Annotated in this window: 51 protein-coding genes (2 of these 51 running past the window's edge); 7 read left to right on the top strand and 44 right to left on the bottom strand. The window is 39.9% G+C overall.

All coding sequences use genetic code 11. From position 1 onward, the window contains the following. Window positions 1–583 carry the 5' portion of a GMC family oxidoreductase gene (locus BLS33_RS18545; RefSeq protein WP_089893129.1) on the bottom strand. Its footprint begins 1,136 nt before the window's first position, so only the first 583 of its 1,719 coding nucleotides appear in the window; it begins with the start codon at window positions 581–583; the stop codon falls past the left edge of the window. 130 nt (window positions 584–713) lie between these two features. Beyond that, entirely contained in the window at window positions 714–2,795 is a 2,082-nt protein-coding gene (locus BLS33_RS18540) for a thioredoxin domain-containing protein (protein ID WP_089893202.1), read from the bottom strand. A 341-nt stretch (window positions 2,796–3,136) separates the two neighbouring features. Between BLS33_RS18540 and BLS33_RS18535 the strand changes: the two genes are divergently transcribed. Continuing rightward, window positions 3,137–4,504, top strand: a complete 1,368-nt coding sequence (locus tag BLS33_RS18535; protein ID WP_089893126.1) for a Gfo/Idh/MocA family protein — start codon at window positions 3,137–3,139, stop codon at window positions 4,502–4,504. A gap of 36 nt (window positions 4,505–4,540) precedes the next feature. Here the strand turns inward: BLS33_RS18535 and BLS33_RS18530 are convergent, their stop codons facing one another. The 17 genes from BLS33_RS18530 to BLS33_RS18450 all read right to left on the bottom strand — a co-directional run bounded on the left by BLS33_RS18530 (window position 4,541) and on the right by BLS33_RS18450 (window position 29,320). Then, a complete protein-coding gene (locus BLS33_RS18530) occupies window positions 4,541–5,098 on the bottom strand; it encodes a helix-turn-helix domain-containing protein (RefSeq protein ID WP_089893123.1) in 558 nt (185 codons plus the stop codon). Window positions 5,099–5,372: 274 nt separating this feature from the next. Further along, a complete protein-coding gene (locus BLS33_RS18525) occupies window positions 5,373–6,251 on the bottom strand; it encodes an endonuclease/exonuclease/phosphatase family protein (RefSeq protein WP_089893119.1) in 879 nt (292 codons plus the stop codon). Between the two features lie 12 nt (window positions 6,252–6,263). Next, on the bottom strand, window positions 6,264–7,865 hold the full coding sequence (locus BLS33_RS18520; RefSeq protein WP_089893116.1) for a LamG-like jellyroll fold domain-containing protein: 1,602 nt from the start codon (window positions 7,863–7,865) through the stop codon (window positions 6,264–6,266). 14 nt (window positions 7,866–7,879) lie between these two features. Continuing rightward, window positions 7,880–8,893, bottom strand: a complete 1,014-nt coding sequence (locus BLS33_RS18515) for a metallophosphoesterase family protein (protein WP_089893113.1) — start codon at window positions 8,891–8,893, stop codon at window positions 7,880–7,882. Window positions 8,894–8,904: 11 nt separating this feature from the next. Then, window positions 8,905–10,146, bottom strand: a complete 1,242-nt coding sequence (locus tag BLS33_RS18510) for an NAD(P)/FAD-dependent oxidoreductase (RefSeq protein WP_176801443.1) — start codon at window positions 10,144–10,146, stop codon at window positions 8,905–8,907. Between the two features lie 46 nt (window positions 10,147–10,192). Continuing rightward, window positions 10,193–11,470 (bottom strand): MFS transporter, encoded by a 1,278-nt coding sequence (locus BLS33_RS18505; protein WP_089893107.1) that lies wholly within the window; start codon window positions 11,468–11,470, stop codon window positions 10,193–10,195. A 47-nt stretch (window positions 11,471–11,517) separates the two neighbouring features. Beyond that, entirely contained in the window at window positions 11,518–12,624 is a 1,107-nt protein-coding gene (locus tag BLS33_RS18500; RefSeq protein WP_089893104.1) for a 2-aminoethylphosphonate aminotransferase, read from the bottom strand. A 13-nt stretch (window positions 12,625–12,637) separates the two neighbouring features. Then, entirely contained in the window at window positions 12,638–14,065 is a 1,428-nt protein-coding gene (gene phnY / locus BLS33_RS18495) for a phosphonoacetaldehyde dehydrogenase (protein WP_089893101.1), read from the bottom strand. A 22-nt stretch (window positions 14,066–14,087) separates the two neighbouring features. Next, on the bottom strand, window positions 14,088–15,299 hold the full coding sequence (phnA, locus tag BLS33_RS18490) for a phosphonoacetate hydrolase (protein ID WP_089893098.1): 1,212 nt from the start codon (window positions 15,297–15,299) through the stop codon (window positions 14,088–14,090). A gap of 76 nt (window positions 15,300–15,375) precedes the next feature. Continuing rightward, the gene (gene pbfA, locus BLS33_RS18485) at window positions 15,376–16,731 is read right to left on the bottom strand and encodes a (R)-1-hydroxy-2-aminoethylphosphonate ammonia-lyase (protein ID WP_089893095.1); all 1,356 of its coding nucleotides are present in this window, start codon (window positions 16,729–16,731) and stop codon (window positions 15,376–15,378) included. Window positions 16,732–16,773: 42 nt separating this feature from the next. Beyond that, window positions 16,774–17,724, bottom strand: a complete 951-nt coding sequence (locus BLS33_RS18480) for an alkaline phosphatase family protein (RefSeq protein ID WP_176801442.1) — start codon at window positions 17,722–17,724, stop codon at window positions 16,774–16,776. 234 nt (window positions 17,725–17,958) lie between these two features. Beyond that, window positions 17,959–19,611 carry an alkaline phosphatase family protein gene (locus tag BLS33_RS18475; RefSeq protein ID WP_089893090.1) on the bottom strand — a complete coding sequence of 551 codons (1,653 nt, stop codon included), beginning with the start codon at window positions 19,609–19,611 and terminating at the stop codon, window positions 17,959–17,961. Between the two features lie 161 nt (window positions 19,612–19,772). Then, a complete protein-coding gene (locus tag BLS33_RS18470) occupies window positions 19,773–21,503 on the bottom strand; it encodes a LamG domain-containing protein (protein ID WP_176801441.1) in 1,731 nt (576 codons plus the stop codon). Between the two features lie 17 nt (window positions 21,504–21,520). Continuing rightward, window positions 21,521–23,023: a SusD/RagB family nutrient-binding outer membrane lipoprotein gene (locus BLS33_RS18465; protein WP_089893086.1), complete on the bottom strand. Its 1,503-nt coding sequence runs from the start codon at window positions 23,021–23,023 to the stop codon at window positions 21,521–21,523. Window positions 23,024–23,034: 11 nt separating this feature from the next. Further along, entirely contained in the window at window positions 23,035–26,244 is a 3,210-nt protein-coding gene (locus BLS33_RS18460; RefSeq protein ID WP_089893083.1) for a SusC/RagA family TonB-linked outer membrane protein, read from the bottom strand. 396 nt (window positions 26,245–26,640) lie between these two features. Next, a complete protein-coding gene (locus BLS33_RS18455) occupies window positions 26,641–28,086 on the bottom strand; it encodes a Gfo/Idh/MocA family oxidoreductase (RefSeq protein ID WP_089893080.1) in 1,446 nt (481 codons plus the stop codon). Window positions 28,087–28,132: 46 nt separating this feature from the next. Then, the gene (locus tag BLS33_RS18450) at window positions 28,133–29,320 is read right to left on the bottom strand and encodes a fumarylacetoacetate hydrolase family protein (RefSeq protein ID WP_089893199.1); all 1,188 of its coding nucleotides are present in this window, start codon (window positions 29,318–29,320) and stop codon (window positions 28,133–28,135) included. A 372-nt stretch (window positions 29,321–29,692) separates the two neighbouring features. On the opposite strand from BLS33_RS18450, the gene BLS33_RS18445 reads away from it, so the two are divergent. Then, a complete protein-coding gene (locus BLS33_RS18445; RefSeq protein WP_089893076.1) occupies window positions 29,693–30,127 on the top strand; it encodes a response regulator in 435 nt (144 codons plus the stop codon). A gap of 321 nt (window positions 30,128–30,448) precedes the next feature. On the opposite strand, the gene BLS33_RS25320 is transcribed toward BLS33_RS18445, so the two are convergent. Genes BLS33_RS25320 through BLS33_RS18435 form a run of 3 tightly spaced genes read right to left on the bottom strand, consistent with a single transcriptional unit; the run spans window position 30,449 to window position 31,646 of the window. Beyond that, on the bottom strand, window positions 30,449–30,580 hold the full coding sequence (locus BLS33_RS25320) for a hypothetical protein (RefSeq protein ID WP_262495086.1): 132 nt from the start codon (window positions 30,578–30,580) through the stop codon (window positions 30,449–30,451). 30 nt (window positions 30,581–30,610) lie between these two features. Beyond that, window positions 30,611–30,808, bottom strand: a complete 198-nt coding sequence (locus BLS33_RS18440; protein ID WP_089893073.1) for a hypothetical protein — start codon at window positions 30,806–30,808, stop codon at window positions 30,611–30,613. Window positions 30,809–30,827: 19 nt separating this feature from the next. Then, window positions 30,828–31,646, bottom strand: a complete 819-nt coding sequence (locus BLS33_RS18435) for a glucose 1-dehydrogenase (RefSeq protein WP_089893070.1) — start codon at window positions 31,644–31,646, stop codon at window positions 30,828–30,830. Between the two features lie 229 nt (window positions 31,647–31,875). Here BLS33_RS18435 and BLS33_RS18430 point away from each other — a divergent pair, with 229 nt between their 5' ends. Then, window positions 31,876–32,367, top strand: a complete 492-nt coding sequence (locus BLS33_RS18430; RefSeq protein WP_089893067.1) for a YciE/YciF ferroxidase family protein — start codon at window positions 31,876–31,878, stop codon at window positions 32,365–32,367. 201 nt (window positions 32,368–32,568) lie between these two features. Here the strand turns inward: BLS33_RS18430 and BLS33_RS18425 are convergent, their stop codons facing one another. The 8 genes from BLS33_RS18425 to BLS33_RS18395 form a co-directional block, all read right to left on the bottom strand. Next, complete coding sequence (locus BLS33_RS18425; protein ID WP_089893064.1) at window positions 32,569–33,594, bottom strand: helix-turn-helix domain-containing protein; 1,026 nt, start codon at window positions 33,592–33,594, stop codon at window positions 32,569–32,571. 37 nt (window positions 33,595–33,631) lie between these two features. Continuing rightward, window positions 33,632–33,778, bottom strand: coding sequence for a lmo0937 family membrane protein (locus BLS33_RS25440; RefSeq protein WP_143017642.1), 147 nt, complete (start codon window positions 33,776–33,778; stop codon window positions 33,632–33,634). 448 nt (window positions 33,779–34,226) lie between these two features. Beyond that, the gene (locus BLS33_RS18420; protein WP_089893062.1) at window positions 34,227–36,818 is read right to left on the bottom strand and encodes an ATP-binding protein; all 2,592 of its coding nucleotides are present in this window, start codon (window positions 36,816–36,818) and stop codon (window positions 34,227–34,229) included. 6 nt (window positions 36,819–36,824) lie between these two features. After that, on the bottom strand, window positions 36,825–37,289 hold the full coding sequence (locus BLS33_RS18415) for a response regulator (protein WP_089893059.1): 465 nt from the start codon (window positions 37,287–37,289) through the stop codon (window positions 36,825–36,827). Continuing rightward, on the bottom strand, window positions 37,286–37,846 hold the full coding sequence (locus tag BLS33_RS18410; RefSeq protein ID WP_089893056.1) for a helix-turn-helix domain-containing protein: 561 nt from the start codon (window positions 37,844–37,846) through the stop codon (window positions 37,286–37,288). The genes BLS33_RS18415 and BLS33_RS18410 overlap by 4 nt, the downstream gene beginning before the upstream one ends. 337 nt (window positions 37,847–38,183) lie before the next feature. Further along, window positions 38,184–38,528, bottom strand: coding sequence for a hypothetical protein (locus BLS33_RS18405; protein WP_089893052.1), 345 nt, complete (start codon window positions 38,526–38,528; stop codon window positions 38,184–38,186). Between the two features lie 99 nt (window positions 38,529–38,627). Then, window positions 38,628–38,822, bottom strand: coding sequence for a hypothetical protein (locus BLS33_RS18400; RefSeq protein ID WP_089893050.1), 195 nt, complete (start codon window positions 38,820–38,822; stop codon window positions 38,628–38,630). Between the two features lie 20 nt (window positions 38,823–38,842). After that, entirely contained in the window at window positions 38,843–39,004 is a 162-nt protein-coding gene (locus BLS33_RS18395; protein ID WP_089893047.1) for a DUF1328 domain-containing protein, read from the bottom strand. A 277-nt stretch (window positions 39,005–39,281) separates the two neighbouring features. Between BLS33_RS18395 and BLS33_RS18390 the strand changes: the two genes are divergently transcribed. Then, entirely contained in the window at window positions 39,282–40,316 is a 1,035-nt protein-coding gene (locus BLS33_RS18390) for a helix-turn-helix transcriptional regulator (RefSeq protein ID WP_089893044.1), read from the top strand. A 194-nt stretch (window positions 40,317–40,510) separates the two neighbouring features. On the opposite strand, the gene BLS33_RS18385 is transcribed toward BLS33_RS18390, so the two are convergent. Both BLS33_RS18385 and BLS33_RS18380 read right to left on the bottom strand, forming a co-directional pair. Then, window positions 40,511–40,960 carry a ferritin-like domain-containing protein gene (locus BLS33_RS18385; protein WP_089893041.1) on the bottom strand — a complete coding sequence of 150 codons (450 nt, stop codon included), beginning with the start codon at window positions 40,958–40,960 and terminating at the stop codon, window positions 40,511–40,513. Window positions 40,961–41,100: 140 nt separating this feature from the next. Further along, on the bottom strand, window positions 41,101–42,183 hold the full coding sequence (locus BLS33_RS18380; RefSeq protein WP_089893038.1) for a DNA topoisomerase IB: 1,083 nt from the start codon (window positions 42,181–42,183) through the stop codon (window positions 41,101–41,103). A gap of 291 nt (window positions 42,184–42,474) precedes the next feature. On the opposite strand from BLS33_RS18380, the gene BLS33_RS18370 reads away from it, so the two are divergent. Then, complete coding sequence (locus BLS33_RS18370; RefSeq protein WP_089893032.1) at window positions 42,475–42,681, top strand: hypothetical protein; 207 nt, start codon at window positions 42,475–42,477, stop codon at window positions 42,679–42,681. A gap of 53 nt (window positions 42,682–42,734) precedes the next feature. Here BLS33_RS18370 and BLS33_RS18365 read toward each other — a convergent pair whose 3' ends face one another. The 5 genes from BLS33_RS18365 to BLS33_RS18345 all read right to left on the bottom strand — a co-directional run bounded on the left by BLS33_RS18365 (window position 42,735) and on the right by BLS33_RS18345 (window position 47,590). Beyond that, complete coding sequence (locus BLS33_RS18365; RefSeq protein ID WP_089893030.1) at window positions 42,735–43,646, bottom strand: mechanosensitive ion channel family protein; 912 nt, start codon at window positions 43,644–43,646, stop codon at window positions 42,735–42,737. 1 nt (window position 43,647) lies between these two features. After that, window positions 43,648–45,471: an SLC13 family permease gene (locus BLS33_RS18360; protein WP_089893028.1), complete on the bottom strand. Its 1,824-nt coding sequence runs from the start codon at window positions 45,469–45,471 to the stop codon at window positions 43,648–43,650. Window positions 45,472–45,510: 39 nt separating this feature from the next. Further along, window positions 45,511–46,116, bottom strand: coding sequence for a nitroreductase family protein (locus BLS33_RS18355; protein ID WP_089893025.1), 606 nt, complete (start codon window positions 46,114–46,116; stop codon window positions 45,511–45,513). Window positions 46,117–46,298: 182 nt separating this feature from the next. Then, window positions 46,299–47,330, bottom strand: a complete 1,032-nt coding sequence (locus BLS33_RS18350) for an AI-2E family transporter (protein WP_089893022.1) — start codon at window positions 47,328–47,330, stop codon at window positions 46,299–46,301. A 20-nt stretch (window positions 47,331–47,350) separates the two neighbouring features. Continuing rightward, on the bottom strand, window positions 47,351–47,590 hold the full coding sequence (locus BLS33_RS18345) for a DUF7218 family protein (RefSeq protein WP_089893019.1): 240 nt from the start codon (window positions 47,588–47,590) through the stop codon (window positions 47,351–47,353). Window positions 47,591–47,854: 264 nt separating this feature from the next. On the opposite strand from BLS33_RS18345, the gene BLS33_RS18340 reads away from it, so the two are divergent. Continuing rightward, window positions 47,855–48,040, top strand: coding sequence for a CsbD family protein (locus tag BLS33_RS18340; RefSeq protein WP_089893017.1), 186 nt, complete (start codon window positions 47,855–47,857; stop codon window positions 48,038–48,040). A 210-nt stretch (window positions 48,041–48,250) separates the two neighbouring features. On the opposite strand, the gene BLS33_RS18335 is transcribed toward BLS33_RS18340, so the two are convergent. Continuing rightward, complete coding sequence (locus tag BLS33_RS18335) at window positions 48,251–49,177, bottom strand: YihY/virulence factor BrkB family protein (RefSeq protein ID WP_089893014.1); 927 nt, start codon at window positions 49,175–49,177, stop codon at window positions 48,251–48,253. A gap of 210 nt (window positions 49,178–49,387) precedes the next feature. On the opposite strand from BLS33_RS18335, the gene BLS33_RS18330 reads away from it, so the two are divergent. Next, window positions 49,388–50,854 (top strand): sulfatase, encoded by a 1,467-nt coding sequence (locus BLS33_RS18330; protein ID WP_089893011.1) that lies wholly within the window; start codon window positions 49,388–49,390, stop codon window positions 50,852–50,854. Window positions 50,855–50,911: 57 nt separating this feature from the next. Here the strand turns inward: BLS33_RS18330 and BLS33_RS18325 are convergent, their stop codons facing one another. The 6 genes from BLS33_RS18325 to BLS33_RS18300 all read right to left on the bottom strand — a co-directional run. Beyond that, a complete protein-coding gene (locus tag BLS33_RS18325) occupies window positions 50,912–51,667 on the bottom strand; it encodes a ThuA domain-containing protein (RefSeq protein WP_089893008.1) in 756 nt (251 codons plus the stop codon). 51 nt (window positions 51,668–51,718) lie between these two features. Then, window positions 51,719–54,433 carry a PVC-type heme-binding CxxCH protein gene (locus tag BLS33_RS18320; protein WP_089893005.1) on the bottom strand — a complete coding sequence of 905 codons (2,715 nt, stop codon included), beginning with the start codon at window positions 54,431–54,433 and terminating at the stop codon, window positions 51,719–51,721. Between the two features lie 59 nt (window positions 54,434–54,492). Further along, window positions 54,493–54,903, bottom strand: coding sequence for a cupin domain-containing protein (locus BLS33_RS18315; RefSeq protein WP_089893002.1), 411 nt, complete (start codon window positions 54,901–54,903; stop codon window positions 54,493–54,495). Window positions 54,904–54,915: 12 nt separating this feature from the next. Continuing rightward, window positions 54,916–55,776 (bottom strand): phosphoenolpyruvate hydrolase family protein, encoded by an 861-nt coding sequence (locus BLS33_RS18310; RefSeq protein WP_089892999.1) that lies wholly within the window; start codon window positions 55,774–55,776, stop codon window positions 54,916–54,918. A 74-nt stretch (window positions 55,777–55,850) separates the two neighbouring features. Further along, window positions 55,851–57,095: a Tm-1-like ATP-binding domain-containing protein gene (locus tag BLS33_RS18305; protein WP_089892997.1), complete on the bottom strand. Its 1,245-nt coding sequence runs from the start codon at window positions 57,093–57,095 to the stop codon at window positions 55,851–55,853. 33 nt (window positions 57,096–57,128) lie between these two features. Further along, window positions 57,129–57,671 carry the 3' end of a glycerate kinase gene (locus tag BLS33_RS18300; protein ID WP_089892994.1) on the bottom strand. Its footprint extends 591 nt past the window's final position, so only the last 543 of its 1,134 coding nucleotides appear in the window; its start codon lies off the right edge, out of view; its stop codon occupies window positions 57,129–57,131.

The raw sequence follows: 57,671 nt of genomic DNA, 5'->3' as shown, positions 1-57,671 counted from the left end.
CAGGAACGCCCGATTTTTTAGCGCCTTTTATATAAAAAAGTTCGTGCAACCTTGGTTTTGGCGGCGGAAGAAAAAAACCGTCCGGATCATTTTCTAACCCTTCATTAGTACCAAAAACCCCGATTAATTTATCTACTTTATCGTAATATGGTTTTACGTCGTCATACCCAATCGGCCAATCTTCACCGTGGCCATCGCGCGTTTTTCCTTTAAAATCTTTTGGTCCAAAACGGAGTGAAATCCTTCCCCAATGGTTCGTTCGACCTCCAAGCATTCTTGAACGCCACCAACGGAATGTAGTTCCTTCGGCATGGGTATAGGGTTCACCTTCAACTTTCCAATCGCCATAAGACATGTCCCATTCTCCAAAAGCCCGATCGGTTCCAGCACCTCGTCGAGGTGAATCGTAGGGCCATTTTAATTGGGTCATTGTAGTGGGGTCTGCCGGGTCAAAAAACGGACCTGCCTCAACCACGGCAACATTGTAACCAGCATCGGCCAATTGCTTGGTAGCCATGCCGCCACCCGCACCTGAACCGACGATAATCACGTCATAAACTTCTGAGGATTCTTTAATTTGCATAATATGGTTTTTCTTAGATGGCCTAAATTAGAAATTTAAACTAAAAAATCCCTTTTTTTATACAAACAATTAACTATTCCTCACTGTTTGACACAAATGGTACTATAAATGAAACAAAATCAAGAGTTGTTTAAAAATTAGCCATTTGAATTAATGCCTCCTCCACAGTCGCTACCGGAAGCTTACAAGTGGCATCTTGACAGACGTAGATAAAGGTCTCGCCATCAACGTACCTGCCTTTAAACAATGGTAATTCGCTCTCTGAAACACTACCCACCACCAAGGCATTCGATAGGTTCAATTTGTTGATTTTCTGAACAAGCGCAGGCGCATTTTTACCGACTACCGCAATTTCAAAATACGGGAGGGCTATATTTTGCAATAGGGCATTCCACTTCGCGTAGCTCTGGGCATGCTCACTTACTAAAGGTACCATCGATGATAGCATAGATTCTGATTTATTCCATAAATCCCTGTTATATTGAATATGCCCCAGTTGAAATAAATTATGTGCCATAACCGCGTTGGGCGAAGGCAATACCCCGTCATCCGTTTTTATAATCTTGGCAACAAGTTCATCACTATTGCTATAATGAAACATGCCAGAAGCCGAATCTGAATATTCCCTTTCAGTAATACTATTCAATTCCTCGGCAAAATTCAGATATTCTTCATCCATGGTCGCCTCATATAGATTAAGTGAAGCATCGATCATATAGGCATAATCTTCTAAGAAGCCATCAGTACGTTTGTCACCTTCTTTATAGGAATGGCGCAAGTGTCCGTTTTGGAAACTTTTTTTCCTGATGAAACTAAAAACCGATTCGGCTTTCTCAAGAAATTCCTTTTCGTCAAATGCTTTATAGGCATCTACAAAACCACTAATCAATAATGCGTTCCAAGAAGTTAAAATTTTATCATCGGTACCGGGGCGCACTCGTTTTTCCCTTGTCTTTAAAAGCAAATCATTCACCCGCCTCTTGAAAGTTTCTAAATCGGTCGGTAGGATATTGTTTTCCTCCATAAATTCTTTATCGGTCATTGTGCGATACAAGACGTACTTACCATCTTCCCAAAGGTGCTCAGGTTGTATATTGTAATACTTGGCGAACAATTCAAAATCGTTGGCTAAAACTGCTTTTAATTCCGTCTCCGTCCATATATAGAATTTTCCCTCTTCTCCTTCGCTATCTGCATCGATAGCCGCATAATAACCTCCCTCGGGATTTTTCATTTCACGATCTAAGAAGGCTATCGTTTGAGAAACCAACTTTTTATACGCTGGTTCTTCAAAAGTTAAGTAAGCCTTGGCATATAAGCTTAGTAATTGCGCATTGTCATACAGCATCTTTTCGAAATGGGGTACCTTCCACTGCTTATCGGTGCTGTATCTGAAAAATCCACCGGCAAGATGGTCGTATACTCCACCCTGGGCTATTTTGTCCAACGTATTTTTTACATGGGCTCTAGCCTTTTCACTATTGTTTATTTTTCCGTAATCAATAAGGAAATCCAAATTTCCGGGCAACATAAATTTTTGAGGTCCTCGAACACCTCCCCATTCCAAATCCCAGTTTTTGGCCCAAACATCGACACTTTCGTCCAAAGTATTTTGGGTCAACATACCTTTGTTATCCGTTGGTTCAATAACATTGGCTTCGGCAATACCGGCAGCGACCATATCGGCATATTCCCCAGCTTTTTTAGGGTCGTTCTTATACAATTCGCTCACCTTCGTAAGCACCTCGCCCCACTGCTCGTTTGTATGATAAGTACCACCATATAAAGGTTTACCATTGGGCAAAACAATCATATTCAGCGGCCATCCCCCGTTTCCCTTTATCAACTGTAAGGCGGTCATATATACGTGGTCTACATCAGGACGTTCTTCGCGGTCTACCTTGATATTAATGAAATTTTCATTCATGATTTTAGCGATGGCTTCATCCTCAAAAGTCTCCTCTTCCATAACATGGCACCAATGACATGACGAATATCCGATACTTACCAAGACCAATTTATTTTCCTTTTTTGCAGTGTCCAACGCCTCTTGGCTCCATGGTTGCCAGTTTACGGGATTATGGGCATGTTGCAAAAGATACGGACTAGTCTCATTGATCAGGGCATTGGTGTATTTATGCCCCGAATCTTGTTGACCGGTATTCTCTTTGCAAGAAAATAAAAACACTAGTGACAATAGGGTTGCCTTCATTATACTCGTATTGGATGTTTTATACATCATATCTTTTATCATAGCAATTAATCTTGCTAAAATACTTCTTTTATAGCAACAGTAAGAATTATACGATTGACACCTAGCTTATGCGGAAATTAAGATAAACTTCTTAGAAGGAATTCGACAATGCCTACACTGAAAACCGAAATTGTTTATAGATATATTTTACATTTCAAGGTACAAAGAGATTGCATGAATAAGGTTTCACCAATAAAAAATCATTTGCTAACTTATGCCTTTCAAATGCATTACTATTTTGGCTTGAAGAAGCTACATACAATGCATCACTAAGATACAACCAACAACAAAAACTTATTATGGAAAACACCAAAATTCATTTCGATCGGAGAAAATTTTTAAAAGGCACCAGTGCAGCCATGGTATTATCTTCGTTTGGAGCCTATGGTCTTGATTTTACTCCCAGTGAAAAAACTTGGCGTGTTGGACTAATAGGAACAGGATGGTATGGCAAAAGTGATCTTTTCCGGCTCATTCAGGTTGCCAATGTGGAAGTTATCTCACTTTGTGATGTTGATGAGCATTTATTGACCGAAGCTGCCGAGTTGGTCAGTCAAAGGCAGAAGTCGGGAAAAAAGCCGAAAGTGTATTCCGATTATCGAAAAATGTTGGCAAAAAAAGATTTGGACATTGTACTCATTGGATCTCCCGACCATTGGCACGCCTTGCAATGTATCGATGCCCTAAAAGCGGGCGCACATGTATATGTACAAAAACCCATTAGCGTTGATGTGCTCGAAGGAGAAGCTATGGTCGCCGCTGCCCGAAAATATAATAAAGTGGTTCAAGTTGGAACACAACGAAAAAGTACACCCCATCTAATCGATGCTAAAAAGCAAATCGTTGACGCAGGTCTTTTAGGTAAAATTTCGCATGTCGAGATGTGCTGTTATTATCATATGCGGGCCAAAGATAACCCTCCGGTACAACCGGTTCCCGAGTATTTAGATTATGATATGTGGACAGGACCCGCACCCCTTCGCCCTTACGACGGGTTGCCACACCGGCGCTGGTGGCGCGCCTTTATGGAATATGGCAATGGCATTACTGGAGATATGTGTGTTCATATGCTAGATACCGTTCGATGGATGTTAGACCTGGGATGGCCGAAACGAATTAGTGCCACGGGCGGAATTTATGTGCAAAAGGATAGTAAATCAAATATCGCAGATACCCAAACCGCTATTTTTGAATATGAAGAACTTAATTGTATCTGGAACCATCGTACGTGGGGCACACCGGCCGACCCAGAATACCCATGGTCATTTAAATTGTTTGGAGAAAAAGGAACATTAATGGGTAGCACCATGAAAGCCGATTTTATACCTCAAGGTGGTGGTGACCCTATACACTTTGATGTATTGTACGAAAAGGAAAAATATCCTGAAGACCTTACTGAAAAAGACATTGAATTAAATGCGGCACCGGCTACACGTTTGCATATGCTTGATTTTCTAAATGCCATCGAAAAGGGAACAAGGCCTGTTGCCGACATTGAAGAAGGGCATATTTCTACCGCCAGTTGTATCTTGGCCAACTTGGCCATGAAGACCGAAAGGCCCCTAGTTTATGATCCAAAAAATAAGATAATAATCGACGATGCAGCGGCGACCCAACTCTTAAAACGTGATTACCGAGGTCCATGGGAACATCCAAGTCAATCTTAGCTATACTAAATTTTTTAAGATAGGATAAAACGCCGCTTAGTTCAACAGATAAATTTTCAATAAAATAGCCGGAGTATCGCTTTCATTCGACAGGCCATGCGGTACAGAACCGTCAAAAAATAACAAATCTCCCTGTTCTAGGTATACATTGTCTTTTTTAATCATGTACGTCAATTGTCCACTAAGCACATATACCAGTTCATTTGCGTTGGTGGAAATAGGTTTGCGGTAAGACCCCGGCGCTACTTTCACAATATAGACACGCAGACTATTATCTGAAGTAGTGCTGGAAAGTAAGTGTGTATATTCCAGATTTTTGGAATCTTCCCGGTCCTCTTTCGTGCCTTGTCCATTTTTGACGTGAATATAGTTACCACTGATATTGGAAGAAAGATCCAATTCGGCAAGGTCGATACTTAAGGTCTGCATTATTTTTAGGAGTACCGGTAAGGAAGGCGTTGTTCTTAGGTTTTCGATTTTTGAAATTAACCCTGCACTAACACCCGTTCTTCGTGCTACTTGTTGCAAGGTCAAATCTCTTTTTTGGCGGGCCAGTTTTAACTGTCTACCGATATTAATTAATATATCGTCCATTTATTATATTGGTTGGTTTCAAGACCCTTAAGACCTTGATTGTGTTTAGGCTACAAAAATAGACATTTCTTGATATATATTATATTTTAAATACTTATGTTAAGTTTAAAGTCCGATATATGCAATTTTAGTCCAAAAAAATTGAATGAAAGACATTTGTATCTTTGAATTATACGCTTTGTAATTGGGCATAGTCACCTGAATCGGGTCTCCCAAATGCAAGTAGGTCGATATACCAAAAAGCCTTCAACAGTACTAGAAACAAAATAAGACCTTATTTATTTATTCGAAAAATGACCTTCAGTGGGTAATGGTCGGAAAGGGTATCGGTTACAGCATCTTTAATTAAGTTTACTTCCTTAGAAGCTCTTTTTAACTTTTTTGAAATTAAGGCATGGTCAATTTTTACAAAATCGTTGGGTGATACTGTGGGAAATACCTTGGTGGGAAAACTGGACTCAAATGCGCTATGAAAAAGAGAGAAACTATCATAAAATCCCTTTTTTAGAAATGAATCAATGACTTGATAGTCGATTTCGTTCTTACTATTCAAATTCCGAAGAATCTCATTATCTTTCTGTTTGAGATACATTCTATCTCGTATGCCCGTACGTGCATAGAACGAACTATCGTGTGGAGTAAAAGCATTGAAATCACCTAAAATTATAGTCTGCTCTTGTAACTTATCTTTCCTTTCCAAAAAATCAATGACGGCATTGGCTTCTTCCGTTCTTTTTGCGCTACTAAACGGTGAAAAATGTACAACGAAAAAATTGATTCCTTTTATCTCGGCGTACAACCCTCCATGGTGCATACCCTTCATAAATCGGTAAATATTGGTAATCGGATGCTTAGAAGATATTCCGACCGGATATCCATTCTCCTTAACAATTATCGCATAGGGATGCCCCCACGTTTTAGCCAGTTGCTCAAAGGATGCTTGAGTAAAACCATTCAGCTCTTGAAATGCAATTACATCTACATCATGCCCGATAGCCCATTGTACAAACGCATCGCGACGCTCTACCTGGCTTTCAAAACCATTCCAGACATTATAGGAGATAACAGAAAATTCATGAGTCTTACTAAGACAAAACGATGTAATGAGCAGTACAAGACCCGTTAATACAAAAAACCGATACAAACCTTTCATAATATGGTACGTTTATTTTAATTGGAAAACCGTAATAACCGCAGCATGGTCTGAGGGAAACATTATAGGATGATAATCGATGACCTTAGATTCTATCGCGTCAAGTGATGTTCCTTTGTAATAGATGTAATCAATTCTGTCCCTCAATCCATATTTATCAGATGATGTTGCCGCTCTAGGTGTCCACGTGAAACCGGGGTCCCGCAGTGGGTCAATATGTAGTTCGCGATAACTATCGATAAAACCAGACTTCTTCATTTCCTTGCTTTCGGGCCAAGCTACTATTTTATTATAGTGAATGGCTTTCGTACGTTCTGTCCAATCTAAATGGGAACCTATATTAAAATCGCCACTCATAATAATAGGTAAAGCCTCTGCATTTTTTAAATAAGGATTTATTTCTTTTAGTATTTGTTTGATTTCCGAATGTCGGGTGGCCGCTTCATCCGCAATCAACTCTTTAGTCTTTTTGTTTTCTTTAATAATGCTCGAGCTGTAGTCAGGTAAATAATGAAGCCAAGTATCAAAAAAGATAAGTTCTTTTGTCGGACCTATTTTTAATTTGGCACCACCAAAGTTAAAGGGTTTAAAAGCTTTGATTGTTTCCGTAATAGGATAACGGCTCATTATTGACAAGTTCGAACTGATCAAATAAAAATGATAGCCTAACGCATCGGCAATAATCTCACCAGAACCGTAGGTTTCAATTAAACCGACAATATCGGCATTGGTAGCTTTTATGGTTTCGATTACCCGTTGCACTCCCACTTCTTGGCCATATCTATGTCCGCCGTGCCAAATATTCCATGCCAATACTTTTAAATGCTTCGGGTTATACTGTTCTTCTTTACGCTGTGTCTTGGGATAAAATCGAGTATACAACTTATTGACCTCCGTTGACGTCAGTGACCGCTTCCACATCTTTACCTCATCTATAAATCCATTGAAGGCATTCCATTGCCCATTGGAGCCATATTCCCATTTTTCGTCAGACCCACCTATCACTGTTGACCATTCGGTTTCCAAGCCACCCAAACCGGGGGTATTGTAAATGGCGGTATTTTCTCCGTCAAAGTATATCCAAACTTCCTGTTTATCCCGCTGAATCGTAACGACTATCTGATGCCATTCCCCATCATTTATTCGTTGCCTTTTCGCTGTTGGCTTGTAAGTATAGATGCTTTTTCCATCATTCAGAAGTAGTGCCCAAGCCCCATTATTCTCGGTATAGACCTGCCAGCCAATTGTGGATTCATCATCTACTTTTTTGTTACCCATAATGGGTGTACCCATTCGGGCATCGGGCAAGGTTTTGACCCAAATCTGTACAGAAAAAGACGTCTGTGCATCAAAATTTGGAAGTTTCCCTTTCTCCAATTTTATCGGCCTTCGCAATGCTGCATGCGCCGATAAATCCAATGCTTTTCCTGTTAAACCCTGAGTGAATTGCGATTGCTGCAAATCGACCATATAAACGGCCTCTTCTTTTGACACGATGGTCTCTTTGACTTCTTTATCGTCAAAATTTAAATAAAAAATGGGGTCTTGCGCCTTTGAGGGATTTATAAAAGTTAATAAGATCACTATAAAAACAAGAATTCTTTTTAAATTCATATGTGGCGTCGCTTTTATCTTTTTTCAGAGAATATTTCGGTTCTATCACTTATTGACGCCGACAATCTCGGGGCATCGGGATGATTCTTTTCCGCTGGTGTCGGTCGCACAAATTTACTCTCCCTTCCTTCAATATTAATAGTTCCTCTCGGATCTAGAGTTAAAAACGCAAATAATGAATCTTCGTACATGGCCCTACTATCGTCAGAGCCGTACCCCTCACCCACATAGAAATAGGATGCACTGTTCATTTGAAAGTAATGTACATTATTGATAAAACTATGGTCATCGACATGATGATGGCCACAAAAACAAGCAATTACTTTTTGAAAGTCGGTACGATTATTGGCGTCATCAATCACTTTACGTACGGCAAACCTGCTGGGTGAAGACCAACCGTCCCAAATTTCATCAAAAGCCTGATGCGATATAATGATGCACTGTTTATCGGTTTTCGCCAAATCTTCGCGCAACCACTCAATTTGTTCAGGATTGACCAAACTTCTATTGGGCTGGTCAATATAAAAATTGGCGTTACCATAGTCTTTATATTCACCATCTTCCAGAATATAATTACCGTCCATAACCACAAAATGAAAATCACCTTTATCAAAAGAATAGTAATTATGCTTCATCCCGAAAAAATCCATTGCCTGTTGTTTGGTCCCTTTGTCCATATCATGGTTGCCCAGAACATGGTATTTCTCGCCGGGATATGAATTCCAAAGATCAATACATTCATTGCCTTCGGGAGTGGGATGACAAAAATCGCCTCCTTGGATAATGAAATCAAGTTTCCTTCGGGAAGCATGGTCGATAAACACCTGTAAACGTTGTAACCCATCTTTGCAAAAACCGTGATGTACGTCGGTAATAAACCCTACGTTCACAGGCTGCGACTTCAGGTTGGTTTCTTTTTTCTTTGGAGAAAAAGCAAATGTATTTATAGTGCCCAAGCCCAATGCTGTGGTCCCTAGGCCGAGTTTTGCGATAAACTTGCGACGTCCTTTCCTATCCTTACTTTCCATATTTTTTCAATTTAACCGCTTACTTTGTTTGAACGGGCAGCGGCACATCGTTCAAGCCAATCGTTCGAAAAAGAATCAATCTCTCCAAATCTTTTTACGCTAAACTCTGAATAATCAAATGGATTTATCCTTCCCGCTGCCAATTCAGCCATACCTAGCCCTACTCCACCTGCAACCGAAATGCCGGCACCACAACAACCGGAGGCAATCAAAAGACCTTTAACACCCGGTATTTCTCCCAGTACAAGTTGCGAATCGGGGGTATACCCTGAAAATCCTGCCACATAGTATTTTATTCCTATATCGTAGAATCCCGGAAAAAAGCGCGCCAATTTTTCTCCGTTTTCAATCAAATCATTCATGCCGTCGTCGTCACTGAAAACAAAATCAGAAATATCACGTGGCACCTTTTTGGGCGATTCCACTACAGAATTACTTTCCCTTATACCAAAAAGGAGGCTTCCTCCTTCCGGTCTGGCATACGCCTGTGCATCGGGCAGCAATACCATTGGTGAATCAACAGGAAATAACTCGGAGCGTTCGGTAATCCAGTATTGACTTCTTACCGGAGCCATGGGAAGTCCGACACCTGCTTCATTAGCCAAAATAGGTGCCCAAACACCTGCTGCATCGATGACACATTCAGTATGAATATTTCCTTCGGAAGTCTTGACCCCGACAATTTTGTCACCCTCCCCTAACAATCCAAGGGCCTCAACACCCAACCGAATTTCAGCGCCCTGTCTTTTGGCACAACGTGCAAAAAAAGTACCCAGCATATAAGGATCGCAATAGGCTTCATTAGGAACAAATCCGATTTTCAAAGCCTCATCCGTTTTGAGCCAAGGAACTTTTTTACGTGCCTCTTCGGGCGAAATGTAGTAAGCTTCTTGGTTGTATTCCTTTGCGATTTGCATCAACTCTTCAAGCGCTTTCACCTTAGCATCACTTGCAGCTACATGCAGCATTCCGGAATTTTTGAAATCGAGAGTTTCCCCTAACTCGCGTTCCATTTCCTTCGCCACCTTAAAGGTCTCTATGGTCAGGGGAATGTAAGAACGTTTAGAACGTACCATCGTCATCAATGCTGCAGCCCTACTTGTCGCAGCATTATTAAGCTCATTGCGCTCTAATAAAATAACTTTTTTATCAGGATTATTACGGGAGAAATAGTAGGCGATGGCGCAGCCAAAAATACCCCCACCTACAATTACAAGATCGGCTTTTGGAATGGTCGTGTTATTTTTATTCAAAATAGTTGGTCGTTGCTTCGTTTCCCTTGAAGTTCAGGAATCGAAATTAGGTTACAATATGTTCATCAACACTCTTATGATTCCACTTCAGCGCAGCCAACCCACCTGCGACAAAAGACATAATGACAAAGAAATTAAAAAGGTTGTCCCAGCCGAAACGTACATTGATCGCCATAACGACAAATCCGGAAATCATTTGCCCAATCGAGCCAACACCATTGATGATGCCTGCGGCCATGGCGGCGCCTTTTTTTCCACCAACATCCATAGATCCAGCGGTACAAATCAGGGAATCGGGGCCATAAGTAAATATACCGATCATCGCTATACTGAGTATGGTTGCCCATTTTCCCAAAGGAGCTAAATGCGGATGTGCCAAACAGGCCAGGCCGAGGGCAAAAAGCATGATGGAAACCGTACTGAACCGCCTTGATTGAAAAAGTTTGTCAGAACTATATCCCGCAATAATTACCCCAAAAAAGCCGATCAGTTCATAGACCGACGAAATATACCCGGCATCGCTAACCTCATAATTCAATCCTTTTTCAAGATATATAGGCAACCAAAAGAGAAAAGCATAGCGGGTCATTTTTAGGATGAAGTAACAGCTGGAATAAATCCAAAGAGATCTATTTTTAATAAGGAGGGCCAAAATTTTCAACTTTTCTCCTTTAGATTCCCCCTCGAATTTGTATTTATCTTCAACAATTACGGGCACATTTACATCTTCAGGATTGTTCCTAGTAAAAAGAAGGTAAAGCAGTGCAATCACGAAAAGAACTATCGAAGGAAAAATAAAGCCTCTTTTCCATCCCAATTCAGAAAGAAAATCCATATCAAAAGCTACATAAGTCGCAAAAACGGTAGCTAAAAATCCGCCGGTAACATAGCAGGTCGACCACCACGACATAACGATACCGCGTTCATTTATTCGAAACCAGGGAGTCATGTTCTTTATAAGTCCGCTCCATCCCGTCGATTGCCCATAACCATTGGCCGCTATCAAGAAAATAATAATTCCAATGGAAAATGAGAATCCCAAAAACAAGTTTGCGATTGCGCCCAAGAAGAGTCCTATCGAAACCACTTTACGCGGACCGAAAGTATCTGACAAATAACCATTCAAAAATTGACCTATCGTATAAACAAGACTGTAAATAAAAATAATCGTGGCATAGTCCGAATTATCGAGGCCGAGATCCGCCTCCATGGAGCTCCATGTGACAGAAAGGTTCTTCCTTCCAAAATAAAACCCTGCATATGCAAGCCATGTTAAAATAAAGATTCTTTTTCTCCAAGAACGTTGGTCTGCTGTCAATGCCATATACGGGTTGGGTTGGTTTTACGTATTCAAATATATTCGATAATGGTCTATATAAAATTTATCTGCTTTAAATAAGCTTCCAGTATTTTCAGAAAACCTTGTATGTCGGTATAATCTATTTGCCCAATGTTCGAAATACGAAAAGTGTCGTAGTTATTTACCTTTCCCGGATATATCGTATAACCTCTATCGAAAAAGAAGTCATGCATTTCTTCAAAATTGTATTTCGGACTATTGGGTTCGATGATAGAAGTGATGATCTTCGAATGGTATTTCTTGTCAATTAAATAATCCAATCCTAATTTCTCCAATCCCTCAAGCAATGTTTCCCAAGATCGACTATATCTTTCATACCTTTGTTCTATGGTTTCCTCCTGGGTTTCCAATATCGCCTGTTTCAAGGCATAAAAAGTTTGTACAGGAGGCGTAAACCTTGTCTGGTGGGTCTTTTCAAAATAGGCATATTGAGCATATAGATTCAGGTATAGGCTTTTTGGTGGTATGGATGCCGTTGTTTCAAGCACTTTCTTATTGCAAATAGCAAAACCAATACCTGCCATGCCCTGTATATTCTTATTCGAACTGGCCGCCAAGTAATCGATATTCATGGCTTTCATATCAACAGGAATCGCTGCAAAACCACTCATTGAATCCACAATAAAACTAATCCCGTATTTCTCACAAAGTTTTCCTACGGCCGTAATATCGTTTAAAAGACCCGTTGTGGTCTCGTGATGGATCATGGCCAAATGGGTCAATCCGTTTTCCTTTTCGATAACAACCTCTAAAGCCTTTAAATCAATGGGAACGATCGAAGACGATTCAAAAGCGACCGTATCAATATTATAAATACTCGTTATTTGGCGCATTCTTTTTCCGTAGGCACCATTGTCAATGATGAGTATTTTGCCGTTTTCAGGAACTACCGAATTTAATATAGCCTCAACGGTCGCGGTTCCCGACCCTCCGAAAAGGACGGTAGCATAATCTTTAGGGTCACCGACAAATTTTGTAATTTCTGTTGCACAAAATTCCATCAAATCCCCAAATTCTTTTTCCCGCGGGCAAATATCGGGAACAGCTTGCGCCAATTTAACCGAGTCGGTTGTCGTAGCCGGACCCGGATTCAATAATACATTTCTTTTAATTTTCATGCTGAGTTTTTGGTTAAGCGATATCCCAAGGCAGGGAATACGTTTTTACGTAGGTGTATCCTTTCATCGTCTCGATCACGCCTTCTTTGTAACCAAGTCCGGAATCTTTCACACCTCCAAAGGGCGTCCATTCCAATCGGTAACTGGGTGCTTCGTTGACATTAACGGTTCCCGTATCCAACTCGGTAATAACCCTTTGAATGGATGGCCAATGGTTACTCACCACCCCACCCGACAGGCCGTAAGGCGTATCATTGGCTATTTCAATAGCTTCGTCCAATGTTTTGAACCTTATTATCGGCGCTACGGGACCAAACGTTTCTTTAGCAACAACTTCATGGGCATTTTGCACATGATCCAAGACAGTCGGTGCATACAAAGCTCCATCTCGCTTATGACCTGCAAGACAGACAGCGCCATTATCGATGGCATCTTGTACCCGTGCTTCCATTTCTTTGGCAGATGCTTCGGTAATTACCGTACCCATATCGTTATTCTCATCATAGGGGTCTCCATACTTTAAAGCCTTGACGCGATTTGCCAATCGTTCTGCATAGGTTTCGGCAATGCTTTCATGTACCAGTATTCTGCGAACGGCTGTACACCGTTGTGCAGAATTTTTAAAAGTTCCCGACATGGTCACCTCAACTGCTTCATCAATATCTGCATCTTCCAAAACAAGCAGTGCTGAACTTCCACCAAGCTCTAGAACCAACTTTTTATATCCCGCCCTGGAAGCAATTATTTTACCTACCCTGCTTCCCCCTGTAAAAGAAACCATCGTAATGTCAGGATGCACAGTCATCATTTCGGCCGTTGCCTCAACATCGGCGCCGTTTATCACATTTAACATATTCGGCGGCAGCCCACAATCTAATGCCAATTGCGCAAAATAATACGCTGACAAAGGTGTTCTTTCCGAAGGTTTTAACACCACCGTATTATTTGTGGCTATCGCCGGGGCAATTTTATGCACCACCTGATTCATAGGGTGGTTAAACGGGGTGATGGCACTAATCAGCCCTAAGGGTACCCTTGTGGTATATATTCTTCTTGGTTTACCATTTTTCGAAACATCACAGGGAAAAACCTGCGAGTCATCATCTAGCGCTTTCATGGCAGAAAATCGCAACACATCGGAAACTCTACTCGCCTCATAGCGGGTATCTTTATAGCACAGTCCGGTTTCGTCGGTAATCATTTTACTTACCTCTTCGACCCGTTCTTCAAGGGCATTCGCTATTTTATTCAAGATGTCATAGCGTTCGTAACGGGTAAGTGTAATTTTCGTATTCCTAGTGTCTTTCAACACTTTGTCGAGGTCCTTTAGATTTATCGATGAAACACGCCCAACCTTTTTCTTGGTATAGGGATTGAAAACATCTATCCATTCGTCACCTTTTACCTGCTTTCCGTTGATTATACTTCCAAATTCTATCATGGTTAAATATTAAGTTGGTAAATTAAAATCCGTTGCTCAAGTAATGGAACAAATCAAAATTTCGGCTTTTTCCCGAGCTTAGTTTCTCTTGGTATTCCGCATTCAGCTTTTTATTGAAAATCATGGGTACGTCTTGTGAATGTTCGCTACCATGTGAACGAAGACCTTCTTTAACTTTTTCTAGGTCATGCCAATCAGGGGTTCTACCGATGGTGGTAGCAGCATCTGACAAAACCACCAAATCGCCTATACGGTCACCGGGAAGTTCATACCGCTCTACAGCTTCGGCATTTGTCAATACCGTTTCGATACCATCAAGACCTAACAGGTAATCTTTTGCGGCATTTAATTGTGACTTATCTTCTAAATATAGCGTGCCATACCCCCCAAGTGCTCCGTGATGAACAACATAGGGGTCAGTAATTGGCAATATTACCCTTGCTTTAATTTGTTGTTCGTTCAACAGTTGTTCGATGAACTGTACTTTTGGGGAACCATCGGCATTTGTTTTTGCCTGCATGCCATGATCCGCGGTTACACCTATAATAGCACCCTGCTTATCCAATTCACCCAACCAATAGTCAATTTTTGACAAAAAGTCGTTTGCGTCGGCACTGCCAGGTGCATATTTGTGCTGTACAAAATCGGTAGTGGTCAGGTACATCACATCGAAGTGTTCCTTTTTCAATAATTTGGCACCAGCCTCAATACAGTAGACAGATATATAGGGATCATAAATCCCAGGTCTTTCTTTTCCCATCAAACCTTGCTCTACGTTATCGATACCATTTTCTTCTTTGGTCGCCTGATTGGCAAATTCAGCAGAAAAACAGATACCATCAAGGTTATGCGCCAACATTTTACGCAATTTATCTTTGGCAGTTACGACGGCCACTTTACGTCCGCTTTGACTGAATTCAGATAATATAGTCGGTACTTTCAGGTATTTAGGGTCATTCATCATGACTTCTTCCTGAAGTTCGGTATCCCAGTAAAAATTACCACAAATTCCATTGACCTTGGGAGGAACACCGGTAACAATCGCCATGTTGTTCGGATTGGTAAAGGAAGGAATGACACTTTTGACCATTCCCATGGAACCTTCTTTAATAAAGCGTTGCAAGTTGGGCATTACGTCTTTTGCTCCCTCATAATATGGATAGGAAGTACCATCCATACAAATGCCGATTATAGTTTTCTTCTGGACCGGATAATCTCTGTTATTGATTTTCATTTGTTATGTAGTCTGTTATCGTTTAATTTTGCACTAAAATACAATAATTTTACTATTAGTAAAATTACTATCGTACTTATCCATTATTTTTTTTACTAGTTTCTACTATTGACAAACTTTTATCCACTATTCGAAGTGCTTTCTCTAAATCCTCTCTAGAAATTGTCAGCGCCGGTGAGAGCTGTAACACATTACCTGCCGACACCTTGAAACTAAGCCCTTGATCTAGACAAGCATACATTACCTTCTCGGCCGCATCAATTGCCTTTACCTTAGTTTTTCTACTCTCCACCAACTCGACGCCCCAAAGCAATCCTATACCTCGAACATCTCCAATAATTTCATATTTGTCACTAAGTTTTTCGAGTTCACTACGCATAAAGACCTCATCATCGGCAACCTTTTCCATGAGGTGTTCTTCCTCCAAAATTTCCAAAGCGGTCAAACCAGCTACGGAACCCAACGGACTTTTCTCATGGGTGTAGTGGCCCAATGAAATATCGCCGAATTTATTATAGTCGTCACGAGTTATTATGGCAGCTTGGGGAAATATACCGCCACCTAGACCTTTTCCCAAACAGAGAATATCAGGTTCAACATCGTAATGTTCAAAAGCGAACATTTTCCCTGTACGCCCTAAAGCAATTGGAATTTCATCAAGAATTAATAAGACCCCATGCTTATCACAAAGTTGGCGGGCCGTTTTCCAAAAGTTGGCCGATGGTATCTGCACATCGGTGTTACGAATTGTCTCGGCGATAAAAGCACCAATATCATTTTCTTTGGAAAGCACATACTCCAAATACTCTAAACTTTTAGATTCATCACCCTCAAAAATTCCCCGATATGCTACCGGCGGAGGAATGCGCACCACTCCCGGCATAAGCGGGCCTATTCGATCTCTAAAAACCGATTCACCACCTACACTGATGGCATCTAAAGAGGCGCCATGAAAAGAATCCCAAAAAGAAACCACTTTGTGTTTTCCGGTGATAGCCCTAGCCAATTTCAATGCAATACCGACAGCCGAGCTACCATTGGGAGTCAGTAATATTCTATTTAAGTTAGAAGGTGCCAAAGAAGCCAATTTTTCAGCAAAGGCAATGGCTGGCTCATTGGTGTATCGTCTAGTGGAAAAAGAAAGCGTCTGTAATTGTTCGGTAATTCTCTCGATGAGTTTTGGGTGTGAAAACCCTATTTGGTGTACATTATTCCCATGAAAATCTAGGTACTTCTTTCCCGAAAGGTTTTCGATAGAAGAGCCTTCGCATTGTTTTAAAACGTCTAAACAAGGCGTTGACATGGATTGGTGCAAAAAATAACGTGCATCCTTTTCCAGCAATTTTCTTGTTTTTTCATCAATCTTGGCGTCCCATTTTTTCCGCTCAGGAGTTGAATTGATATCCCCTTCCGTTCTTTTATTGTTATCCATTTTTCAGATTAAAAAAGCCTTATTTTTATTATTTGATATGCCTTATTTTTTTTCAACTATTGGATAGGAGTCATCAATTTCGAAACCTTCAAAGGCCATTATCAATGGCCGGCCAATCCACGCCCAGGGTCTTTTCAGCCCCAAGGCAAATGCAACAGTTGCTGCATTGTCATATTGATAGACCGCATTCGGAATTTTATAATTTTTCTTTATTCCTTTTCCCCAAAGAATAAAAGGAATTTCAATTTCACCCAGCGTTTCGCCCCCATGTCCCTTTTCAAAACCTCCATGGTCCGCACTAAGAATGACCAATGTATTTTTTGACATTCCTGCTTTTTTAATAGCATTCATTATTTCTCCTAATAGTTCATCAGCAACCTCAACCGATTTATAATATTCCCCTGAACCATGACCGAACTCATGACCTGCATGATCGATATGATCTAAATGAACAAAGGTAAAAGTGGGTTTTTTATCTTCAATATAAGCACTTGCTGTTTTCGCCGTTTCTTCCGCCGTTTTCGGATTTATATCATAATCAACGGCAGATTTCTCGAACAGACGACCGAAGTCACCCCAATCATAAATGACCCCTATCTCGGCATCTGGCAGTTGTTTATTCACTACATTAAATATCGTAGGAAATATGGCCTCATCATCTTCGACCACAGGAGGCAACACATGATCTTTAACTTTCCAACCATTGGATGTGATACCGTGCTGCTCAGGGCCTGCCCCCATAATCATAGTGGCCCAATTGGTACTCGAACTTGTAGGTAATACGCCCCGCGCATGCATGCTTGAGGCGCCCTCTTTAATAAGTTGATCGAAATTGGGGGTCTTGGCATTCTTTAGACCATCAGGACTAAGTCCGTCAAATCCGATGACCACTACATGTTTGACGCGTCTTTTCAACATATCGGTTTGCGCACTACTAATGGAATACACAAAGATTACAGACAAAACCAACACTATTTTTTTTATTTTCTTCATAGTTTGCAATTTATTAAAACACATATAAATATGGGGTTAAGAATTTATTTTGATTATTCTTTATTTCTACTTTTCATTTCTATAAACTATCTAATAATCACACTTCTTGATTGCCGTCATTAGAATCGGAATTCAATTAGATACCTCAATAAAATTACAATTGTTAAATGATTCACTAACAATTACCCTGAGTAACAATCCCATTTTTCTATTATTCCAAGCATCAATCAATGTCTAATTTGAACAATCTGTACTTAGCCATGACTTTCCTTCAATATTCCAATCTCGTTGGAGCGGTATACAGAGATGGTTTAAAGCTGTTTTTACAACATCGACCGTACGTGGGGTATTTTCATAATTGGAGACCACATTGATTTTATCAACAGTCGCATCTTCCCAAGCGCCACCCGCAAGCACCCCCTCAGCCCCAAAAGAACTTGAATCTTCTATAATCTCGCCTATCCCTTCCGTCAGTTTCCAATATCCAACTAAATTTTCCATTTTTGAATGGGTGACATCCAATACTTTACATTTCCAATTTTCAATATCAACTCCACTCAACAAAGTGTTAAAAACCCGTACTTCGGCAAGGTAACCACTATATCTAAAGGCATTATTGCCATCGGCACCAATAGTAAAGGGGAGGCTATTATCTATATTTCCTATCACGGACATGGAAGCACTATTTTTTAAAACGCCATCAACATATACCGATAAATTACCGTCTCTATTAAAAGTTGCGCTAAGGGTGTGCCATTCGTTATCGGTAATAATTCCCGCCTCGACATCAACTCTATGGCTTCCATCACCGACATTGACTTTGAAATTTTTAGTGCTGGGTTTAAATGAAAAAACATACCCAGGCAATAGTCCGCTTTCCCAATTCTTTTTGGCAACGATACTTACATCATTAGGTAATTTTGTTCTAACGCGGCACTCTATTGAGAAATCTTGATTCTCACCAAAGTTGTATCCTGAATTATTCGATATTTCCACACTTGTATCCAAATCAAAATGGAGTTCCGTAGTACTCGCCAAACAGTTATCTACCGGTGGCAGGGTTATTTCTGTAGTTGTTTTGGCAATCTTTCTATTTGGAATCCCGTCTCCACTGACAATCATAAATATGGTTCGCTCTTCTTCCGAGTTTCCACCATGGCTAGTGCCAAAGCCACCATGGTCGGTACTTACAATTATCGCCCATTCTTCATCAATATAATTATCCCGTTTTTTTAAGACAGATACGATTTCTCCCAAAGCGCTGTCAACTGTTTCGATAGCATTTAAATACGTGGGATTATTGGTGCTAAAACCCGAGCTATGGCCTGCGTGATCTACATCGTCAAAATGAACGAACAGGGCGCTCAAGTCGTCTATCCCAACTTCGGCAATGGCCTTGTTTTTCACATCGGTACTTGTATCTTGGGTATTCCTCATTATGTCGACATTGCCTTCCGCAATATGTTCATTAATAGGATGCCATTGAGATACCGACACCGTACGACCACTTGGATACGCTTCTTTGATTCTTTTAAAAAAATGTGGGTATTTGCTGAAATTATTGCCGGTGAACGAATTATCAACAACCTTGTGTTTGTCTTCCCACACACCGGTCAACATTGCCGACCATCCGGGGCCACTAGAGGTAATCCCCGAATTTCTTGCATCCAAGGAATAAGTTCCATTAGCCATCAACGCATCAAGGTTCGGGGTGTTCGCCTTAGTAAGCGCGTCTGGTCTACAGCCATCAATACCAATTATCAATACTTTTTTCACAATAGCTTCTTCGGTTGGATTTTGTTCCGAATCTGTCGAGGCATCTTTTTTTGAACACGACATTATACTCGATAATGCCATCATTATTATCAAGACGTTGTTTTTATTCATTCAGTTACCAATTATAGAACCATCTTAAAATACTTGTGCTTTACCACTGAATACAAGGAGTGGCCAATAGACAAGAAAAATAAAGGAGAGCAGTTAAGACTCCCCTTCATTTAAAAAACTAAACTAACTCAACTCTATTTTCAACTAATTAGGTTTTGCTCTTAATTAAACAATAAGGCGACTTCTTCGACCGTAAGTGCATAATCGTAAATCACTGCACCAGCAATTTTACCCTCGAAAAATTGGCCATAATTACTTGTACCATCTTGAGCTAATCGCAACGGATTACCACTCTCCGTATTCCCGACCGCGGCCATACTAGTACTGGCTACTTCTTTACCATCTTGGTACATGGTCATATTGGCATCCCTATCAAATACCACTGTCAACAAATGCCATTGGCCATCATTAAAGCCACCATTGAAATCGGTATCTGCCTTATTTCCTTCTCCATCCGAGGTTGCTACACGCCAATTACTACCCCTAAATGCTATAGTCAAGCCATCGTTACTGGAACTGCCCCAATCTTGATCGCCCAACATTACAGGATCACTGTCGGAGGAAGTGGTATTTACCCAAAAGGAGATAGAATAATCACTGTCATGTCTAAATGCCAATTCTGAGTCATCAATAGTAGCATATTGATCTGCCCCGTTAAATGTATAGCCGAACATATCATTTTCACTACCCATGGCAGCTCCGCTGTTGGATACCGACAAATTCTTGACGATTCCGTCCTGGGTTTTTAATTGTACTCCGGTCAATGGCGAAGAAATACCAGCCACCTGTGGAGCAGTCAAAACATAATCAAAGATGGAGATTTCCCCAATGCTTCCTTCAAAAAATTGACCATAGGCACCGGTACCATCCTGTCCCACACGAAGTGGGTTTCCACTGTTTGAACTTCCAATACCTGCCATACTTGCGGTGGCAACCGAAGCACCATCTTGATACAACGTCATGTTACCATCTCGATCAAAAGTGGTGACTATGTAGTGCCAATCACCATCATTAAAGCTGCCATCATAATCAGTATCTGCTTTCGTAACACCGTCTGAGGTTGCTACTCGCCAGTTATCACCACGGAAGGCTATGGTCAGTCCCGGGTTGGAAGAACTGCCCCAGTCTTGATTTCCGATCATCACAGGATCACTTTCCGTTGATGTCGTATTTACCCAAAACCCAATGGAATAATCACTTTCATGCCTAAAACTCAATTCAGGAACCTCTAAAATCTCTACCTGGTTATCGCTACCATTAAACTCTACTATAGATCCATATGCCGCATCTTTTACTCTAGAAGTTACTTTTTCGTCAATTGCCAAAGGAATCGTTTCGCCAGTACTCTTCTTTAAATAAACAAAAGTATCAATCACTGCATTCGGATCAAAAAACTTGTCTTTCTTAATTTCAAAGCTGGCGGCCCCAATTGAACCATCGACATATAGAATTTCAAACTTAAGGGTAGTTTTATCTCCTATTTCCAAGAGACCAAGTGCGTCTAAACTGGATACAAAACTCTTAGATTTAAATTGATCCCCAAAAGTTGGAAAATCTGTCAGAGTCTCGAGAACGGACAAATCCGTTCCAGAGAGGACCTTAATTTCTGAAGGCAACTTAGAGGTTACTACCGCCAAATCTACTGTTTGGCCCTCTGCATATGATTCTTTTTCTCTGGGATCATAGGTCAATTCAGCCAATTCTTCAGGGGTATAATCTTCTCCGGTAAGCGGGTTGGTATGATAAAGATAAAACTCGAAATTTTCCAGATATCTTTCATCGTTCCACCCTTCGCCTTTGTCAGAACAGCCAAAGGGAATAAACAAAACGGTAAAAAGAAATAGCGGTGCTATCCTTTTAATTTTTCTTAGTATATATATTCTATTCATCATAAGTGTTTTAAGGTTGGTTAATCTTGTAGTATCCATATTACTTGATCCCTATCATCTACTTCAGAACCGAACTGAGCAACCAAAGCCGCCCTATAGTTATTTTTGTTGTTCAAATCTTCAGATTCCGGATACGTCCATCGAACAGGGTATCTGTCGATACTATTGTGTTCTTGAGTAAACAAATATGAGGGTACACCGGTTCTGCGTGTTGTAAAAAACGATTCATGATCCGAGTTTTCTGCAAACGCCAGGTACTTCTGTTCCAAAATTCTGGTCAAACCCGCATCACCCGCCAAATAGGGCTGCTTATTAGTTAAATAATCGTTTATTTCAGCAGGATCAACTCCGTAAAATTCCATTGAAGCCGTTACACCATTATCATAATGGGTACTAGCATCAACAGATACCCAACCACGGTGGGCCGCTTCGGCAATGTGCAGTTCCTGTTCCCAATAGCTCATAAGAACACCCGGTTGCCCCACGTAGTTCCAAAACCTTTCATCATTTGGAAATGAATAATCGCCATCTAATTTCTTAGAGGAGTTTTCCGTTGCCGACCCCGAAATATCAGCTCCCGCATACGAGTTATAATCTGCCCTTACCGCGACTTCGTTTCCAGGATTGGCCTCAAGGGCATCTTTTGTGGGGTCTGCCACTTTCATTAACCTTGGATCTTCATTGTTTATGAGGATATCTAAATAGGTGCTAGTAAGTACCACGGCCTCTTTTCGAACCGCTTCATCAGGATTATACGTTTGCCTGAAACCATCTTCATTGCTATATTCCAATTGCGCGTTATCGCTCAAGCCTGACAAGAGCGGATAATTGCCAGGGTTGTTAATAATCGCGGCAAAACGTTCTTTAACATTCAATCCTGCTTCATTTTCTTTTTTACTCAGAGAAATCAGCACTCGAAGGGCATAGGCGTTGATAAATTTTTGCCATTGTTTTAGGTCCCCACCATAGTAGGGGTCTCCATCGATGGTAACTCCCGGATTCTCTAAAATATAAGCGCCCAGCTCTTGATTGGCCTCATTCAACCAATCTAGGCATTGTATATAAATGGATTTCTGGGAATCATATTTAGGCTGTGGAATATCAATGCCCTGACCTGCTTCCGATAGCGGAATATCCCCCATTCGCCTACTCATTTCAACAAAAATCCTAGCTTTTAAGAATTTTCCAAGAATGATATAGGCAGGTGCACCGGCAGCTTCGGCCTCTTCCTCCATTTGAATTATGTTTCTTAATGTAGAATAATCAAACGAGCCATCATACCCATCATTGAAATTTGGGGAAAACACATTGTCCGTAGCAATCCACATGTGGTATTGCATTTTCTCATAGGTTCCACTGAAGGAGGTGGTCGGCCCTGGAACGATTTGGGTAAAAATTAAACTGGGAGGTACCGAATTGGGTTCATTGGGGTTATCCCTTAAATCCTCATAATCTAAACAACTGTTTAAGGTCGCGAAGAGCATCATCACCATAGTGGACTTGAAAATTATATTTTTTATCATGATTAACAGTATTAAAATGAAACATTTAGATTAAAACCAACCGATCTTTGAGAAGGTAGTTGCAACCCCGTATCTCCTTGATTTAAAGTATAGGTGTCTAGATCCCCGTAATAGTGATCTTTTGTCCAATACAATAAGTTTCTACCGATTATCGAAAACGAGGCAGAATCAAAGAAGGTTTTATCTAATATTTTGGAAGTAAAATTATACGTTAACGCTACCTCTCTAAGTTTAATAAAGGTTTTGTCTTTAATAACACTGGGCCAATCTGCCTTATATCGGCTTGCCCAAGACTGGTAATCTACCATGTAGGTACTCGGTTCGAACACCCGAGTATCTGTAAGAATATTTCCATCTGGGTCGTATGTTGCATCACCGGATATAATGGTCACCCCTTCTATTTGCATTGTTTTGGCATCACCTCCATTGATATAGGCAATATTCGACAATTCTCTTTCTGGATGAATAGCATCAGGATGACCTCCTGCCCTCCAAAGATCGCGTTCATAGGCATCTTGGGTTATTCCACCAAATCTACCATCAAACAAGAAACTAAGAGTTAGGTCTTTATACGATAAAGAGTTATTAATGCTTGCAATAAAATCAGGTTGCGTATTTCCTGTATTCACTTTAAAATCCGTCCTTTTAGGCAATCCATTTTCATAAATAATCAGCTCACCATCTGGGGATTCCTCCCACACATAATACCAATAATCACCAATGGGCGTACCCACCTTTGTTCTAAAATTAGCATCGGATTCGCCCTCCCATTCTGGCACGGTGCCATCTGGTAATGCTGGCAAGGATGTTAAGTAGTTCTTAGATTTATCAAAATTAATAATGGCGTTCCAATTGAAATTTTTTGTTCGTATCGGTGAGGCGGTTATCGAGAAGTCTAGTCCTTTTCGTTCCGTGGTTCTTCCGTTCAACAAAATTCCACTATAGGCCGAAGCGTCGGAAAATGGTTGTGTAAAGATTTGCGGGCCATTTTGGTTTCTATAATATGAAAAGTCGATACCCAATCTACTTTTGAAAAATTTCATTTCAAATCCATATTCATAAGAATTGGTAAATGAGGGTTGTAAATCGGGATTCTCTAAAGTACTGGGATAATTTGCGGTCGGCAAATTTCTATATCTATCTGTGGAATACGAATTTGTAGCCTCATATATACCTAAATCACCACCTACCTGAGCATATGCCGTTCTTAATTTTAAATAATTGATAAAATCTGGAAATTTAATCATATCGCTCAGTACGATACTCGAATAAATGGACGGATAGAAGAATGTATCGTTTGCCTCCGGAAGCGTCGATGACCTATCTACCCTGCCCGTCATTCCAAAAAATATTTGATTTTTATAAGAGAAGTCTAAAACGGCATAGGCACTGTAGACCCCTTGTGACACCTTTGAACTGGTAGGCGTTACTTGATCTACTGAATTCTCAAGCGTAAAAATCTCAGGTACAATTAACTGAGTTGTACTTGCGCTTTCTCTCTGCATGTTGTAATAGCGCTGATTACCTCCGAGAGTGGCTTCTACAGAAACATCATCATTATAGAATCGGTCGCTATATGTTATTAAAAAATCGGTATTGTTCTCAAAATGACGCGAAGCATTGTACCTAAACCGCCCTCCCCTGTCAGGAATGTCATAATTGTAAATATCCATGGAAATTTCTTCGTTATCGGTCAGGGAATAGGTGCTGAGCGAGCTTCTTACAAAGGCATTAACTTTATCGGAAAGCTTAAAATTCACCTTTGCGTACGTAAGTATATCATGTTTGGTCCATGGCTTTTTCCAATTATAGGCCAAGGCATAAGGGTTATTGTACCGCCAATTTTCAACAAAATCTTGTTTTATACCTTCCTTGCCCGGAACCCAGACATGCTCCAAATTTCGCACATCAAAATTAGCCCCTCCCCAAATACTCAACAAATAAACAGGCGAAGTAGGGCCATAGCTCCCCCTTATTCTATTATCGGAATATTGATAGTTGTACTGTAATGAAGCATCAACGGTAATCGCATCGGAAACATTCAAGTTCCCGGAGAGCCTAATGGTATTAATATCAAGCTTTTGCCCCGGAATCGAGCCTTTCGCATGTTTGTAGGTATTCGAAACAATAAAACTGCCCTTTTCAGAACTCGAGCGTACGGTAAAATTATTAGAAGTAACTAGACCGGTCTCTACAAAATTCCCGAGGTTATCGGGGCCTCTTGAAATCCAAGGTGTTGGAATACGTTCACCCGTATCTGGGTCGATGGGTGAGTCAGATTGTTTGATTAGCCTACCATCAAACTTAGGCCCCCATATTGAATAATCAAAATCATTTACTCCTCCCCCACCGGCAGCACCAGTACCAAACTCGTATCGCCCGGTATTTCCCGGACCATATTGGGTCTGCGATTTCGGAATTCTTAGGAAGCCTGTTTGAAAAGTTGTAGAACTATTAACAGAAACTACAGTACCATCTGTACCTTTTCCCGTTTTCATTGAGATCTGCAAGGCACCGTTCTTACCTAGAGACCCGTATAGGGCTGATGCCGCTGCCCCTTTAAGTACATTGATATTATCGATATCATCAGAACTGATATTCCAAAAATCGGTATTTGGTTGGGGCACTCCATCTACCACCAATAAGGGCTTCTCTCCCCTTAAAAATATACTTGGATCAGAGAAAAAATCTGCTCCGTTACTAATTACGGTAAGTCCGGCAACTTTACCAGACAAAGACTCCAAGGCATTAGGGGTAATTGCTTTCTGAATTGAAGCTCCTTTGACTTCTTGGGTAGCGTAACCGATGCGTTTTTTACTTTTCTTAATTCCCAGAGCGGTGACTACAACCTCTTCCAACTCGCTACTTGATGTATCTAAAGTAACTATTATCTGGGTTTGATCGGCAATCGCAATTTCTTTTGATTCATACCCTATATACGATACGACGAGAATATCGCCACTTGATGCCGTTATACTAAAGTTTCCGTCAAAATCGCTCACGACACCGTCGGTAGTACCCTTGATAACTATTGATGCGCCGGGCAACGGAAGATTCTGATCATCCATTACGGTGCCTTGAAGTATACCTTGAAAACTTATTTCCGACACTATGGCGACATCCATTTTGGCAGTTGCCCCATTACCCAGAATATTGGCCGAAAGCACCTGTGCCATTCCCGTAAATAGCAGCAGGAAGTATCTAATTTTACTTTTGTTCATTGTTGTTGGAATTTGGTTGGTTTATAAATGTTAAAAAACTTTAGAATTAAAATTTTACTTATAATATATTTTTTTGACTAAATATACCCATATATATCATATAAGTAAATTTTTTTGCAAAAAAACGATAATATTTTTATTTCAAGTTAAATTTTTTGACATCAAATGTTTATGCTTCCGTTAAGGATGATCAAGCAACATGCGACCAGAAGTTTTTAAATAAATCTAAGTAGGGTCGGTAAGTTATTGTATAGCAATAGAATAGAAACAAAAATCATCAACATGGGTAGCTACGCACATCTATAAATACCTCTGACGTTGAATAAAAAAAGCCCGATCAAACCTGTAAGGCTTGATCGGGCTACCTAAATTGTATAAAGCGTACTATTAAGTGAATTAGAGTTTATAAAACTCTTCCCATTCTTTGCGTGGCGGGGCACCTACCAATAATTGGTTCGCAAGTTCATTATTGGTGATGCGTTTCTTTTTTCTATCAAATTTCAACTTTGTATTAAGTCGTTGCGCAATGGTTCCCAAACAGAAAACTTGGCTTAAAGGGGCGGAAATTTCGAATGGGGAACGCGTTGTTTCCTCACCGCGACAGGCCAAAGCAAAATTCTCAAAGTGATTCGAGGGACTTTCAGGAACCACGGGCAACTTCGGTGCCATATCTTTTGCGGCTTCCTCAGGAATAATTGATAACGGACTACTATGTGTTCCGCCTTTAAAGGTCAAATCTTTACTGTAAATTATCTTACCCGGGTTGAGTTTGTTAGGCTTAATTTTCCCGTTGCTGGCCGCTGGAATATTAGGATCCAATTCTGATTTGCCATAGCCTTCAGGAATTTCAGGAATGTTGTTCATACCATCATACCATGATATCGTTAGTGGAGGCATTTTTTTCCGCTTTGGAAATTTAAAGTCAATGGTTGATGCCTGCGGATAAAACAAGAGGTTGTGTCCCTCAATTTTTACCGGATCGATTACCGATGGCAGACCAAGATCTAAGAACTGGTGCATCGTATCCATAATATGTGCACCCCAATCGCCCAAGGCACCCATTCCGAAATCGTACCAACAGCGCCATTGGCCATTAATAAAATCTTCGTGATAACCGTGGTGTTTGGCCGTACCCAACCAAGTATCCCAATCTAAGGTATCAGGCATGTTTTGAGCTTCTGGGAACTGTTTCATCGACGTATCCCAACCGTGCCAGCGTCGTCTACCGTTCATATGTGCCGTAACCTTGGTCACGTCTTTTATAATTCCGTTTTCAACCCAACTCTTAAACTGAAAATAATTCTCACCTGAATGGCCTTGGTTACCCATTTGGGTTATTACATTGTGTCTTTTTGCAGCATCCATTAAAAGTTCTGATTCTTCAAAGGTGCGTGACAGTGGCTTTTCTACATAAACGTTTTTACCCAATGACATGGCAAGCATAGCGATCGGGAAATGCGAAAAATCAGGAGTACCAATACATACTCCATCTAAATCTCCAGCGGTACTATCCAGCATTTTACGAAAATCTTGAAACCTGGGAACATCGGGAAATGCTTCGAGATTTTTTAGCGTATGTTCGGCTCCCATATCCGTATCACAAAATACGGCAACATTAACCATGCCTGTCTTTACAAATTCATTGAATATCTGTCCGCCACGGTTTCCGATACCACAAAAACCCATATTCACCTTATCATTGGGCAGAACGGTTCCTTTCTTGACGACCTCTCCCTTACTGTTGTAGATTGGTTTTTTACCAAAAACAACATGGTTCGGCAGTATGGTAACGGCACCGAAGGCCATCGCACTTTTTTTAATAAAATTTCTTCTCTTTGTCATTTACAGATAATTTACAATGGTATTTTCTACGTGAAAACTATATGGCCTATGCCAAACTTCTTTTTGTATGAAATTCTAAAAAGGATGAAATTCCCCATTCCCAAGGGGCTATTTTATCACAATCGTTTACCCAATTAGCCAAAGTTCCCAAGTGTTCCGAGAAGATTTCAACCTTGTCGCCTACCTTATGGGTGAATCCGTTACCCGGAATATCGCGGTCTTTTGTCGGTGCGAACATGGTTCCACAAAAAAGAACCAATCCATCAGGGTATTGGTGGTTTTTGCCAATGGCCTGCGCTACCAACTTTTCAGGTGCCCTACTAATTTTACCCATTGGCGAAGAGGCTATAAGTTCAAAGCCATCGACCCCGGTGATTTTTAAATTGATAGTTTCTTTTTTAATAGTATCTAAGGTAAATGAGTCGTCAAACAATCTGATTAATGGCCCAATGGCACAAGAACCGTTCTGATCTTTTGCCTCGCCCAAGAGCAGGGCGCTTCTGCCCTCATAATCGCGTAGGTTTACATCGTTGCCAAGAGCGGCCCCAACGATTCGGCCTTCTTTCGATACGGCCAGAACTACTTCGGGCTCGGGATTGTTCCAATTAGAATCTTCCAAGACTCCGACTTCGGCACCATATCCTACGGATGACAACGGTTGGCTTTTGGTAAATATTTCGGCATCCTTACCGATACCGACCTCTAAATATTGTGACCACAACCCTTGGTTCTGTAGTTCTTTCTTTAATAACATCGCATTTTTTGAGCCGGGTGTAACGGTACTTAAGTCCTCACCAATTTTATCGATGATTACCGTTCGTAGTTCCGAAGCTTTACTAGCGTCTCCCTTTGCCTTTTCTTCAATGACCCTTTCGAGCAAACTTTCAATAAAAGTAACACCACAGGCTTTCACCGCTTGAATGTCATTGGGTGCCACAAAATATGGTAATTCACTTTTTCGTTCACTGAAAATGGAATTTTCAAGAATGTCATCTAACTTCCCTAAACTTTTCAAATGTTCCAATTTCAGCAGTTTGGAAACGACATTCGGTGTATTGATAAGTTGAGCCGTAGAAGAAAAATATTCGGACAAATCAAATACCTCGTTGTTCTTTACCAAGACGACATGGGGTCCGTAAATACCTTTATATGCCTGGGTATCCGACACAAAACATCGACCTACAAAAACACCTTTACTCCCTAAATTCGGTACCACTTTGTCCATTTCTCGCATAATTGCTTTTTTATTGATTCGAAGCGTGCCTAAAATTAACATTATTTTTCAATTGACAAATGGTTAATGAATGCTTTCGAGTTCATGATTCCTCCTTTAGAGCAAACCTTATATTCTTGCTTGCGTTACATTTATCATGAATCATGAAACTTATAAGAATGGCAGTTTCCTAAATGACAACAGTGAAAAATTATTTAAAAATGTTTGGTATAAATGACGATATAGAAAGACGCTCCGACGTTATTTCTACTTTTAAGACGAGACAGGGTTTTTAAGAAAACATTGGTATTAGCAATGAAAGAATATTTCAAAATTTAAATCATATTTCATAAAAGTCCCCCCTTTTGATATCAACTATAACTTATTACTAATATGGAAGAACAGGCCCCTTACATTTTTTTAGTAGATGACGACCAAGATGACCGAGAGCTCTTTACCGATGCGCTGAACGAATTAACGATCAAATCCGTGGTTAAGACTTTCAACAACGGAGTCGATTTAATGGCAGACCTTTTGGATAGGGAGAAAAAATTACCGGACATTATTTTTCTTGATTTGAACATGCCCCTGATGAACGGGGAAGAATGTTTGGCCGATATTAGACGTGAGCCAGAGCTTTATGCTCTTCCCATTGTTATATATTCAACATTTTTTGATAAGTTCAAAGTTACGCTCTTGCAAGAAAAAGGGGCAGACCGTTATTTACAAAAGCCCAAATCATTTAATCAATTGAAATCTTCTATTGAACGCAGTATTTTATCATTGGATAAAGCAAACAGCGAATTGCTTGACTTTGTAATCAAATAGTTCAAGTAATTCTAAGAGACTATTAATTTCAGTAGTTATGGATAACCAGGAATCTTGTCTTTTCAACCCAATCATCTGTTTATTCAGTACTAAACTTACTCTGATAAAGAATATCAAAGGAGAAAGGGAATGCGCCCCCGCATTCCCTTTCTTAAACAACTTCATATAAATCATTTCTACTAGTAGAAATGAAGCTTAACCTGCATATGAGTTACTAAATTATCGATTACCAAGAAAGCCGATTGATTCAAAACCTATAAGTTTTAACACAATTGACTTTTATATATTTTTTTATGATAAAGGGCAGCCTGAAATGTCGTTTCAATTCAATACATAGCCTAGGAGCCAATATAAAATTATAAATACAATAACGGCTCCAATACAGCCGCACTTGCCGCCACCGATTTTCTTTGCTCCCCAACCTGCCAGAAGCACTCTTAATAATTTTTTCATGCCTTTATGATTTTAGAATATTATAATTAATTATAAGATCTTGCTCTTTTGAACTAGCAATGCATCTACTCCGACATTCACCAAGTTACTTTCCAATATTTCAGGTTTTATTTGTTTGCGGCGATATCTATCGGATGTTACAAAAACACTATATGCTTTCTTGCCCGCCCTAATTTCTGCAAGTAGGTCTTCGGCTTTATCTTCCCATTGTACACCATTTTGGTCCATATCGATTCTTTAAATAAAATCAGCCATTTGTTGTGAAACCGGGATAACAAGTCATACCTCCATCGACAAAAATAGTGGTGCCGTTTATATATTCCGATTCATCCGAGGCCAACCAACTTGCTACGCTTCCAATATCTTCAGGTATGCCAATTCGTTTGTAGGGAATTAACTTTAATAAATCGTCCATTCCTTGATTCGAACTCCACACTTCTTTGTTGATGTCGGTTTTAATCGCCCCTGGTGCAATGCTATTACAGCGTATTTTTTTAGGAGCATATTCTTGACAAATACTTTCCATAAGCATTAGCAGGCCTCCTTTCGATGCCGCATAATTTGCATGGCCAGCCCAAGGAATTTCCTCATGCACAGAACTGATATGTATAATTTTCCCTAATGATTTGGAAACATCTTGACGCATACCTCTTTTAAGGAATTCCAGTATGGCTTCTTTCGCAACCAAAAACTGGCCGGTCAAATTTACATCAATGACCTTTTGCCAAGCGGCCAATGGCATCTCGTGAAGTGGATAATCTTTTTGAATACCGGCATTGGCAACACAAACATCTACAGTACCAAAATGGTCGATTGTACTTTTGAACATGGCCTTTACCTCATCCTCCTTACTAACATCGCACTGGAGGGTAATGGCATTTCCGCAGTCGGAATTCTTATTTATCCAATCGGCCACTACTTCCGCCCCTTCTTTATCTTTACGATAGTTGACGACCACATTGCCAGCTTCCATGCCCAAAGATTTGGCTATTGCCTCTCCAATGCCTGAACTGGCTCCTGTAACAATACAGGTTTGTTCTTTCAATCTTTCGTTCGGCTTTTGCATGTTTTTGAGGCTTTGCTGCTAAAATTACATAAAAAGAAAATCGGAAAGAACACGGAAAATCGTTCGAAGCAACATAAGTATGGATTGCATTAAAAAGTGCATTACACTCACCCTCAGAGAACCAAATTATTTTAGGATCAATGTTTTAGCTTATCAAGGCAAGGCTTCCCCATTACACGACTTACCTTGATGTAAGTTTAGAATTAGCTAACAGTGAATAAAATTTACTATGAAAACATTGGAAGATTTATTTGAACATCAACTTCAAGATTTATATAGCGTCGAAACTCAATTGGTCACAGCCTTGTCGACCATGGCAAGAATGGCCAGTGACTATGAACTTAGAGCAGCTTTCAAAAATCATTTGCAAGAGACCAAGGTACAAAGGAGTCGTATGGGGTCAATTTTAAAGGAGTTGCATATTGTGCCTCAACAAACGGCCTCAAAGGCCATGGAGAGACTGATCAAAGAAGCGAAAACTTTTATTAGCCAAGCGGAAGATGACGAGGTGATAGACATTGGTTTGATTGCAGAGGCGCAACGGGTCGAGCACTATGAAATCTCAGGTTATGGAACCGCTGTTCGGTATGCCAAAGAATTGGGTTACAGAAATATAGCCAAAACTTTACAAGCCACCCTAAACGAAGAATACGACGCCGATAATAATATGGGAAAATTGGCCGAAGGTCGATTAACACGAAAAGCTATTAACGAAATTTGAACTCTTTATTTGAAATCTAACCTTTTCGTCAATTCTTTAAATAATACCCCAAATTCAGTTGCATTCAACCACAGATGACTGCCATGTTTCACTCGGTCCATAATGACTATCAACCATAATTCAATCCATAAATCCATTTAACAAAAAGCATAAAAAAACCAGCCTGATATAGGCTGGTTTCTAGGGGAACCTCAAAACTGATTACGCCATAACGGCTACTCTATTTTGATTGTCTTTATACTGCTTGGGACTACAGTTATACTTCTGTTTGAATATTTTCGAGAAATAGCTTCGACTTGTAAAACCAATGCTATAAACTACCTCTGAAATATTCAGGTCTGTATTCTTAATAAGTTCTTCCGACTTTTGAATTCGCACCTCCCTAATGTAATCTGTTACGGTACGATTGTGCATTAATTTGAATCCCTCTTGCAATTTTGAAGGGGAAAGGCCTGACATACGGCTCAATTTTTTGATGCACAGTTGAGTTTCGGGGTAGTTGCTAATAAATTTCGAGAGTTCCCTTACGGCATCCATTTCTTTTAGGCTCAAAGAACCGGTTTTATTGGCTTCACTTTCCAAATCATCAGAATGCTGTTGTATTTCTAGGGCCAAAATCATGTGCACGAACCCCTCTATCAAAAGACTTCTAACGATTCCTTTTTGTGAGATGGCATTCAGTTCTTCAAACTTCTCGGCAATTTTAAGATTGTATGACCCTATATATAGTGAATTTTCAGAAACATTATCTTTGAAAAAAAGTTCTTTCATCCTATAATTATAGGAATTCTTTTTGGTGGCGGCGGTGCCAGCAGTACTGACCACGATTAACGACGTTATAAGGTTAACATCTTTCTTGAAATATAAGACATTATCTTGGTGGGGCTCGTTTGTTAGGATTCCAGTTTGGAAAGTTTCCAACTCCCGTACTTCGCTAGATTGGCCAAAACTATGACCTACCTTTCCTTTTGAGCAGTACGCGAAACATATCGGAGAGTTTTCAGGTGTTTGTGTAATCAAGACAAAATCTTCGGAAAAAACCATATCGAACTCCAGATATGACAAACCACCTTTAAAGGTTTGTCCTTTAATTTTTCCGCATCCTATTTCATTATCTAAACTTAGAATATGTTCTTTTGAATCTACATTCAACTGGCCTCCCAAATTTTGCTGAAGTTGGTTAAACATATCTTTTATTTTCGCTGTTTCTAAAACTATTGATTTCATGGTGTTGTTTTTAAAAGTTAATATTTCTAAACTACATCTACCTGTTTCGAAGCACTTGCCAAATCGCTATGACGACCGCTACTGCCAGTAAAATATGAACCAGAATTCCCAAACTAAACAGGAAGAATCCTATTGCCCAACTAATCAAGCACAATACAATTATCAAATAAAAAATTCTAGACATTGGCTTGAATCGGCTTTAAATATTTATTACTAATGTTTCGGTTGATACCCGTGGGCCATTTGTTGATGATTTATCATTCTAAAAACTTGAAATGAAGATAGACACATCAACTTCGGCACAGATTTCCTTTTATTGATTCAAATGAATCATACGCAAATACTTTCTCAATTTTAACTTTAATAGATTTTTCATTTCCACATCTCTATTTTGGTGCACTTTATCCGATTATTTTGAACGTTCAACGGAGTTATTGAGATTAATACTGTAAAGATCGATAGGATGACCCCGTTTAATCTTACACAATTTTCGCATTGTGTTATAGAATTATTGTTTTCGGGTCAAAAAGCCGTTAAAATATTCTTAATCGAACTCGTTTATTGATCAGGAAGAGAAAGAAATGCTCAAAAGATGTAGTTGGAAGATGTAAATAGTCAATACTGTACGAAGGTTAATAACTGGGTAAATAGATGATAAATGCAGAACCCCTGCCAAGCTCACCGGTCGCATAAATAAAGCCGTGATGATTCTCAGCGATTTTTTTACATATGGCCAGACCGATACCCGTTCCCGAATATTCGGTTCTTTGATGCAGTCGCTGAAAGACTTCGAATATCTTTTCGGAATTTTCAGAGGAAAAGCCAATGCCATTGTCTAGAACGGTAATCTTGTGATAATGTTTATTAGATTTTATAAAATCTTGTGGTATTTGTTCGCGATGCACCTTTTCCCAATTCAGAACAATCTTTAAATCAACTTTAGTATCTCGATACTTTAATGCATTCGAAATTAAATTCGAGAACAACTGTTCCATTTGAAAAACAACCCCCCTTACAGTGGGTAGTTTTTCATAGATAATCTTTGCCTTTGTTTCTTTTATGGTAACGGCCAAATCATCTTCAACCTTTTCAATCACCAAATTCAAATCGACCATTTCAAAATCATCGTGGGTAACGTCTATTCTCGAATACGTCAATAAATTTCGTATAAGCGATTGCATACGGTTTGCTGCGTTATTCACCTTATCTAAATAGTTACGTGACTTTTCACGAAGCCTACCTCGATCTTCATCATCTATACGAGAAAGAAATAACTGTATTTTTCGCAGCGGTTCCTGTAAATCGTGGCTGGCCACTCGATTAAAAGATTCCAATTCTGCATTGTTACGTTTCAACTCAAAATTTCTTGCTCGCAAATCCTCATCAGCCTTCACCATGTTGGTGATATCTTGTACCACTCCCACTGATACCGGTCTACCGTTTCTTTTAATAAACCGACCCTCTAGATGCAGGTGCTTTACCTCCCCGGTCTTTGATACAATTCTATAATCATGTACTTCTGACTGTCCATTTTTAGTGGTTTGACGGCCCAAAGTATCATAAATATCCAAATCATCTGGGTGAACAAATTCACGATATCGATCAAAGGTGACTTCAAAAGAACCTGGTTCACAGCCCAAAATATTATAAAAATTATCAGATATATTTGCACTGCCGTCATCAAGGTACCACATATAACTACCTATGCTCGCAACACTTTCTGCATCTTTGAATATAGAGTTCTGTACCCGCAACCTTTCGTTTACTTCTTGAATCTTTCTTTTTGATTTTTTTTCTTTAGTAATATCCCTAGAAGTTACAGTAACACTATTATCACATTTTATAGCTGTACCATGAAACCACATTTTCTCCCCATTTCTTATATAGGAGGTTTCATAATCCATTTTTTTATCTTCCATATAACACGCCACCATTTTCTCGAAAACACCCGTACTAAATACCGTGGGCGTAACTTCGGAGACCCTTTTACCCAAAATATCGATGGGGCGCTTATTAAGTACGTCACGAATCTGTTCATTTATAAACAAAAATTCAAAATCAACAATAAATCCTGAATCATCCAATATCGGTTCAAAAGACATGATGACATTTTCGGTGCTTCGTAATATACCGGCCAAAAACGATTCGGTATCTTTTAATATTTGGTTTTGATTAACCAGTTCTTGATTCAGTGACCGTAACTTTTCTTCGGCTTGCTTCTCTATAGTTACATTTCTTGCAGTTTCCATTATTCCCTTAGAAACCGGGGTTACGATTGATTTAAACCACAGCTTATTGTCATTAACAGAAAGTTCCCTATCAAAACCTACTTTTGTTTGATCTTCGAAACTTCGTACCAAATCTTCAAACTCTCCATTCAGGGACAAATGGGGAAACACCTTAGTTACCAAATCGCCCATTATTTCTTCAGGTGGCAAGCCCAAATAATCTCTATTACATTCATTGGCGAACACAATTCGAAAATCGACAATATTCTCTGACCCATCGTATACCGGCTCGTAATAATTTACAATGTTATCGGTGCTTGCCAAAAGATTTCTCAGGAAGGCGTCAGATGCGCGAAGTTGTCTTTTGTTCGCATATATTTTACTGAAAGAAAGTCCAAAAACCACCAGGGCAAAAAATGCCATGAGTAGCGAGGTCAACGGTGTCAATGACCTTCTTGAAGCATAATCTACTTTTCTTTGAATCATGACCCGATGTTCTTCCAATAACATTTGGTCTTTAATTGCACGTACTTTTTCCAATATCTCCGAAACGGACATTAGTTGTTTGCGAATATCCTCTTGGGATAATTTTTTAGGTGCGTTGTTCTCGATATCGTTCAATGCGCCGTAAAAGGTCTCTTGCAACTGGCCGATACTGTCAAGTCTCTCTTTTTGAATCTTATTGTTTTCTAAGAGCGCGTGTAAATCGTTAAATGCCGTCGTACCCGCCAACTTATAGTCTTGCCATGATGAATTTGAAATCTCCTCTCCTAAAAGAACAGTCCTGAATTTCTCCGATTCCATTCGTGCATAAAGTGAAAATAACTTTTCAATAGCATTGTCTATCTCCAATGTCAAGGCTATGCCATCGGCAGATTGTTGAAGTCTTTTAATTTGTTTATACGTAATACTGGCCGTAAATAATAATATGGCCACTGCCACGATTAGCAGAATTACATAGGTTTTTGAGGAAGAAGTGACACGCTTAAAATCCATTCCATTCTATATACGGTATAAAAAATTGTCTCTGTTCAAATTCGATGTGTGGTATTGCCAATTAATTTGCAATACCTTTTCGATGGCCTCTCGTAATTTACTAAAATCATTAGGTTTGTTTATGTATATGTTGGCTCCATTAACAAAGGTTTGTTCAATATCTTTTTCTGAAGATGATGTTGAGTAGATGGCAACCGCCATTGTATTCAACAGGGGATTATTACGAATATCCATCAGACATTGCATTCCGTTCTTTATCGGCATATTTAGATCTAAAAACACCAAATTGGGCAACAAGATATTGGGTAGGGTAAGATAGTCCATAAGTTCTTGACCATTATTAAAAGTAGAAAGCTTGGTACGCATCTCTATTTCTTCAATAGCCTCTCTAAACAGCATTCTATCATCTTCATCATCGTCGGCAAGCGCTACGTTAAGAATTTTGACGTTCGTATTCGGGGTGTTATTCATGCGGGTCGTATGCTGTTTTGTTTCCGTTTTTCAATAATCTTTTGAAAAGCTGTTGGTGTTAATCCTGTTGTTTTTTTGAATTGACCCGACAGATGCGCTACACTACTATAATTCAATCGATATGCGATTTCGGTCAGCGTAAGATCGGTATTGGTTATCAATTCTTTGGCATGGTCAACTTTCCTCAGTATTATAAAATTTTCAATCGACGTATATGTGCTTTCCGAAAACAGGTTTGAAAGGTAGGTGTACGAATAGTTTAATTTATCAGCCAGGTAGGTGGAAATCTTTTGCAGTTTGGCCATATCATCTTCCAACATATCATCAATAGCATATTTGATGCGCTGCACCAAAGCCATTTTGGGATCGTCAATGATTTCTATACCGTATTTTTTCAGAGCCGCAATCAAAGCACTGCGTTGCTCGGCAGAAAGGTGTTCGTTGATTTCCAGTTCCCCTAAACTATGTATGTTAAATGGGATACCCAATTCTTCGAATTGTTCTTTTAAAACAGCTCGACAAATAAAATCAGAATCATATTTAATACATACCCTCATCACTCAATTTTAGGCCCATTTAAGGGTACTTTTGGAAAGATAGTGACAAATATGATATAAAATCTGAAATTATTGTAACAAATTACGTGCCTTTTTGACCACTATTGAACCTCTTATTGAACAGAAATAGCTTTGAATAACCGTCATGGCCCTTGCTATTTAGCGTCAACTTGAAAATTAAAGCTTCGTAGAATGAATTGGGGGCTCAGCAATACAGCCGCTTTTAGAAACCAAATTTGGGTGCCGTGCCATTTACCGACATGAATAGATACAATCGCGAATGGAAAAACAAGACTGTGAGTGCAAAATATTTGACGTTAGACAACATGTGCCCGAATTACTGGTGTTGTAGATTCAGATTGGCACTGTCGGAAATATTTTCATCCGGAATTTCATTAAAAAACGCTGCCGCTTCCGATTGCGCATTAGGGCCATACGCCTGTAAAAAGGTTCCTTTTTCTCCTGTCTTTGTCTCTAATACATACAAGATCGACATATCTGAAGGATTGCTCATGCCCTCGTATCGGTGCTCTGCAACAATATAAACTTCCTTGGGCGAAAATTCGGCTTTGCTTTCGGAAGCAACCAACTTCTCCGATTTAAAATAGAAGTTGGCCGAAAAGCCTTTTTCCTGATATTTTTCTATTAAATTTTTCTCGTGTTTTGGGAACTTATTCTCCATAGCAATTATTTTTCTAGTTCTAATTATAGTAAAAACGGACGCTCTCATTAAAAGAGGGCGTCCTCTTTACAATTTTATCTTTGTAACATTAGGCATAAATCAATTGTTATCGGTAGCATCATCGATTTCATCTTCGATTTCTTCGACGCCTTCTTCAATTTTATCTCCGGCATCATCCATGGCGTCTTCGATTTTGTCGCCAGCATCCTTTTTATCCTCTCTACAGCTTGTAAATGTAGAAAGCGACATCGATGTCATAAGTGCAAATAGAAATATGTATACAACTCGTTTCATTTTTATTTAATTTTAAGTTATTAAAGTTTTTTTCTTCCGGTAATCAATGATATCACCAACAACACCAGAAATATGTAAAATAGTATTTTAGCGATATCTGCGGCTCCCTCAGCAATTCCTCCAAAGCCAAAAATAGCGGCGATGATGGCTAATATGATAAATGTAACTGTCCAACGTAACATAATTTTCTTTTTTAAGTGGTTTATAATTTGTTGATTATCTATTATGATATACACCAAAGTTGATGTAATTCTGTAATACAGAATGATTACATCAAATCTTATGTTAACTCATTTGAATTTTTCTTGTGAGATAGTGAAAAATAGCCGTTCTTAACCTTGATAAGGAACCTACGTTCTTTATTTAAAAATGCGTATCATACTGTAATCGACTTTATCGCTTTAATCAAAACGCATCGCCCCCCTGGTGATATAATTAATTAAAACCGACCATCGACCAATGAGTCTTACTATAGCATTACACGATTCAAGTATCAAAGAAGCTATTCTAGATTTGGCCGAAAATTTCGGGTTCGACCCTGAAGTTTCCGAGAACGAATATTGTATTCGAATACCAGAAAATTTAGGTTCTGGGTTTATAAAAGGCACACAATTCACTCATGGTATCGGAGTATTAGAATTTAATTTTTTATTGAATGACCAACTGGTAATGGAATTTCAAAAAGGATTAATCCATCCGCTGAAATTACTGTTCAACCGAGAATCTACTATTTTACACAAATTTGAAGCGTCAGAAGAAGCACAAGAAATACATCGATTGGAAAGCGCAATATTATCAAGTACCCCTCAGAACAACCATATTTTCACTTTCCCGGCCAATGAGCCCATTTGCATTTATAGCTTGGAAATCGATAGAAAACTGTTCGAAGAAAAAATCAGCGAATTTTTGACCGACATGAATGATGATCTTATGACCTTATTCAGGGATTTAAACGGTACCCAGATTTTTTACCATAAAGAGTATTACAGCCTTGACATAGCAAAATTTCTAGAAGAGTTTACCGAATGTGAGCTTTTAGATTTTATGAAAGTGGTGTATCAAGAAGGGAAAACTTACGAAATATTATCACATCAATTGCAGCAGTACCTTGATGATCTTAATGGAACAGGAAACCATAAGATTACCCGAAAGGCTACGTTGGATAAAATCGAAAATGCAGCGGAAATCATTAAGTCGGAATTAGACCAGATGGACAATATCTTGACCATTGCAAAAAGAGTGGGACTGAACCAGAACACATTACAGCAAGGCTTCAAAAGGCTTTACAAAACTTCGGTCAATGAATATATTCGGAATTTTCGAATAGAAAAAGCAAAAGAACTGCTTGAGAATACCGACATGAACATTACCCAAATAAGTTATAAAATAGGAATCAATTCTAGAAGTTATTTCTCAAAGCTTTTTAAGAAACGATATGGCGTTTCCCCAAAGGAATACCATAATCAAATACGGAAAAGTTCTGAAGAGAAATAGCAGTTGAATTTTTAGGACAGCTCCACAAATTCAGGACTTTTTTAGTACGTAAAAAACTGTCGAAAAAGTCCTTTTAACCAAGAGTAATACTAAACTTGAATATCAAATGCCAACTGATTGTTTGGAAATTGTATAGACATTAGTTTTTAAGACTTTTTCGACAGTATCTTCAGATTTGATTGAAGTGGTTTATATTAAGAAATATCTTCCAACCGTTTAATGGTATTCAAGTCACTTGCAATCTGATTTCTTTGTTGTGCAAGTAAGGTGGCCGTACTCGGTGGTAGATTGATTTCCCTGAGCACATCGTCATATTCTTCTATGGCCGATTTTTCGCCAGCGATTGCTGCTGTCAACATTGACTCATCATTATCTGAACTGAAAAATGTTTCAATATCCATCCATGTACGATGCATTGCCCCGGCCATGCTGCCACCTTCTTCGATTTCTTGTCCGAAATTTTGAATTTCGTTTCGTAAAGCTTGTCCGAAGTTGCCTCTTTCGATAGACTTTCTTTTAAAATAGGCCTTTAAATCATAGCCCTTTGCATTCTCTGCAGCTTTCTTAAAACCTTTCTCGGCATCATAGGTTTTCTCTAGTAATGCATTCAGTTTTTCGCCAACTATTTCTGTATATGTACTCATCGTATTGTAGTATTAATTAGTGGTAATTTCTTTTAGGATGTTTACCGCTTTACATCACCGACTTCCGTAAAATTACAGTCACTTCAATCACCGGCTTTATTCTAATAATAAAATTATTGCTCCATTTGATTTACACACTGTCAAAGCTCAGGTACATATGATTGCATTAATTTAAGCATAGCGCGCTCTGTCGCAGAAAAATATTCTTCGGTGTTTGTATCGTTCTCAATTGATGAAAAGTAAGTTTCAATAGACCCATCTTTATATTTAGAAACCAAAAGGGGATGTACGTAATACTTTCGGCATACATTTCTAGTGTTACCGAGTGCGGCTGCGGCAGTATCGAAACCTATTAAGATATTTTTCTGGTTTTTTTCGGGATCTGGTTCAATTCCCATATCCATCAAAGTATCAAAAAATACAACCGATGCGGCCCATGTTCTGAAATCTTTGGCGGTAAAAAACTGACCGCTCAATTCATGTAAGTATTCATTGACCATTGAACTATTGAGCTGTTTCTTGTTGCCCTCGCTATCATAATATTGAAAGAGCTCCCAACCCGGTATCTCTTCACAACGACTGACCAACCGTATCAATTTTTTATTGCGCACTGTCACACTATGTTTTTTTCCCTTTTTCCCTACGAACTCGAACTTGAGTTTGTCTTTATGAACGTTTACATGCCTCTTTCGTAACGTTGATAGACCATACGACTTATTTCGCTTGGCGTACTGCATATTGCCTATTCGAATATGGGTTTCTTCCATTAGTCTAACAACAAGGGCAATTACTTTTGTGTTGAGCCAACCTTTTTGGTCCAGATCAGCGTCGACTTGTCTTCGGATTTTGGGTAAATGCTGACCGAACTGGGCCATTTTATAAAATTTTGTTTGATTGCGGATTTTCACCCAATTGGGATGGTAGCGATACTGTTTTCTACTTTTCGCATCTCTACCTACCGCCTGCAAGTGACCGCTGGCTAAATGGGTTATCCTCACTTTTTCCCAGGCAGGGGGAATAACAAGGCTTTCAATTCGTTGGAGTTGTTTTTTATCTTTGACCGCCTTATTTTTCAGTTTATAAACAAATTCTTCTCCATTTCGCAAACGACTTATAGACAGCTTTTTGTCATCTACATAAACAAGGTCTAGTTGTGCCAAAACACCCTCAGGTGAAGTCATCAACTGCCGAAGTAGTTTCGTCTGGGCTGCTTTTAAAGTCATTTTAAATGAGAATTAGGCTGGAGCTTTGAGTGCTTCAATAGTGAATAAAACTACGCTATGCAATCAGATAAACTGCGCTTAAAAAAAACCATAGTTAACGTGTTTGGGGTCATTTCGTTTTTTGTGTATAAATCAATTAAGCTACTATTTTTCTTAAATGGAACAGACGAATCGTATTTGCCAACTTATTTTGCAAGACTTATAGGAACGCGCATGATTCAAAATAAAAAAATTGAGATTTTGAATTAAGGCAGCAATAGAAAAATATATCAACTTAAAAAAAGGATTACTATGAACACTAAAAACAGTGATAAGAAAGAAACCGAATTGGATACCGAGTTTGTAAAGGAGGAAAATCAAAAAACGAGAAACTATATTTTTCAAAAAAACACGATTACGAAGTCAGGGGCACTTATTATCGCTATTTTATTGATTTTGGTAGTCATAGGTATCGTAGTTTCAGGCGTATTTTTTGAGGCCCCAACAGAAAACCCATAAGAAAGGTCTCTTCCTATGGGTCTTCCATAATAATTATATGCGTGTTACTTTATCTAAGATTCCTCGTTCTTGTCTTGGGTAACCAAGTTTAGGTTGTTCTTTCCAAAATCCAATGTTCTGATAGGGAAAGGAATATTGATACCTTTTGCATCGAAATGGCTCTTAATCAACTTTACCGCCTTGTGACGAGCCGCATGTTCTTGTTTACTTTTTACCATGTCAATCCAAAAACGCGTCATGAAATTAATTGAGCTATCTCCAAACTCCGTAAAAAAGAATTCAACTTCTTCCCCGTCTTTTTGATTGAAATTCTCTGCAATAACTTTTACTACCAAGTCTTCAACCTCTTGTAGGTTACTTTCATAACCTACCCCACAAGTGACGGAGATTCTACTTCTATCGCTAACCGAGTAATTCACAAAAGAGCCTTCAACAAATTTCGAATTCGGGACAATTACATAGTTATTATCGGGTCGTCGGATGACAATATTGCGAAGGCTTATTTCCGAGACAAAACCGGAAGTGCCCTCCGTCTCGATATAATCATCGATATTCAACCTTGGCATGAACGAAAGTATCAATCCGCCGAAAGTATTACTCAAGGTGCCCTGCAAGGCAAGGCCCACCGCCAAACCTATGACCCCTGCACCTGCCAAAATACTGGTAAGAACCTTATCGAGCTCTAGTACTCCCAAAGCTATAAAGAAGCCGATTAAAATTACAATTAGAAAAACGACTTTGGCTATTATATTTTGAATGGAAACCTGACTAATTCTATGGAGCAGCAATCTCCGTAATAGATTACGCACACCCCTTGCAATAAAATAGAAGAGCACCATCACCAAAATTGCCATGGCGATATTTGGGAGTTTAAGAATAATGGCATCCAACCACCCATCTAACTTATCCCATAATTTGCTAACGGAGTCTTCTACAGAAAATTTGCTTTGTAATATGATGCTCATGTTATAATAATTTAGTTAGAAGGAGTGTTCCCAATACCCAAAGAATCAAGGAAAGTACGCCCCCAATTAATAAAAAGTGTTTAAACTTATAATTTCCCAGCCCGTAAATCAATGCGTTTGTTTGATAGCCTACAGGCGTAAAAAAGCTAAAATTAGCTGCGAACATAACTGCTAATATAAAAGGTTTGAAATCGAGTTTCAAACCTTGTGCCACCGCAATGGCAATTGGTGTCATTATAATTGCGGTAGCATTATTGCTGACTACACCGCTCATGACCATAGTGATAAAAAACAGGGTACCGATTATTACAATGTTCGATTGGCCTTCTAAAAACCCAAGTAACTTTGAAGACACCCACATATCGGCGCCAGTATTGTGCATGGCAATACCTAAGGGAATCATACCCGCTAGCAGAAAGAATATTTGCCAATTGACTTTCTTATAAATTACGTTCAGATCGAGGTTATTGGTTAAAAGCAACAAACAAACCCCTGTCAATGCGCTCACCATAATCGAGATTACGCCCGTTGCCGCCAAAGCAATGACCAGTACCAGAACCGCCAGTGAAAAGTATCGCTTAAAAGGAGATTCTATATTGACCGTGTCAAACGATTGCAACAAAATTACATTTTCAATTGCTTCTAGAGAATGAAGATTTTGTCTTTCTACTTCGACCAACAAACGATCACCGGGTTTGAGTACCAATCGATTTGCGCTACTGCGCACCAATCTTTCACTAATATTGGTCAATGTTTTTCGTTTTTTGATCGCTATGGGTATGGCATCTTGCAGCATATACCGTCTTAGATTGCCAAGCGTCTTTCCTAAAAGGGAAGCCCCTGGTAACATGAGCAGTTCCACGAAAATACGTTCGTCCAATTCCGAAGGCTTCGATGTTGGGTCTTCCTTTGTATCATCTTTTTCCCTATCCCAATATTGATTTTCATTAATACCCAAGTTTTCAGATTCGTTCAGCCGTGATAAATTCTTCAAATCACACATGACCAACAACTCATCATTTGTTTTCAAGGTAATATATTTTCCCGGGGAATTGTGCACCCTATTATTTCGGGTCAATTTCAAAAGCGATATTTCGGAATGATTAAATAAAAAAGTCTCCTCAATTTTCTTACCCACCAACTGTGAACCTTCCTTAATCAAAATACTAGTGATATAATTTTTGATATCGTAATCTTCTTTAATGTTCTGGTTTTTCCCCCAAGGCAACCAGCGAAGTGCTAGGGTTAGATATACTATGGCCACTGAAAGAAAAACAAGGCCCAACATTGTAAATTCAAAGAAACCTAGCTTTTCGGCCCCTAAATCTTTTGCTACAGAGTTAACAAGCAAGTTGGTCGATGTACCCATTAAAGTGCAGGATCCACCAATTATACCCGCAAAAGAAATCGGCAGCAGTAATTTAGGTTGTGAGATATTGAATTTTTCCGATAATTGATTGATTATTTTAATAAAAACGATAACTACCGCTGTGGTGCTAATAAAAGCCGATATCCCGGCAGTAACCATCATAAAAACTGGGGCCATGAAATAAAGGGGGAGTGATTTTATTTTACCCATTCCAGAAGTTAGCCAATTGATAACCCCGTTCTCTTCCATGGCAATTGCCAACATCATTAGCGCCAAGACCGCTATTGTGGCATTATTGGAAAAACCGCTTATTGCCTCCTCTGGGGAAACCAACCCCAAAAGGGCCAACGATACAATTATAAAAAAAGCGACTTTGTCTACCGGAAATATTTCCAAAGCAAAGAGCACTACCGTAACTAGCAACACCAGAAATACCAGAATAATGTCTAATTCCATAGTCAGTCGAGTTCAAAGTTTGTCTCCTTCGAACGGATATCAGGTTTTCCAGCTATTTTCAAAGGCAAAACTCGTCTGTGCCATTCGTTCTCTCGTCGCTTTTTCCTTTTCGTGTAAATCGGCAGGTAATTGTTTCAATTCCCCTCCATAATAACCTAAGGCGATCGCCGTACATACATGATATTCTTTGGGAATATCAAACTCTTGATCTGCAACTTCACGATCAACCCCTGTGATATGATGCAGCGCAATACCTAAATACTGAGCTTGAACGGTCATATTTCCAATGCTCAACCCCAAATCGTACAGCGCTTGAAAATTTTCGCTTCCATTGTCCAATTTCTCCTTGTAAACACTAAATAATAGCATTGGTGCCAAAGGCGCCCATTTTTGGTTGTCCTCACTGAGGCACGCTATAATTTTCCCGTGAGCGTCTGACCCCCTTTTGGCATAAATAAAACGCCAAGGCTGTGTGTTTTCAGAACTGGCCGACCAACGTACGGCTTCGAAAAGTTGTTTTAGATGTTCTTTTTTTATAGGCTCGTCTTTGAATGTTCTTGGACTGTAACGTTGTTTCAGTAAGGCAAAAATTTCGTGCTGCGTATCCGCAATTTTGCTTAGCCGAATTTGTTCTTTTTCTGTCATTATTTCTTTTTTCGCAAGGCTTTTTAGCAGTACATTTTAAAAAGCTAAAGGTTTGGAATTCTACGAACGATATTACATATTGTTTAAACCATTGGTTGACCCAAAACCTTTTTATATTAATGCGTTTGCAATGACATTTGGAACAAGAGACAAGAAATGAAGTAGTGGTAGTTTAGGAAAAGTTAGAGTCGTTCTTCGTCGACAGCATCTCTTTTCCCATATTCACTTTTATAAATTTTTACAACGACAAGAAATAGACTTATCAGCAAGGGGCCAAAAATCAGCCCAATAAAACCAAATATGGGCACGCCTACAACTACTCCGATTACAGTAATCAAGGGGTGAACATTATCCAATCTTCTCAATGCGTACATTCTAAAAACATTATCTGTAGAACCAACGACTAAAAGACCATAGAGTAAGATACCCCAAGCTTGAAAAACATCTCCATTAGAAATTGTCAGTATAAATACGGGAATAATACCCAGCATGGCTCCAACCAAGGGCACCATAGAGCCAATAGTTACAATAACGGCCCAGAAAAAAGGTTCTTTGACCCCGAAAATGAGAAAACCTATCAGACCTACAACTCCCTGTGCTATAGCGACCAAAGGTATTCCAAGGGCGTTGGAGCGAACCATGGCCCGTATTTCCTTCCCAATTATTTCCAAATTGTTTTTACCTACCGGAATGTACTCGAACAAAGATTCACGTAACTGTCGACGGTTCGTTAGCATATAGTACAACATGAAATACATGATACCTATGGCTATAAAGGTATTGAATGTTCCCCCTGCCAAACTTTGCAAATTTGTGGAAAGCCAAGAAGATATCCCTGAAACATCGATTTGCGAAGAAAGGTCATAACCGAGACGTTCTTCCCAAGTTCCCAACTGTTGCTTTACCGCCTCGACGACCCGCTCCGAATTATCGACCGCTTCCCCTACTTTATTACCCAATAAGAGTACAACACTTGCTACAGGCACCAATATGCAAACAAAGGAAAGTAGTAACAAAAGGGCCGCTGCAACATTGGAGTTCCAACCTTTTTTGACCAATTTTGACATGGGCCTCCGTAAAAGCACATAAATAGTTACTGCGCCAAGAACACCCGAAAGATAGGGTAGCATAGCATGGAATATCAAGCCGCCCAATATTACAATCAGTAGTAATACAAAAATTTGTCTTATTACATTTGAATCTATAAACTTCATAATGTCAAGTTCTATCTAATTTAATTATTTCTCAAGGCTTCCATCAGTTCGCTCTTATTCATTTTAGAACGACCTTCTAAACCCACGTTCTTGGCTTGACTATAAAGTTCACTCTTTGTCCATTCTTCATAAGGCTTTGCTTTGCCGCCCCTTTCCCCTGATTCAGGAGTGTTGGCAATACGTGCTGCCTTTTGCTTGCTATATCCTTTGTCACGCAGTGCCTCATATTGTGCCTCGTTTTTTATACTTGAATTTGGCATTATCAGATAATTTAATTAAAAAATCGGTTATAACTAAAATACATTAAAATAAGCATCAAAGTTTATTAAATATCCGCAGAGCCCTTTAATCCATTCAATCCTATTATTATCCCAAAAGGTAGGTATAAACCCACTCTTTGGCCAACTGTTTTACCCTAATTTGTTCACGTCAAAAATTCGTTTGAAACAGTCAATTTTGATTCTAAAATGTACATACTTTAGAGGAAGTAATTAATAATTTATTAACCCAAAATATTAGAAACTATGAATAGTGATCAGTTAGAAGGCAAATGGAAACAAATTAAAGGTAAGTTCAAACAGAAATATGGAGATGTTACCGATAACGACGTCACCTTTGCCGAAGGAAAGTTTGACGAAATGTTAGGTAAACTCCAGGAAAAAACTGGAAAAAAGAAAGAGGAAATTAAAAGGGAGATTGAAGAGTGGTAGAAACCATTTTTTGATTGGTGTTGGATAAAGTCCCTAGCTTCGGCTGGGGACTTTTTTTGTATGACCGCTATACCGATACGTTTCCTTTTCCTGATTTATTTATAAAAAAAAGGTATCAATTTTAGAATTTTTATGCATTTGGAAATATAGCTTCCAGAGCAGTCCTTTTTATATTCTTATTCCTTCAGGTGGGTGCTTTCGGAGTATACCCTAAACCTTCGCATCCCCTTTTTTGACTTCTATTTTCTCTGCAATGTCGCTTGGTTCAATACCAAGTCCATATCTTTTTGCATAAACAAAAGTGAATTCGGCACCAAAAAACAATATCAAACACGAATATGAAACCCAAAGGAGTACTAAAACAATGGTTCCTGCGGCGCCATAAGTAGACCCGGGATTGGCTTCCCCAAAATATACGCCTAATAAAGATTTTCCGAGGACAAAAAGTATTGACGTAATGAGTGAGCCGATCCAAACGGTTTTCCATCGTATCTTCGCATCGGGCAAGTACCTGAAAATCAGTGCAAAAAGAACTGTTATAATGCCTATTGACACCGCTATATCAATTATATAGGCGATATATACAATAACATCGGGCAGAATACTTCGAATGTAATTGTTCAAGACAGAGATGGCAGTTGTAATCAAAAAACTTACTAGCAACAGAAAACCTATAACTAATATAAATGCAAAACTTCGCGCCCTATCAAAAAACATCTTCTTTATACTGGCGTTGGAACCGGCTTTGATTTCCCATATTTGATTAAGTGACAATTGTAAATGATAAAAGACGCCGGTAGCTCCGAAGACTAAGGTACCAATACCCAAAATTGTGGCCATAGTGCTTTTGTCATGATTTTGGGTTTCTATCATCATAGATTGAATGGCATCAGCGGCGTCCCTTCCCAAGGCTCCTGAAATCTCACTGGTCAATTGACCTTGAACGATTTCAACTCCCCATACCGAACCCACAAGATTGATAATGATTACCAAAAGCCCCGGTAGCGAGAGTACGGCGTAATAAGCTACAACCGCACTGAGTCGAAACGGATTATCGGAATCCCAGGCCTTATAAGTTTCAACCAGTAAAGAAGGAAAATCGGAAAACTTGAATTTAGATCGGGCATTACCCTTCATAACCACAGATTTTGGTTAAATGTACGGGTCCCCTGGCATTATATTAATCGTATTGCGATAATTATTGTTCGTAATCACTGGAGTACCCCTTATCGGACTTTAGAATTCTAAAGCAATACGTAAATTTAGTTTAGGACTCTAAAGGAAATTCCTAAAAATCACCGAATTGCGTTTTTTAAAAAGGGTTATCTTACAGCTCAAACAGCGGCCATGATATTTGATTTAAACAGAAAATTACAATTAATCTCGTTATCCTTGGTTTGTGCCATCTTATTGCCAGGATGCCAAACTCCTATAGAAAATCGACCAAATATTCTATTCATTGCCGTTGACGACCTTGCTTCAAAAGTGAATAGTTACGGGAATCCTTTGGCTAAGACACCGAACTTTGACCGATTGGCTGCAATGGGTGTTCAATTCAATAATGCGTATTGCCAACTTCCTTTGTGTAACCCGACACGAGCCTCGGTGCTCACGGGGTTGCGCCCTGATGTAATCAAAGTATATGATTTAGACCGTCATTTTCGAGACGAAGTACCTGATGTAGTTACCCTTCCCCAGCTTTTCCGTCAAAACGGATGGTGGGCAGGAAGAGTTGGCAAACTCTACCATTACAATGTACCCGCAGGTATTGGCACAAATGGTTTGGACGACCCCCAATCATGGGACGAAGTCTTTAACCCCAAGGGTCGAGATACGGAAGAAGAAAACCTAATTACCAATGCCGAACCCCATAAAAAGATAAGTGCAGCGCTCAGCTGGTTAAAGGCAGATGGAAAAGATGGGGAACAAACCGACGGTATGACCGCTGATATCGCGATTGAATTCCTCAAAAAAAAGAAAGATAACCCCTTTTTTCTGGGTGTCGGATTTTTTAGACCACACACACCCTACGTTGCTCCAAAACATTATTTCGACCTATACCCTATCGATTCATTACAATTGCCCGCTTTTCCCGCCGATGACCGCCATGATATTCCGGCCGCTGCTTTTGCACATAATAATCCTATTTCAAATTACGGATTAAGCGAAGCCGTCTGCTTGGAAGCCATGCAAGCCTATTATGCCAGTGTCTCTTTTGTCGATGCACAGATAGGAAAAATTTTAGATGCACTCACCGAACAAGGACTTGCCGATAATACCATCATAGTTTTATGGAGCGATCACGGCTATCATCTCGGGGAGCATAACGGGATATGGCAGAAACGTACCCTATTCGAAGAATCGGCGAATGCACCATTGATCATATACAATCCCAATGCTAAAGGTAACGGTATAAAAAGTGACCAAATTGTAGAATTCGTCGATATCTATCCTACCATTGCGGCACTCTGCAATTTGCCGATTCCCGGGGAACAAGATGGGCGAAGTTTGGTTCCCTTACTCGAAAATCCGAAGCAAAAATGGGAAGGAACAGCATTTACCCAAATACTAAGACCTGGTGATGATGAACCTTTTACAGGAAGAAGTCTGAGAACCGATAGATGGCGTTATACAGATTGGAACAAAGGTGAACTTGGAACCGAGCTGTACGATCATTCTACGGATCCGGAAGAATTTAATAACCTTGCTTCAAACCCTGATTATACCGAAGTCATCCACGAATTAAAGACAACCTTAACTGAAAAAATAAAAGGTGACGTACCGACATCACCTTTTAATACGGATCGATTGTAAAATACAAAAATGATTTGTGCTGCTTGAAAAGTAAGGTTTAATCATTGCCCATCACTCCTATTTAACCCAGTCCAAACTATTTTTAAGGAGGGTTTGATAGGCTTTAAGTCCATGTGCTCTTTCGTCATGCCCTAGGGTATTTCCGATTATTTTTGCTTTGGGGTGTTTTACAATCCATACTACAGGAAACTCTTCTCCCGACTCAATTCCTTTGCCAATGGCCAGCACTTCAATTTCCGTACCCTGGGAATCTTTTTCCCAACGGTACAATTCATCGACGATTCTAAAATTGGCGGGAACACCTTTCATTATGGGATGGTCGGGCTTCGTTACAATGACTTCAAATTCCTGTAGCTTTTCATGCGACCGAGAACCTCCGCCAACCAATTGCTTGTTGTATTCGGGCCAATCTTCCCAATTATACCAGGTACTTGGGTGATAAATCAGCATGTTCAATTTTCCGTTGTTTACTTGGGTGAAAATGGCATTTTTTGCTGTAGCGTCCAAGGGCTGGTTATTGGTCAGCATCAAAACATCTACTGCCGGCACCAATGCCCCCATCTCTCCAACATCTTCGGTATAGATAACCGTATTGCTTCCGTTTTGACTCATAATTTCTCCATCGGCCATACCGAAGAATTTCAGAAAATCATGTGAACCACCACCACCTGTTACGGCAATTTTTACGGCATTCTTTTTAGTGGAAACAAAATGTCCGGCTGATGTATCCGTTTTATAAGCCATCGGTAATTTTTGGGTCTTGCAACCAATTGCCATCCCCCATACCAATAATACAATCGTTAATTTCTTCATTTTATACTTATTAACTGTTCAATATATTTTTTATGTACATTTCAATCGTTTCTAAACATCGGTATCGCCTGAACCATTTGATTCGGAAGCGGTAACTATAATTTCGCCCTGCATCATTCTCCAATGACCGGGAAATGTACAAACAAATGGATATCGACCTGGCGTATCAGGCAGTTTGATGATTACCGATCCCGATTCACCCGGCCCTAACATCGCTGTTGCTCCTAATACGTATCTAGAATTTGGCACGTACCCCATCTTTTCCGCTTCAGGTTTAGTCACAAAGCTATCGACCATGGGGCCAAAAAATTCTAAGCTTCCAGATTGTATCACAACAAGATTATGGGGCATTTGATCTTTGTTATTCAATTTTATTTCAACGGTCTGACCCGCTCGGGCCTTTAAAATTTTCTTATCGAATGCCATTTCTTGACTGACCGTATTCAGGGTCAGCGTAACATCGGCCTTGATTTTTCCGATTTTTCCAATTCCAAGGTCAATAAATTGCTCTCCGCCCGTATTTCGGCAATGTACTGCTATTACGTTCTTGCCTTTTTTAAACAACTTTCCTTTTTCTTCGTTGAGCCTTAAATATTTATAATCACCGCTAGCCCCTTTTTCTTCCATCAAGAGTGTGCCGTTTACAAATACCTCGTAATCATCGTCATGGGAAATTTTGAGTACCGGTTCTGTCAGCTCTTCATCAATATTCACTGTACGCCGCAGCCATATGTCTCTTGAAGTCCATTTTGTTTTTGTCTGTTCGGTATTTGTGCTGCCGAATAGCCCTTCTCCTTCTTTCCATGGACTATCGTCAAAATTGGTCGACATCCAATCATCGGCAGGTTTATCTTCCGTGTAACTCCACATCACTTTCTTTTCTGCTGCGGAAGGCACTAAAATTTCAACCGAGGCAGCAGCGACCGTTTCATAGTCGAGCTCTCTAAAATAAATCTTCATAGCGGATTTTAGCCATTTGTCATCAACATTGGAGGCGTCGTTCGATACTTTTTCCATTTCGGTATACAGTTCACTTGATTCTGGCAACTCTGCCGCCTTCAAGATTGCCGCTAATCGTATTTTAGGATCTGCATCGGTCAAAAGTCCTGATTCTGCCAAGTGCGCACTCCCCTCCATCGTCCCCGGTAATAAGGAAATCGCAGCTCTTTTAACCGCATAGGAATTACTTGACAATGCCTTTGTAACTGCCGCGTTGGCATTGTCGTTCGAACCATTTAATGCGCCTAGCCCATCGAGTGTCCACAGTGCATGCAATGCACCTGCATTCAGTCCATTTTTGTCCGTCTTGTTATCATTTTCCGCCAAAACAATAAGTTCGGGAATCAGTGCTACTTTTTTCTCCTCCACAATCAAGCGCTGCGCAGTAGTACGCCAGAACATATTATCACTTTGCAATGCCGCCAACAATGTCTCGTCATCATTCCTTGCCAAATTTTCAATTTCCGATTCATCTGCATCTTTATATCTTATAATATAAATACGGCCGTGGCCATAGTCTCTAAGCTTGTTGATGTGTGCATTTCCCTCCCCTTTATCTGCATTCCATATTTGGTTATCCATTCCGCGTTTGTCAGGGTTGTGCTGAATTACAGGATTATACCAATCGGCGACCCATATATTTCCATCGGGACCGGTTTCCGCAAACACCGGAGCCGTCCACGCGTCGGTACTGGCGAAAATGTTGCCTCCGTCTACTTCCTTGTAGCCCGCTCCATCCTTTATAATTTTAGCAATATGCACCAAATGACCGGTAGGCTCACTTACATACATTTGATTTTGATACTCCTCGGGATAGTTTCTCGCCGTATAAAAATTAGCTCCGGCAGCAGCCGTATAGCCTCCTCTTACATCGACCTGTTGTAATGGAATCGTATCAACCGGGGAAATTTCGTAATGCCCTTGAATGAAATCGGCATTTTGGCCCCATGAGGGCATTTTATCTAAATAATCGTAATATTTTAGAGGAATACCCACATAACAACAATGGTTATTGTTTGCCGTGGATCCGAAAATTTCGAAGTTCTCATTGAATCCCAGCCCCCAGGTATTGTTGTTAAACTGACCTACAGGCTGCAAAAAGGAACCATCTTTTGCGAATCGATAGACGCCCATTTTAAAATTAACGGGAGCTCCTTGAAATTGATTTTCAAAACCAGAATAGCCTACGGATCCCCAGATTGCATTATCAAGACCGTATCGCAAACTGGAAGGACCGGCATGCGTATCAAAAGTTCCGAACCCATCAAAAAGCACCGTGCGTTTGTCCATTTTATCATCGCCGTCGGTATCTTGTAAAAACACCATTTCAGGCGCCTGGGCGACAATAACCCCACCTTTGACAACGGTTATTCCTGTCGACAGACTTTGATCGGTCGCAAAATCAATAAACTTATCCGCCTCGCCATCGCCATCTGTATCTTCGCATATCGTAATACGGTCACCACCAACGTCATTGCTCAGACCATGGGGATAATCTTTCGATTGTACGACCCAAAGCCTTCCCCTTTCGTCCCAAGTAAAAGCAATGGGATTAATAATATTCGGCTCGGCAGCAAACAACTCGGCAGTAAAACCCTCTGGGAGTTGAATGTGTTTTTGAGAATCTTCCGGACTCAATGGTAACTGAACCCGTGGTGTACCTTCGGTATAGGTCAACGCCGGAGGCGGTTCTTTTTCACCCGTACAGGCCGATATAAAGACCAAGACACTTAACGCTAATGAAACGTGAAACTGTGATTTTTTCATTGTTTGATTTTTAATTTTTGGGATACTTTCAATTCTGTATTACCCCCTAGTAAATTCTCCTATTTTCGAGATCGATAGCCGGCATAAGGTTCCTTATCACTTACATCAAGGGTACCCGCTTCCCATCCGTCAGGAGGGGATAAAACCGCTAAAAACTCCAGCTCGCCCTCACCGGCATTGAAAGTGGCATGAACAACATCGGCATCAATATATACGGAATCGCCTTCTTCCAAAAATTGCATTTCATCTTCGATCCACTGTTCTGCACGCCCTTTTAAAATATATAGAATTTCATGCATTTTAGGATGTACATGAAAGTCATGCCCCGCACCCTCGGGCACTATGACCTTCACCATATAAGAGTCGGCCTTTTTAATAATCTCAGGGTGATAGTGCCAGTAATGATCTCGTCCGAAGGCCTCTTCGAACATCATATCTTTTTGCTTGACAAACTTCCAGTTCTTAGCCATTGCCAAAAAGTACTAAAGAGTTAAAGATTTGAATTCTTTTGTCAAATTGGTCAGTGACTTTTCGACTCCCATTCTTTCTAAAGAAGACGCACCCACAAACCCATGCAACCCACTGACATGATCTAAAGTATAGCGTACATCTTCGGGGGTATTAATGGGTCCGCCATGCGCCAAGAAAAAAGTATCATGGTTCGCTTTTTTAACCGCGTCAACAATCGCCTGTGTGCGCTCTAAAGCAGCATCCATTGAAACCGTCGCCCCAGTAACTCCTATAGAACCACCAACCGTGGTACCAACATGCGCAATTATGGCATCTGCGCCTGCATCGGCCATTTGTACGGCTTCTTCCGGTTTGGCTACATACACGATGGAAAACATATCCATTCTAGTGGCCAAGTTTACCATTTCAACTTCTTTCTGAAAACCCATTCCGGTTTCTTCCAGAACGTTCCTGAAATGTCCGTCAATAATGGAATGTGTCGGAAAGTTGTTTACTCCGGAAAAACCCATATCCTTCACCTGTCCCAGAAAATGCCACATTCTTCGGCGCGGATCACTACCGTGAACACCACAGATTACAGGAATTTCTTCAACTACGGGCAACACTTCAAATTCACCTATTTCCATGGCTACAGCATTGGCATCGCCATAAGCCATCATACCGGCAGTAGAACCGTGACCAGACATTCTAAAGCGGCCTGAATTGTAAATTATAAGAAGGTCGGCCCCGCCTTTCTCTATGAATTTAGCGCTAATTCCCGTACCAGCACCTGCAGCTATAATCGCCTTCTTTTGATCGACAACGGCCTGCAAGCGGTCTCTGACTTCTTGTTTTGTGTAAGGGTTTCCTTTCCCTGTCCATGGATTTGGCATAGTATTCTCTTTATTTGATATTTGGTTATTTTTTCTATTCTTGTTAATTCAGTCTTATTTTATTCTTCCCTATCTCAATCCTTAAGGATATCTAATAGCGATTCGGTGGCTTTCTTTGCAAATGCAACAGTATTGATATTTTCTGGAACCTCTACAACTCTAATCGAACTGTTCACGTTATTTTTAATTGCATCAAACAAAACCTGATCTATTTCAGGATTGTGGAACACCTCATCTTTACCGCCTATTTTTGAAAGTCCTCCCAAGGGTAATAATACAGTGACCGGCGCGTTCGATACATTTATTTTTTCGGCAATGAGCTCACCTAATATTTTGTTCTCCTCTTTATTTGTCCGCATTAGCGTGACATCGGGAGCCCAACTATAAAGCTGTCTGTCTTTATATTTTGCAGGCACCGTATCCAAACCTCCAAAGTTCACCATGTCTAAACATCCCGGCACCACAACCTGCGGGAGTCCCTTTAGCGAACCGCCCGTTAAACGATTCGGACCAGCACTGCAGATACCACCACAAAGTTCATCGGCCAATTCGGTAGTAGTAATGTCGAGAATCGCATCGAAGCAGCCATCAAGGGTCAATGCTTCCATCGTCATGCCGCCCACGCCCACCGAATGAAAGGCCATCACTTCATACCCTTTGGATTTCAGCAATTCAGAGCATTTATCGACACATAGGGTCGTATTTCCAAAAACACTTATAGCGATGCTACCAGCGCTATCTTTTACTTCCGATATTTTGGCATTGGCCATACCACAAATGGCACCCGCTGCCTGACTTATCAATACGCGGCTAATACGGTTCAAGCCCGCTACATCAACAATTGATGGCATTAAAGTAATGTCTTTGCTGCCTATGTGACCAGAAAGGTCTTTAGTCGCCAACGTGCTCAAACAAAGTTTAGGAATACCAAAAGGTAGTGCTTTCATCGCTTCTAGTGCTATAAAAGTGCCGCCTCCACCGCCCATTCCAATAATTCCGTCGATACGATTATCAGACAAAAGTTCGGTAATAATTTTAGCGGTTCCCTCGCCCATTTTTTTAATCGCAATGCCACGATCTTTATTTTCTCGCAAAATAGTGATTTCAGTTCCTGCTGCCTTAGCAACCGTATCAGCTTCATATGTGATAGGAAAAAGTTCCGTGGTTCCTAAAATTCCCGTATTTATGGAGACAACTTCAACCCCCATTTGTATTAAAGAAGTATAGAGGTAACCGAAATCTTCTCCCTTTGTATCAAAGCAACCAATCATCACTATTTGACGATTTCTTAAAATATGCGTTTTAGGTTCGGCACCCATTTATACCATCATTTTCATATTAAACCCCATCATCTATCGGAAGCATTTTATAGTTCCTATAATATTTTTTACGCTATTTTGAATGAGTTTAGGAGCTTCAGTTATGGCTTGATGCAAATCCATGGGTTCATTTACAATCGAATACACCCCACAAACTCCCATGTCATAAATAGGTTCTATATCCTCCCCTATTTTGCCTGTAATCACAACTACCGGAACCCTATATTTTTTTGCCATTTTTGCTATCCCGGCAATGGTCTTTCCGTGTAAGGTCTGGCCATCTATTTTTCCTTCGCCGGTAATCACCAAATCCGCACTTTTGATATACTCTTCCATTTTTAAAGTCTCCAAGACCAATTCGATCCCATTAACGAGTCTGCCTTTCATAAACGCCATAAGTGCAGCCCCTATTCCTCCTGCAGCACCTGCGCCAGGTGTTTCTGCGATGTCTATTTGGAGTTCGGATTTAATTATAGCCGCCAAATGAGCCAAGTTTTTATCCAATTTCAACAAGTCTTCATGGCTTCCGCCTTTTTGACCCCCGTATACCATGGAAGCTCCGTTCTGACCGGTCAA

Origin of the sequence: Kriegella aquimaris (assembly GCF_900103215.1) — a bacterium.
In the GTDB taxonomy this organism is placed as follows: domain Bacteria; phylum Bacteroidota; class Bacteroidia; order Flavobacteriales; family Flavobacteriaceae; genus Kriegella; species Kriegella aquimaris.
Note: the sequence above shows the minus strand (reverse complement) of the source record. Positions and strands in the feature narration are given on the sequence as shown.

Bases quoted from the DNA above. Each gene is read 5' to 3' on its own strand.
- phnA (WP_089893098.1), bottom strand. From the start codon at position 15,299: ATGAAAATCAATAACAGAGATTATCCGGTCCAGAAGAAAACTATAATC.
- BLS33_RS18350 (WP_089893022.1), bottom strand. From the start codon at position 47,330: ATGAAGTTTATAGATTCAAATGTAATAAGACAAATTTTTGTATTACTA.
- BLS33_RS18455 (WP_089893080.1), bottom strand. From the start codon at position 28,086: ATGACAAAGAGAAGAAATTTTATTAAAAAAAGTGCGATGGCCTTCGGT.
- BLS33_RS18450 (WP_089893199.1), bottom strand. From the start codon at position 29,320: ATGCGAGAAATGGACAAAGTGGTACCGAATTTAGGGAGTAAAGGTGTT.
- BLS33_RS18335 (WP_089893014.1), bottom strand. From the start codon at position 49,177: ATGAAGGGTAATGCCCGATCTAAATTCAAGTTTTCCGATTTTCCTTCT.
- BLS33_RS18390 (WP_089893044.1), top strand. From the start codon at position 39,282: ATGAGTCTTACTATAGCATTACACGATTCAAGTATCAAAGAAGCTATT.
- BLS33_RS18500 (WP_089893104.1), bottom strand. From the start codon at position 12,624: ATGAAAATTAAAAGAAATGTATTATTGAATCCGGGTCCGGCTACGACA.
- BLS33_RS18325 (WP_089893008.1), bottom strand. From the start codon at position 51,667: ATGAAGAAATTAACGATTGTATTATTGGTATGGGGGATGGCAATTGGT.
- BLS33_RS18405 (WP_089893052.1), bottom strand. From the start codon at position 38,528: ATGGAGAATAAGTTCCCAAAACACGAGAAAAATTTAATAGAAAAATAT.
- BLS33_RS18535 (WP_089893126.1), top strand. From the start codon at position 3,137: ATGGAAAACACCAAAATTCATTTCGATCGGAGAAAATTTTTAAAAGGC.
- BLS33_RS18435 (WP_089893070.1), bottom strand. From the start codon at position 31,646: ATGCAAAAGCCGAACGAAAGATTGAAAGAACAAACCTGTATTGTTACA.
- BLS33_RS18355 (WP_089893025.1), bottom strand. From the start codon at position 46,116: ATGACAGAAAAAGAACAAATTCGGCTAAGCAAAATTGCGGATACGCAG.
- BLS33_RS18315 (WP_089893002.1), bottom strand. From the start codon at position 54,903: ATGGCTAAGAACTGGAAGTTTGTCAAGCAAAAAGATATGATGTTCGAA.
- BLS33_RS18430 (WP_089893067.1), top strand. From the start codon at position 31,876: ATGAAAACATTGGAAGATTTATTTGAACATCAACTTCAAGATTTATAT.
- BLS33_RS18480 (WP_176801442.1), bottom strand. From the start codon at position 17,724: ATGAAGAAAATAAAAAAAATAGTGTTGGTTTTGTCTGTAATCTTTGTG.
- BLS33_RS25320 (WP_262495086.1), bottom strand. From the start codon at position 30,580: ATGAAAAAATTATTAAGAGTGCTTCTGGCAGGTTGGGGAGCAAAGAAA.
- BLS33_RS18515 (WP_089893113.1), bottom strand. From the start codon at position 8,893: ATGGAAAGTAAGGATAGGAAAGGACGTCGCAAGTTTATCGCAAAACTC.
- BLS33_RS18410 (WP_089893056.1), bottom strand. From the start codon at position 37,846: ATGAGGGTATGTATTAAATATGATTCTGATTTTATTTGTCGAGCTGTT.
- BLS33_RS18520 (WP_089893116.1), bottom strand. From the start codon at position 7,865: ATGAATTTAAAAAGAATTCTTGTTTTTATAGTGATCTTATTAACTTTT.
- BLS33_RS18420 (WP_089893062.1), bottom strand. From the start codon at position 36,818: ATGGATTTTAAGCGTGTCACTTCTTCCTCAAAAACCTATGTAATTCTG.
- BLS33_RS18330 (WP_089893011.1), top strand. From the start codon at position 49,388: ATGATATTTGATTTAAACAGAAAATTACAATTAATCTCGTTATCCTTG.
- BLS33_RS18360 (WP_089893028.1), bottom strand. From the start codon at position 45,471: ATGGAATTAGACATTATTCTGGTATTTCTGGTGTTGCTAGTTACGGTA.
- BLS33_RS18400 (WP_089893050.1), bottom strand. From the start codon at position 38,822: ATGAAACGAGTTGTATACATATTTCTATTTGCACTTATGACATCGATG.
- BLS33_RS18385 (WP_089893041.1), bottom strand. From the start codon at position 40,960: ATGAGTACATATACAGAAATAGTTGGCGAAAAACTGAATGCATTACTA.
- BLS33_RS18310 (WP_089892999.1), bottom strand. From the start codon at position 55,776: ATGCCAAATCCATGGACAGGGAAAGGAAACCCTTACACAAAACAAGAA.
- BLS33_RS18505 (WP_089893107.1), bottom strand. From the start codon at position 11,470: ATGGCATTGACAGCAGACCAACGTTCTTGGAGAAAAAGAATCTTTATT.
- BLS33_RS18445 (WP_089893076.1), top strand. From the start codon at position 29,693: ATGGAAGAACAGGCCCCTTACATTTTTTTAGTAGATGACGACCAAGAT.
- BLS33_RS18530 (WP_089893123.1), bottom strand. From the start codon at position 5,098: ATGGACGATATATTAATTAATATCGGTAGACAGTTAAAACTGGCCCGC.
- BLS33_RS18345 (WP_089893019.1), bottom strand. From the start codon at position 47,590: ATGCCAAATTCAAGTATAAAAAACGAGGCACAATATGAGGCACTGCGT.
- BLS33_RS18320 (WP_089893005.1), bottom strand. From the start codon at position 54,433: ATGAAAAAATCACAGTTTCACGTTTCATTAGCGTTAAGTGTCTTGGTC.
- BLS33_RS18365 (WP_089893030.1), bottom strand. From the start codon at position 43,646: ATGAGCATCATATTACAAAGCAAATTTTCTGTAGAAGACTCCGTTAGC.
- BLS33_RS18475 (WP_089893090.1), bottom strand. From the start codon at position 19,611: ATGAATAAAAACAACGTCTTGATAATAATGATGGCATTATCGAGTATA.
- BLS33_RS18460 (WP_089893083.1), bottom strand. From the start codon at position 26,244: ATGAACAAAAGTAAAATTAGATACTTCCTGCTGCTATTTACGGGAATG.
- BLS33_RS18370 (WP_089893032.1), top strand. From the start codon at position 42,475: ATGAACACTAAAAACAGTGATAAGAAAGAAACCGAATTGGATACCGAG.
- BLS33_RS18525 (WP_089893119.1), bottom strand. From the start codon at position 6,251: ATGAAAGGTTTGTATCGGTTTTTTGTATTAACGGGTCTTGTACTGCTC.
- BLS33_RS18470 (WP_176801441.1), bottom strand. From the start codon at position 21,503: ATGATGAATAGAATATATATACTAAGAAAAATTAAAAGGATAGCACCG.
- BLS33_RS18465 (WP_089893086.1), bottom strand. From the start codon at position 23,023: ATGATAAAAAATATAATTTTCAAGTCCACTATGGTGATGATGCTCTTC.
- BLS33_RS18440 (WP_089893073.1), bottom strand. From the start codon at position 30,808: ATGGACCAAAATGGTGTACAATGGGAAGATAAAGCCGAAGACCTACTT.
- pbfA (WP_089893095.1), bottom strand. From the start codon at position 16,731: ATGGATAACAATAAAAGAACGGAAGGGGATATCAATTCAACTCCTGAG.
- BLS33_RS18425 (WP_089893064.1), bottom strand. From the start codon at position 33,594: ATGAAATCAATAGTTTTAGAAACAGCGAAAATAAAAGATATGTTTAAC.
- BLS33_RS18540 (WP_089893202.1), bottom strand. From the start codon at position 2,795: ATGAAGGCAACCCTATTGTCACTAGTGTTTTTATTTTCTTGCAAAGAG.
- BLS33_RS18395 (WP_089893047.1), bottom strand. From the start codon at position 39,004: ATGTTACGTTGGACAGTTACATTTATCATATTAGCCATCATCGCCGCT.
- BLS33_RS18340 (WP_089893017.1), top strand. From the start codon at position 47,855: ATGAATAGTGATCAGTTAGAAGGCAAATGGAAACAAATTAAAGGTAAG.
- BLS33_RS18305 (WP_089892997.1), bottom strand. From the start codon at position 57,095: ATGGGTGCCGAACCTAAAACGCATATTTTAAGAAATCGTCAAATAGTG.
- phnY (WP_089893101.1), bottom strand. From the start codon at position 14,065: ATGATAGAATTTGGAAGTATAATCAACGGAAAGCAGGTAAAAGGTGAC.
- BLS33_RS18415 (WP_089893059.1), bottom strand. From the start codon at position 37,289: ATGAATAACACCCCGAATACGAACGTCAAAATTCTTAACGTAGCGCTT.
- BLS33_RS18380 (WP_089893038.1), bottom strand. From the start codon at position 42,183: ATGACTTTAAAAGCAGCCCAGACGAAACTACTTCGGCAGTTGATGACT.
- BLS33_RS25440 (WP_143017642.1), bottom strand. From the start codon at position 33,778: ATGTCTAGAATTTTTTATTTGATAATTGTATTGTGCTTGATTAGTTGG.